The sequence below is a fragment of the Arthrobacter sp. C152 genome, from assembly GCF_054890965.1.
Window position 1 is genome coordinate 1 of sequence record NZ_JBTZSU010000015.1, and the last position, 56,780, is coordinate 56,780.

Annotated in this window: 50 protein-coding genes (1 of these 50 running past the window's edge); 25 read left to right on the forward strand and 25 right to left on the reverse strand. The window is 66.4% G+C overall.

The window, feature by feature from the left end:
• Window positions 1-154 precede the first annotated feature (154 nt).
• Window positions 155-1,765 (forward strand): phospholipase D family protein, encoded by a 1,611-nt coding sequence (locus tag ACYSM9_RS12045; RefSeq protein WP_461857196.1) that lies wholly within the window; start codon window positions 155-157, stop codon window positions 1,763-1,765.
• A 66-nt stretch (window positions 1,766-1,831) separates the two neighbouring features.
• On the opposite strand, the gene ACYSM9_RS12050 is transcribed toward ACYSM9_RS12045, so the two are convergent.
• The 3 genes from ACYSM9_RS12050 to ACYSM9_RS12060 form a co-directional block, all read right to left on the reverse strand.
• On the reverse strand, window positions 1,832-2,905 hold the full coding sequence (locus tag ACYSM9_RS12050; RefSeq protein ID WP_461857197.1) for a hypothetical protein: 1,074 nt from the start codon (window positions 2,903-2,905) through the stop codon (window positions 1,832-1,834).
• Window positions 2,906-2,942: 37 nt separating this feature from the next.
• Window positions 2,943-3,809, reverse strand: coding sequence for a phosphatidylinositol-specific phospholipase C/glycerophosphodiester phosphodiesterase family protein (locus tag ACYSM9_RS12055; protein WP_461857198.1), 867 nt, complete (start codon window positions 3,807-3,809; stop codon window positions 2,943-2,945).
• 193 nt (window positions 3,810-4,002) lie between these two features.
• Window positions 4,003-5,448, reverse strand: a complete 1,446-nt coding sequence (locus ACYSM9_RS12060; protein WP_461857199.1) for an HNH endonuclease signature motif containing protein — start codon at window positions 5,446-5,448, stop codon at window positions 4,003-4,005.
• Window positions 5,449-5,650: 202 nt separating this feature from the next.
• Between ACYSM9_RS12060 and ACYSM9_RS12065 the strand changes: the two genes are divergently transcribed.
• The 5 genes from ACYSM9_RS12065 to ACYSM9_RS12085 are packed head-to-tail and all read left to right on the forward strand — an operon-like array spanning window position 5,651 to window position 11,752.
• A complete protein-coding gene (locus ACYSM9_RS12065; protein ID WP_461857200.1) occupies window positions 5,651-6,547 on the forward strand; it encodes a MurR/RpiR family transcriptional regulator in 897 nt (298 codons plus the stop codon).
• 49 nt (window positions 6,548-6,596) lie between these two features.
• Complete coding sequence (locus ACYSM9_RS12070; RefSeq protein WP_461857201.1) at window positions 6,597-7,523, forward strand: NAD(P)-dependent oxidoreductase; 927 nt, start codon at window positions 6,597-6,599, stop codon at window positions 7,521-7,523.
• Between the two features lie 38 nt (window positions 7,524-7,561).
• The gene (locus ACYSM9_RS12075; RefSeq protein ID WP_461857202.1) at window positions 7,562-9,109 is read left to right on the forward strand and encodes an aldehyde dehydrogenase family protein; all 1,548 of its coding nucleotides are present in this window, start codon (window positions 7,562-7,564) and stop codon (window positions 9,107-9,109) included.
• A 7-nt stretch (window positions 9,110-9,116) separates the two neighbouring features.
• Entirely contained in the window at window positions 9,117-10,358 is a 1,242-nt protein-coding gene (locus tag ACYSM9_RS12080; protein ID WP_461857203.1) for an amidohydrolase, read from the forward strand.
• The gene (locus ACYSM9_RS12085) at window positions 10,355-11,752 is read left to right on the forward strand and encodes a DUF3100 domain-containing protein (protein WP_461857204.1); all 1,398 of its coding nucleotides are present in this window, start codon (window positions 10,355-10,357) and stop codon (window positions 11,750-11,752) included. Before ACYSM9_RS12080 ends, ACYSM9_RS12085 begins: the two co-directional genes overlap by 4 nt.
• Window positions 11,753-12,107: 355 nt before the next feature.
• On the opposite strand, the gene ACYSM9_RS12090 is transcribed toward ACYSM9_RS12085, so the two are convergent.
• The 3 genes from ACYSM9_RS12090 to ACYSM9_RS12100 form a co-directional block, all read right to left on the reverse strand.
• Window positions 12,108-13,826, reverse strand: coding sequence for an ATP-dependent nuclease (locus ACYSM9_RS12090; RefSeq protein ID WP_461857205.1), 1,719 nt, complete (start codon window positions 13,824-13,826; stop codon window positions 12,108-12,110).
• 376 nt (window positions 13,827-14,202) lie between these two features.
• Window positions 14,203-16,254 (reverse strand): ABC transporter ATP-binding protein, encoded by a 2,052-nt coding sequence (locus tag ACYSM9_RS12095; RefSeq protein ID WP_461857206.1) that lies wholly within the window; start codon window positions 16,252-16,254, stop codon window positions 14,203-14,205.
• A complete protein-coding gene (locus ACYSM9_RS12100; RefSeq protein ID WP_461857207.1) occupies window positions 16,251-17,999 on the reverse strand; it encodes an ABC transporter ATP-binding protein in 1,749 nt (582 codons plus the stop codon). Before ACYSM9_RS12100 ends, ACYSM9_RS12095 begins: the two co-directional genes overlap by 4 nt.
• Window positions 18,000-18,216: 217 nt before the next feature.
• On the opposite strand from ACYSM9_RS12100, the gene katG reads away from it, so the two are divergent.
• Window positions 18,217-20,529, forward strand: a complete 2,313-nt coding sequence (gene katG, locus ACYSM9_RS12105) for a catalase/peroxidase HPI (protein WP_461857208.1) — start codon at window positions 18,217-18,219, stop codon at window positions 20,527-20,529.
• A gap of 239 nt (window positions 20,530-20,768) precedes the next feature.
• On the opposite strand, the gene ACYSM9_RS12110 is transcribed toward katG, so the two are convergent.
• Together ACYSM9_RS12110 and ACYSM9_RS12115 are read right to left on the reverse strand one after the other, a co-directional pair.
• A complete protein-coding gene (locus tag ACYSM9_RS12110; protein WP_461857209.1) occupies window positions 20,769-21,422 on the reverse strand; it encodes a response regulator in 654 nt (217 codons plus the stop codon).
• Complete coding sequence (locus ACYSM9_RS12115) at window positions 21,415-22,731, reverse strand: sensor histidine kinase (protein ID WP_461857210.1); 1,317 nt, start codon at window positions 22,729-22,731, stop codon at window positions 21,415-21,417. Before ACYSM9_RS12115 ends, ACYSM9_RS12110 begins: the two co-directional genes overlap by 8 nt.
• Before the next feature lie 165 nt (window positions 22,732-22,896).
• Between ACYSM9_RS12115 and ACYSM9_RS12120 the strand changes: the two genes are divergently transcribed.
• Entirely contained in the window at window positions 22,897-24,000 is a 1,104-nt protein-coding gene (locus tag ACYSM9_RS12120; protein WP_461857211.1) for an ABC transporter permease, read from the forward strand.
• Between the two features lie 29 nt (window positions 24,001-24,029).
• On the forward strand, window positions 24,030-24,728 hold the full coding sequence (locus tag ACYSM9_RS12125; RefSeq protein ID WP_461857212.1) for an ABC transporter ATP-binding protein: 699 nt from the start codon (window positions 24,030-24,032) through the stop codon (window positions 24,726-24,728).
• On the opposite strand, the gene ACYSM9_RS12130 is transcribed toward ACYSM9_RS12125, so the two are convergent.
• On the reverse strand, window positions 24,729-25,481 hold the full coding sequence (locus tag ACYSM9_RS12130; RefSeq protein ID WP_461857213.1) for a ZIP family metal transporter: 753 nt from the start codon (window positions 25,479-25,481) through the stop codon (window positions 24,729-24,731). It abuts the gene before it with no gap.
• A 199-nt stretch (window positions 25,482-25,680) separates the two neighbouring features.
• On the opposite strand from ACYSM9_RS12130, the gene ACYSM9_RS12135 reads away from it, so the two are divergent.
• Window positions 25,681-26,157 (forward strand): sensor histidine kinase, encoded by a 477-nt coding sequence (locus tag ACYSM9_RS12135; RefSeq protein WP_461857214.1) that lies wholly within the window; start codon window positions 25,681-25,683, stop codon window positions 26,155-26,157.
• Window positions 26,158-26,242: 85 nt separating this feature from the next.
• Here ACYSM9_RS12135 and ACYSM9_RS12140 read toward each other — a convergent pair whose 3' ends face one another.
• Window positions 26,243-26,854 (reverse strand): NADPH-dependent FMN reductase, encoded by a 612-nt coding sequence (locus ACYSM9_RS12140; RefSeq protein ID WP_461857215.1) that lies wholly within the window; start codon window positions 26,852-26,854, stop codon window positions 26,243-26,245.
• Window positions 26,855-27,126: 272 nt separating this feature from the next.
• Here ACYSM9_RS12140 and ACYSM9_RS12145 point away from each other — a divergent pair, with 272 nt between their 5' ends.
• The gene (locus ACYSM9_RS12145) at window positions 27,127-27,294 is read left to right on the forward strand and encodes a hypothetical protein (protein WP_461857216.1); all 168 of its coding nucleotides are present in this window, start codon (window positions 27,127-27,129) and stop codon (window positions 27,292-27,294) included.
• On the opposite strand, the gene ACYSM9_RS12150 is transcribed toward ACYSM9_RS12145, so the two are convergent.
• Window positions 27,291-27,761 (reverse strand): DUF4383 domain-containing protein, encoded by a 471-nt coding sequence (locus ACYSM9_RS12150; RefSeq protein ID WP_461857217.1) that lies wholly within the window; start codon window positions 27,759-27,761, stop codon window positions 27,291-27,293. The genes ACYSM9_RS12145 and ACYSM9_RS12150 overlap by 4 nt on opposite strands.
• Window positions 27,762-28,018: 257 nt before the next feature.
• Between ACYSM9_RS12150 and ACYSM9_RS12155 the strand changes: the two genes are divergently transcribed.
• Window positions 28,019-30,658: an exo-rhamnogalacturonan lyase family protein gene (locus ACYSM9_RS12155; protein WP_461857218.1), complete on the forward strand. Its 2,640-nt coding sequence runs from the start codon at window positions 28,019-28,021 to the stop codon at window positions 30,656-30,658.
• Window positions 30,659-30,861: 203 nt separating this feature from the next.
• Window positions 30,862-31,827 (forward strand): SRPBCC family protein, encoded by a 966-nt coding sequence (locus tag ACYSM9_RS12160; protein WP_461857219.1) that lies wholly within the window; start codon window positions 30,862-30,864, stop codon window positions 31,825-31,827.
• Window positions 31,828-31,896: 69 nt separating this feature from the next.
• Here ACYSM9_RS12160 and ACYSM9_RS12165 read toward each other — a convergent pair whose 3' ends face one another.
• From ACYSM9_RS12165 to ACYSM9_RS12175, 3 genes are read right to left on the reverse strand one after another with little or no spacing between them, the layout of a single operon-like run.
• Window positions 31,897-33,126: a metal-dependent hydrolase family protein gene (locus ACYSM9_RS12165; protein WP_461857220.1), complete on the reverse strand. Its 1,230-nt coding sequence runs from the start codon at window positions 33,124-33,126 to the stop codon at window positions 31,897-31,899.
• A 3-nt stretch (window positions 33,127-33,129) separates the two neighbouring features.
• Window positions 33,130-33,612, reverse strand: coding sequence for a GAF domain-containing protein (locus ACYSM9_RS12170; RefSeq protein ID WP_461857273.1), 483 nt, complete (start codon window positions 33,610-33,612; stop codon window positions 33,130-33,132).
• Window positions 33,612-35,006 carry an MFS transporter gene (locus tag ACYSM9_RS12175; protein ID WP_461857221.1) on the reverse strand — a complete coding sequence of 465 codons (1,395 nt, stop codon included), beginning with the start codon at window positions 35,004-35,006 and terminating at the stop codon, window positions 33,612-33,614. Before ACYSM9_RS12175 ends, ACYSM9_RS12170 begins: the two co-directional genes overlap by 1 nt.
• Before the next feature lie 102 nt (window positions 35,007-35,108).
• Between ACYSM9_RS12175 and ACYSM9_RS12180 the strand changes: the two genes are divergently transcribed.
• Entirely contained in the window at window positions 35,109-35,987 is an 879-nt protein-coding gene (locus tag ACYSM9_RS12180; protein ID WP_461857222.1) for a MurR/RpiR family transcriptional regulator, read from the forward strand.
• 54 nt (window positions 35,988-36,041) lie between these two features.
• Here the strand turns inward: ACYSM9_RS12180 and ACYSM9_RS12185 are convergent, their stop codons facing one another.
• From ACYSM9_RS12185 to ACYSM9_RS12195, 3 genes are all read right to left on the reverse strand, one after another.
• On the reverse strand, window positions 36,042-38,033 hold the full coding sequence (locus ACYSM9_RS12185; protein ID WP_461857274.1) for a rhamnogalacturonan lyase: 1,992 nt from the start codon (window positions 38,031-38,033) through the stop codon (window positions 36,042-36,044).
• A 303-nt stretch (window positions 38,034-38,336) separates the two neighbouring features.
• Window positions 38,337-39,677 carry an MFS transporter gene (locus ACYSM9_RS12190; protein WP_461857223.1) on the reverse strand — a complete coding sequence of 447 codons (1,341 nt, stop codon included), beginning with the start codon at window positions 39,675-39,677 and terminating at the stop codon, window positions 38,337-38,339.
• A gap of 14 nt (window positions 39,678-39,691) precedes the next feature.
• Window positions 39,692-41,119 carry a M20 family metallopeptidase gene (locus tag ACYSM9_RS12195; protein ID WP_461857224.1) on the reverse strand — a complete coding sequence of 476 codons (1,428 nt, stop codon included), beginning with the start codon at window positions 41,117-41,119 and terminating at the stop codon, window positions 39,692-39,694.
• A gap of 144 nt (window positions 41,120-41,263) precedes the next feature.
• Between ACYSM9_RS12195 and ACYSM9_RS12200 the strand changes: the two genes are divergently transcribed.
• Entirely contained in the window at window positions 41,264-42,163 is a 900-nt protein-coding gene (locus ACYSM9_RS12200; protein WP_461857275.1) for a LysR family transcriptional regulator, read from the forward strand.
• Between the two features lie 9 nt (window positions 42,164-42,172).
• On the opposite strand, the gene ACYSM9_RS12205 is transcribed toward ACYSM9_RS12200, so the two are convergent.
• Complete coding sequence (locus tag ACYSM9_RS12205; RefSeq protein ID WP_461857225.1) at window positions 42,173-42,652, reverse strand: Lrp/AsnC family transcriptional regulator; 480 nt, start codon at window positions 42,650-42,652, stop codon at window positions 42,173-42,175.
• A gap of 83 nt (window positions 42,653-42,735) precedes the next feature.
• Here ACYSM9_RS12205 and hisC point away from each other — a divergent pair, with 83 nt between their 5' ends.
• From hisC to ACYSM9_RS12220, 3 genes are all read left to right on the forward strand, one after another.
• Window positions 42,736-43,839: a histidinol-phosphate transaminase gene (gene hisC / locus ACYSM9_RS12210; protein WP_461857226.1), complete on the forward strand. Its 1,104-nt coding sequence runs from the start codon at window positions 42,736-42,738 to the stop codon at window positions 43,837-43,839.
• Window positions 43,836-44,510 (forward strand): YitT family protein, encoded by a 675-nt coding sequence (locus ACYSM9_RS12215; protein WP_461857227.1) that lies wholly within the window; start codon window positions 43,836-43,838, stop codon window positions 44,508-44,510. The genes hisC and ACYSM9_RS12215 overlap by 4 nt, the downstream gene beginning before the upstream one ends.
• Before the next feature lie 68 nt (window positions 44,511-44,578).
• On the forward strand, window positions 44,579-45,220 hold the full coding sequence (locus ACYSM9_RS12220; RefSeq protein ID WP_461857228.1) for an NADPH-dependent F420 reductase: 642 nt from the start codon (window positions 44,579-44,581) through the stop codon (window positions 45,218-45,220).
• A gap of 67 nt (window positions 45,221-45,287) precedes the next feature.
• Here ACYSM9_RS12220 and ACYSM9_RS12225 read toward each other — a convergent pair whose 3' ends face one another.
• Complete coding sequence (locus ACYSM9_RS12225) at window positions 45,288-46,211, reverse strand: YncE family protein (protein WP_461857229.1); 924 nt, start codon at window positions 46,209-46,211, stop codon at window positions 45,288-45,290.
• Window positions 46,212-46,368: 157 nt separating this feature from the next.
• Here ACYSM9_RS12225 and ACYSM9_RS12230 point away from each other — a divergent pair, with 157 nt between their 5' ends.
• Window positions 46,369-46,716: a hypothetical protein gene (locus tag ACYSM9_RS12230; RefSeq protein WP_461857230.1), complete on the forward strand. Its 348-nt coding sequence runs from the start codon at window positions 46,369-46,371 to the stop codon at window positions 46,714-46,716.
• A 52-nt stretch (window positions 46,717-46,768) separates the two neighbouring features.
• On the opposite strand, the gene ACYSM9_RS12235 is transcribed toward ACYSM9_RS12230, so the two are convergent.
• From ACYSM9_RS12235 to ACYSM9_RS12245, 3 genes are all read right to left on the reverse strand, one after another.
• Window positions 46,769-47,701 (reverse strand): threonine/serine dehydratase, encoded by a 933-nt coding sequence (locus ACYSM9_RS12235; protein WP_461857231.1) that lies wholly within the window; start codon window positions 47,699-47,701, stop codon window positions 46,769-46,771.
• 2 nt (window positions 47,702-47,703) lie between these two features.
• Window positions 47,704-47,979: a hypothetical protein gene (locus ACYSM9_RS12240; protein WP_461857232.1), complete on the reverse strand. Its 276-nt coding sequence runs from the start codon at window positions 47,977-47,979 to the stop codon at window positions 47,704-47,706.
• A gap of 72 nt (window positions 47,980-48,051) precedes the next feature.
• The gene (locus ACYSM9_RS12245; RefSeq protein WP_461857233.1) at window positions 48,052-48,990 is read right to left on the reverse strand and encodes a LysR substrate-binding domain-containing protein; all 939 of its coding nucleotides are present in this window, start codon (window positions 48,988-48,990) and stop codon (window positions 48,052-48,054) included.
• A gap of 240 nt (window positions 48,991-49,230) precedes the next feature.
• Here ACYSM9_RS12245 and ACYSM9_RS12250 point away from each other — a divergent pair, with 240 nt between their 5' ends.
• The 4 genes from ACYSM9_RS12250 (at window position 49,231) to dctA (ending at window position 53,929) form a co-directional block, all read left to right on the forward strand.
• Window positions 49,231-50,349 (forward strand): PrpF domain-containing protein, encoded by a 1,119-nt coding sequence (locus tag ACYSM9_RS12250; RefSeq protein ID WP_461857234.1) that lies wholly within the window; start codon window positions 49,231-49,233, stop codon window positions 50,347-50,349.
• 25 nt (window positions 50,350-50,374) lie between these two features.
• Window positions 50,375-51,820: an SLC13 family permease gene (locus tag ACYSM9_RS12255; protein WP_461857276.1), complete on the forward strand. Its 1,446-nt coding sequence runs from the start codon at window positions 50,375-50,377 to the stop codon at window positions 51,818-51,820.
• Between the two features lie 136 nt (window positions 51,821-51,956).
• A complete protein-coding gene (locus tag ACYSM9_RS12260; protein WP_461857235.1) occupies window positions 51,957-52,241 on the forward strand; it encodes a hypothetical protein in 285 nt (94 codons plus the stop codon).
• A gap of 197 nt (window positions 52,242-52,438) precedes the next feature.
• Window positions 52,439-53,929 (forward strand): C4-dicarboxylate transporter DctA, encoded by a 1,491-nt coding sequence (dctA, locus tag ACYSM9_RS12265; RefSeq protein ID WP_461857236.1) that lies wholly within the window; start codon window positions 52,439-52,441, stop codon window positions 53,927-53,929.
• Between the two features lie 69 nt (window positions 53,930-53,998).
• On the opposite strand, the gene ACYSM9_RS12270 is transcribed toward dctA, so the two are convergent.
• Complete coding sequence (locus ACYSM9_RS12270) at window positions 53,999-54,862, reverse strand: hypothetical protein (protein ID WP_461857237.1); 864 nt, start codon at window positions 54,860-54,862, stop codon at window positions 53,999-54,001.
• 144 nt (window positions 54,863-55,006) lie between these two features.
• On the opposite strand from ACYSM9_RS12270, the gene ACYSM9_RS12275 reads away from it, so the two are divergent.
• On the forward strand, window positions 55,007-55,759 hold the full coding sequence (locus ACYSM9_RS12275; RefSeq protein ID WP_461857238.1) for a GntR family transcriptional regulator: 753 nt from the start codon (window positions 55,007-55,009) through the stop codon (window positions 55,757-55,759).
• 22 nt (window positions 55,760-55,781) lie between these two features.
• Here the strand turns inward: ACYSM9_RS12275 and ACYSM9_RS12280 are convergent, their stop codons facing one another.
• Both ACYSM9_RS12280 and ACYSM9_RS12285 read right to left on the reverse strand, forming a co-directional pair.
• Entirely contained in the window at window positions 55,782-56,240 is a 459-nt protein-coding gene (locus ACYSM9_RS12280) for a PTS sugar transporter subunit IIA (protein ID WP_461857239.1), read from the reverse strand.
• Entirely contained in the window at window positions 56,240-56,470 is a 231-nt protein-coding gene (locus tag ACYSM9_RS12285) for a glucose PTS transporter subunit EIIB (RefSeq protein ID WP_461857240.1), read from the reverse strand. The genes ACYSM9_RS12280 and ACYSM9_RS12285 overlap by 1 nt, the downstream gene beginning before the upstream one ends.
• 232 nt (window positions 56,471-56,702) lie before the next feature.
• On the opposite strand from ACYSM9_RS12285, the gene ACYSM9_RS12290 reads away from it, so the two are divergent.
• Window positions 56,703-56,780 carry the 5' end (the start) of a PTS transporter subunit EIIC gene (locus ACYSM9_RS12290; protein ID WP_461857241.1) on the forward strand. Its footprint extends 1,173 nt past the window's final position, so the window shows 78 of its 1,251 coding nt (coding positions 1-78); the start codon lies at window positions 56,703-56,705; its stop codon lies beyond the right edge, outside the window.

The window sequence follows — 56,780 nt, forward strand, 5'->3', positions numbered from 1 at the left end:
GGCAACGACCACGCGAAACGGAGGTTTTCATTTGAGGCAACGTATTACTCTTCCCTGAGGTATTGCAATGAGGCAACAGGGACCTTGTGCGCCCCGTAGGCTACTGGGTAGGCCGGACGACGACGGCGGCCTCAGGCGTCGAAGGGAACACCGAGTGGACAGCAGTGCCGGTTACTGGTTCTTGAGCGGCGCCGAACGGGGGAACGTGGACACCGGCGTTCATTCCGGCGGCGCCGGAACGTCCTGGTCGGAGGGCAACCTGGTGCGGCCCCTGGTCCACGGGGCCACGTACTTCGCCCGGCTTCATGAGGAGCTCTCGGACCTCCAGGCGGGAGACAGGGTGTGGTTCACCGACTGGCGGGGCGACGGCGATGAGCGGCTGACGCCCGACGGGCCGGCGATTGGTGAACTGCTGGCGCGGCTGGCCCGGGCAGGGGTGGAAGTGCGCGGCCTGGTGTGGCGATCCCACGGGGAGCGCCTCTCCGCCCCCATGAGCAACCGGTCCAACGAGCACCTCAGCAAGCAGATCAACGACGCCGGCGGCGAAGTGCTGCTGGACCAGCGCGTGCGCCTGTTCGGCTGCCACCACCAGAAACTGTTCGTCATCCGGCGCCGTGAGGACCCCTCCCGGGATGTGGCGTTCGTTGGCGGGATCGACCTGTGCCACAGCCGCCGCGACGACGCCGGCCATATGGGGGATCCGCAGGCGGTCGAGATGGACCCGCGGTACGGGAAGCAGCCACCGTGGCACGATGCCGCCCTCGAACTCCGGGGCCCGGTGGTGGCGGACGTGCTGGAGTTGTTCGCGGAGCGGTGGAATGACCCCCATCCCCTGGACCGGCGCACACCGTACCGGATGCTGCTGCAGCGCCTGGCGGATATGCCCCGGCACCCCAAACCTCTGCCGGAGACGGCGCCGCCACCACCGCCGGCCGGGCCCCACGCGGTGCAGCTGCTGCGCACCTACGGCGTGAAGCATCCGCCGTTTCCCTTCGCACCCGGCGGTGAGCGGAGCATCGCCCGGGCCTACACCAAGGCTTTCGCCCAGGCCCGCTCGCTGATCTACATCGAGGACCAATACCTGTGGTCGGCAGAGGTCGCCTCAGGCATCGCCTCGGCCCTGGAGCAGAACCCGGAGTTGACCGTGATCGCGGTGGTGCCCCGTTACCCGGATTCCGACGGCCGGCTTGGAGGGCCGCCCAAGCGGGCGGGGCAGCTGCGGGCCATCGAGAGGATGCGCCGCGTTGCCCCGGACCGGTTCGGCGTGTTCAACCTGGAGAACAAGGCGGGGACGCCCATCTACGTCCATGCCAAAATCTGCATCATCGACGACACGTGGTTCACCTGCGGGTCGGACAACTTCAACCGGCGTTCCTGGACCACGGACAGCGAGCTGACTTGCGCGGTCATTGATACCACCGCCGGCCAGGAGGGTGCACCTTCCGCAGGCGCCGGCCCAGGGGCTCACCGTCCCTTGGCCCGCGAGCTACGGCTCCAGCTCTGGGCCGAACACCTGGGCCTGGACCAGGACGACCCTCAACTCCTCGACGCCGGAAGTGGACTCGCCCTCTGGAATTCCACGGCCGGCGCCCTGGACCGGTGGCACGAAGCGGGCGACGGTTCGCCCCGGCCCACGGGCCAGGTGCGGCACCATCGGCCGGAGCCCGTCACGCGCCTTCAACGTCTCTGGGCAAATCCCCTCAACCGGCTCCTGATCGACCCGGACGGCCGCCCCCGCAAGCTGCGCGGCACCACGCAGTTCTAGCCTCTCGACAAAACGGAAGCGGACGACGGCGGCTGGGCGCCCGCCGTCGTCCGCTTCCGTTTGTGCCTAGGAGCTGAAGGGGACCTTTTCCCAGCTCAGGACGTCGGCACCTTTGGCATTGTTGCCGGCGACTGTGAAGCGGACATAGTCCACGGCGTTGTTGGCGCCGTCCACGGTGATGCGCTGCAGGTTGTCAGCGGCGGGGGCGCCATAGATGCCCAGCCACGGAGAGCCTGCCGCGAGGGGCTGGTTCTCGGCGAAGACGTGGCTGTCGCCGTTGACGAGGTAGACCGGCGCGTCGAAGCTGTTGGTCTCCTGGACGATGGCCTGCACGATGTGGCGGAAGCCGGAGACGGTGTCCGGGTTGGCGGTTGCTGCCTCGAGCAGCGAGGGGTCGAACATGTCGGCCTGCTGCATGAGCACCACGGCCCGGTTGTTGCTGCGCCTGGCTTCGGCGAACGTCTGGCGGATCTGGGCGATCACGGCGTCGGTCCGGTGCTCCACCTCGGCCAGCTGTTCGGGAGTCGCCTCGGTCTTGCCCAGGCCGGTCCACGGCAGGAGCGAGTTGTTGCTGCCCTGGACGTTCAGCACGGAGAAGGCCACACGGTTCTTGTCGAAGCGGACGTCCTCGGGAAGGCCCAGGCTTTCCTGGCTCTTGACGGGCATGGTGGCGCCGAGGGTCTTGCCCGGCTCATTGAAGAAGACGTCCCTGATCTTGTCCAGGCGTTCCAGCGGGTTGTAGGCGCCATTGTTGGTGCGGTGGCAGTCAACCCACTCGTTGTCGCCCGGTGTGTAGACCAGCGGGTGGGTGAAGGTATCGAACTGGGTGCGGATGTAGGAGAAGTACTCGTCGGAGCAGACCGAGGAGCCGTTCTTGATATCGCCCACGTGTGCTACAAACGCCAGGTCCTTGTCCGCGTTGAGGTCACGGATGCGGGACGGGAACTTGGCGATCTCGGCCGCGCCGTAGGGGATGTCTCCGATGGCGGCGAAGGTGAAGGCCTGGCTGCTGTCGTTGGTGTTGTCCACCGCCTGGGGATTGTTGGCCTGGGCATCGTCGGCGACGGCGGGCTGGGATGCGAGGAGGCCGAGCGCCAGGGTGAGGGCCGCGGTCGTAATCTTCAGTGTTTTTGAAGGCATGGGGATGGTCCTGTTTCTCGGATGTCCGGGCGGGCGGTCAGGCGCCGCGGGCGGTGAGGAACTGCTGGAGGCCGGCGAGGTCGTCGGTGTTGATGTGGTCCACGCCGGCGTCGGCGAGTTCGGTCCAGACGGCGTCGCGGGCTTCGCCGGGCTGGTCCGGGGTGGCCCAGAAGCGGACGCGGTAGCCGTTGGCGTGCGCGGTGGCGACGAAGGCGCGCAGCTTGGCGCGCTCGGCTTCGGGCATGGGGCCGACGCCCTGCCAGGTGAAGAGCTTGGTCCAGTTGTCGCTGACCAGCGGCATCAGGGCGGCGGGCAGGCCGGAGGCGAGGTCGGCGGCGCGGCCGTCGTAGAAGCTGAAGCGCTGGGTCTGTGCCTGCATGGTGGCCAGCGGACGGTTGCCGCTGATGACGGCGGTGACCGGCCCGGTTTTGACGTTGCCTTCGGTGTAGCGGCTCATGATGCCGCGGTGCCCGGCCAGCTCCTGCTCGACGGCGGCGTAGGTGGACTCGCCCTCGCTCTTGATGTCGATGAGGAGCTGCAGGCTGCCGTCCCAGTGCGGGTAGACGCTGTGGCCGGGCTGGCTGCGAACCAGGTCCTCGAGGGGGTCGAGGTACAGGCTTTCGAGCGTGACGCCCTGCTTGGCGTCGGCGAGGTCGTGGGCCACGCGCAGCTCGCCGTCCACCAGCCATACATCCGCTTCGACGCTGGTGAACCCGTGCTCCAGTGCGTCGAACAGGGGGCGGTCGTGTTCGTAGTCGTTGTGCGCGTGGGTGCCGGCGAGGGGCTGGCCGACGACGACGGGCGCGGGCTTGGGTGCCTCAGCCTGGGCTGAGGCCGGCACTGCAGCCGTCCCGGCCAGGGAGGCAAGAAGGGTGGCAACTGCGAGGGTGCTTTTCACGAACACGGAGTACTCCTGGTACCTCGGGGGATTATCCGCCCGGTGGGGGTGTGCCGGGCGCAAAGGGTGCGTGAAAAGACTGGTCGGCGTGCCGAAACGGTGTGCGGCCTGGTGGTTGCTGGGTGGTAAACGAGAGGGAACAACCTCCACTGCCGCTTCAGCGTGAGGCAGCAGGCAGCAGGCAGCAGGCAGCAGCACTTTATGACGCAAAGAGGTAGTCAACGATCACTGCTTCGAGCGGGCTTGTTTCTTTTGGCAGGCACCCGGGGGGCCAAATAGTCGGTTCCCCGTCCGCTTGTTCGGCGTTGTAGTGGCGGCCGGTGGGCGAGGTCCAGCCGGGCGGCTGGTTTTCGGTGGCCGGCCCGGGAGTCCAGCCAGTTCGATGTTTGAGCCGATGGTGTTTGGGACACAACTGCCCCAGGTTGCTGATGCCAGTGGATCCGCCGTGTTCCCAAGCGGTGAGATGGTCCGCTTCATTGTCCTGGCTGGGGTTGCTGCAGCCGGGGAAGGTGCACTTTCCATCGCGCATCCGCAACCACCGCTTCAATGATTCCGGGAGCCGATAGCTGGTGCGGCCGATTTCCAGCGGCGCCCCGTCCCGCGGGTCCACCAGCACCCGGTAGAACGAGCCGGCACCTTCCGCAAGAAGTTTGCGCGCCATCGATGCTGGGATCGGCCCGTAACCATCAAGCTCTGCGGGCTCCTCCGTGACGCCCATGGCGGAAAATACCGGCACCGCGACCAGCACATCCGCTTTGAGGGACGGCCCGGGCCCGGAGGAGTGGCCGGCCTCACCAAGCAGCAACTTGGCCGCTACGTCCGCCTTGATCTGGGTGAGGGTCCGCGGCTCGTCCGGCCCCTGCAGCCCACGGGCCAGGGCGGACGTCCTGTTCCAGATGGCACAGGCCTTGTCCGCGGCCATATGCAGCGAGATCCAGGCCATCCCGTTGCGGTCCGGGGAGTACTCCATCCGCCGGTCTTCTACCGACTTCGCGTGCCTGATCTCCAGGGACTCCGGATGGTGGCGTTCCCTCCAGGCACGCACCTTCCGCCGGAAACGTGCCGGCACCAGCTCCCCCGCGGCGGCACCCCTGGCCGCGTTCGGAGTCTCGGGGTCCAGGAAGTGCGCCTCCAGCGCAGCGGCGGCTGCAGTGTCCAGCCCGGTGGTTTCATCCACGATGATCCGGGCGTGCTGCCATGAAATCTTGCCGGCCTGCAACGCATCCAGCGCGGCTGGCAAGGAAGTGGTCAAAGCGTGGGCTTCGCCAAGCAGTGCGGAGGCGGCACGTTCCCCGACGGTGAGCGCGCAGGCAACCTCCGCCACCTGGCTCATTTCCCGCGCGGAGGACTCGTACGCAGTTTGCGCTGGCGCCTCCAGCGCGTCTGCCGCCTCCGCGTAGGTCGCCAGCAGCCGGACTTTTGCCGCTGCGGTGGTGGCTTCGATCCGAGCCACAACATCGAGGCCGTTCAGGCACGAGTCCGCGAGTTCCCGAAGCGGATCATGGACGTCCCCGCGAGCACCAACCAACGCTTCTGAAGAACGGTCCGCAACTCCACTCAGTTCGTCCACCAGCGCGTCGAGGGACGCGACGGCAGCGGCCAATCCCGCCCTGCCTCCCGCTCCGACTACCGCTGTTGTCTCCATAGCCAAACTCTGTCATGGGGGTCTGACATTCGAAGTTCCACCGCCACAATGGGCCCGACCGGTCCGCGTCGGCCCAAAACTGCCCGCGTGGGCCAAGGTTTTACATTCCGGAAACCCGAAACCCTGTTCGCAAACGAAATTGCAGAGTACATTAGATGCAATTGCAGTTGCAGAGTGATCTGCGTTACAGGACAGGTAGCCCGTGAACACCAACGCCGTCGACGAGAACGCCGCGGAAGAAACCAGCGAAGCCGGCATCAGCTCCCACGCGTGGCTTGGCGATGCGCTGCCGGACGTTCCCCTGACCAAGGCGCAGAGCCGCGTGGTTGAGGTCATCCGCCGCAACCCGCAGCTGTCCTCCTACGCGGACATCGCCGAGATCGCCCAGCGCGCCGACGTGAACAGTTCTTCGGTGGTGCGGACGGCCCAGCACCTGGGCTACCGCGGGTGGCCGGACCTGCAACGCGAACTGCGGTCCCGCTACCTCGTGATGATCTCCACCGAAGACACCCTCACCGAGCACGGCGAAACCCGCAGCCCGCTCTTCGAAGCCATCAACCACGACATCGAAAACCTCCGCCTGACGCTGGACTCCAACACCCCCGGGGAAGCCGAGGCGGCAATCAAGGCGATGGCGGCAGCAAAGTCCATTACCGTCGTCGGGATTGGTTCCTTCGCCGGGCCTGCCGGCGTCATGGCCCACCTGGGTTCCACCATGGGCTACCCCATCACGCTGGAAAACCGTGCGGGCGTCCACCTCGCGTCAAGCACCAACAGCCTGGGCCCCGGGGACGTCCTGGTGGTCATCAACATGTGGCGTTCGGTGAAGCACATCATCATCGCCGCCGAAGCCGCCAAACAGGCCGGCGCCACCGTCATCGCCATCAGCGACCTGCGCAGCGGCCGCCTGGCCTCCGCCGCCGACCACCTCCTGGTGGTGGCCTCCGAAGGCATCTCCTTCTTTCAGTCGGTCACCGCCGCGAACTCCCTGGTCTACGGACTGCTGGCCGGCATGGAGGCGGCCCATCCGGAGCGCAGCCGGGCCACCATCCGCCGGACCCAGCAGCTCTGGAAAGACCTCGACATCTACCTCGACTAACTGCCCGCAACACCCAGAACACCCAACAGGATTTCAGGAGTATCCCTACATGAACGAGCCACACAACCGCCGCGTCGCCGTGATCGGCCTGGGCGCCATGGGCGGAGCGATGGCCGCCACGCTGCACAAGGCAGGATGGGAGGTCACCGGCTTCGACCCGTCGGACGCCGCCCGTGCGGCTGCCGAAACAGCCGGCATCGCCACCACGGACACCCTGGCAGACGTCGCCGGAACCCCCTACGCAGTCCTGTCCCTGCCCGCCGCCAGCATGGTGGAAACCACCGTGCCGCAGCTGCTGGCAGTCCCGGGAACCGTGGCCATCATCGACACCACCACCTCCGAGCCCGCCACCAGCAAGCGCATGGCCGAACTCGCGGAAAACCACGGCGCAGCCTTCATCGACGCACCCGTATCCGGCGGCCGCGACGGCGCCGCCACCGGTTCGCTCAGTGCTTTCGTCGGCGCCACGGAAACCGCCCTGGAAGCGGCCACACCAGTCCTGCTCGCCCTGACCGGCGGCAACTTCAGCCACATCGGCGGACCGGGCAGCGGCAATGTGGTCAAGCTCCTCAACAACGTCCTGGCCGCAGCCAACCTGGCCTCCGTGGGCGAGGCCCTGGGCGTGGCAAAGGCCTACGGGATCGACCCCGCCACCGCCGCAGCCGGCATCAGCGGCGCATCCGGCGGCAGTAAGGTCTCCGCCGCCATGTACCCGAACTGGGTGCTCACCGGCAGCCACGATTCCGGCTTCTCCATGGGCCTGATGGCCCGGGACGCGTCCCTCGCCGTCGAAGTGGCCGAACAGATCGGCGAGAAGCCGGCGCTCCTCGCCACCGTCGCCAACCAATGGCAGGACGCCCTGGCGGTGCTCGGCCCGAAAGCCGACTTCACCGAGATCGCCCGCACTGTGGCCCCCGCCATCACCCCCGCCGGCGCGCCGAACACCGGCGCCCCCGAATCCACAACCGCCGCCTGAAGCACCCCAGCGATACAGCCCCCAAAGGAATCAGCATCTTGACGATCACCACAGCACCAACGTCCTCCTCTGCCGCCACGGCCAAAGCAGTCCTGGACGCCGCCTTCCCGTCCGGTCTGGGCGCCTTCGTTGACGGCCGCGTCGTTACCGGCAGCGGGGACAGCATCACCCTCACCGCCGCAGCCACCGGCGAGCCTTTCGCCACCTACGCGGACCCCGGCGCCGAGGGTGCCAACGCCATCCTCGAAAGCGCGACGGCGGGCGCCAGGGTTTGGGGCGCGATGAACGGTTTCGAGCGGGCCGCCGTCCTCCGCAACGTCAGCCGCGCCGTGGAACAGCACGCCGAAGAACTGGCCATCCTGGAATCCGCCACCACCGGCAAGCCCATCCGGGATGCCCGTGCGGAGGCAGCCAAGGTTGCCGAAATGTTCAGCTACTACGCCGGCTGGGCAGACAAGCTCACCGGGCAGACCATTCCCGTCCCGGGCAACTGGCACACCTACACCGAGCGGGTGCCGTGGGGCGTCGTCGTCGCCATCACCCCGTGGAACGCGCCGATGTTCACGGCCGGCTGGAACTCCGCCGCCCCTCTCGCCGCGGGCAACGCGGTGATCATCAAGCCCAGCGAGTTCACCCCGGCGTCGTCCGTCCGGCTCGCCCAGATCGCGCACGAGGCGGGCCTGCCCGCGGGTGTGTTCAATGTGGCAGCCGGCCTGGGCCAGACCGTGGGCGCGGCACTCACCACCGATCCGCGCGTCGGGAAGGTCAGCTTCATCGGTTCCGTGCCCACCGGACGCCGCGTGGCCGTGGCCGCAGCGCAGGCGGGCATCCCGGCGCTGCTGGAGCTCGGCGGCAAGAGCGCCAACATCGTCTTCGCCGACGCCGACTTGGAGCGCGCCGCCGAGGGCGCCATCTCCGCCATCTTCTCCGGCGCCGGGCAGTCCTGCGTTGCAGGGTCGCGGCTGTTGGTGGAGCGCAGCGTGCACGCGCAGTTCGTGGAGATAGTGGCCGCCAAGGCCGCCCTCCTGCGCGTGGGCGATCCGCTCAGCGCGGATACCGAGGTGGGCCCCATCATCACCCCCCAGCAGTTCGCCACGGTCACCGGCCTGATCGAGGCGGGAATGAACGACGGCGGCCGCCGCCTCACGGGGGCCACGTTGCCGGAGTCGGTGAGCGGCCCGGCCCTGAAAGGCGGCCACTGGGTGATGCCCACGCTCCTGGACGGCGTCACCCCGCAGAACCGGCTGGAGACCACGGAGGTCTTCGGGCCTGTGGTCGGGGCCGATGCGTTTGACACAGAGGCCGAAGCCATCGCCCGGGCGAACAATACGAACTTCGGCCTCGCCGGGGCGGTCTGGACCTCGGACGTGTCCCGTGCCCACCACGTGGCCCGCGAGGTCAAGGCCGGGACGTTCTGGATCAACGCGTACAAGACCATCCACGTGGCGGTTCCGTTCGGCGGCTTCGGCGATTCGGGCCATGGCCGCTCCTCCGGCCCGGGCGTCCTGGACGAGTACACCCAAACCAAGGCCGTCTGGGTGCCCACACGCGCCGCCGGCTCCCCCTTCCCCTCGCTGTCCTACTAGGAGACCCATGGATACGACAGACACAACCACGGCCGCAGGTGCTTTGCGCACTGCCTTGGCGGACGGCGTCGAACGCTGGAAGCCCAAGGTGGAGGCGCTGGCCAAGGACATCCACGGCTTCAAGGAAATCTCCTTCGAGGAGGTCCGGTCCGCGGAGGCCATCGCGGCGCTGCTGGAGGAGGGCGGCTTCGAGGTGGAGCGCGGCACGAGCGGCCTGCCCACCGCCTTCACCGCGACTGCGGGCAGCGGCGACCTCACGGTGGCGCTGTGCGTGGAGTACGACGCGCTGCCGGGGATCGGGCACGCCTGCGGGCACAACCTGATTGCCGGCGCGTCCGTGGCCGCGGCCCTGGCGCTGCGGCCGTTGGTGGACGAACTCGGGATCACGCTCAAGGCCATCGGCACCCCTGCGGAGGAGCACGGCGGCGGCAAGGCGCTGATGCTGGAGCGGGGAGCGTTCGACGGCGTGGGGCTGGCTTTGATGGTCCACCCGGTGCAGGACGGGCTCACCTACAACCCGGCCGGCACGAGCGCCCAGGCCGTGGGCCGGTACAAGGCCACGTTCACCGGCAAGGCGGCGCACGCTGCCGCGGCACCGCACCAGGGCGTGAACGCCGCCGACGCCGCGGTGCTCAGCCAGGTGGCGATCGGCCTGCTGCGCCAGCAGATCCCGTCCGACCACCGGATTGCCTGCTTCGTGGCCGAGGCCGGGCACGTCACCAACATCATCCCGGAGAAAGCCGTGGTGGAGTTCGAATGCCGCGCCTTCACCCTGCCCGAGTTCCACGCGTTGCTGGAGCGGGTGCGGCGCTGCTTTGAAGGTGCGGCTCTGGCCACCGGCACCACCCTTGAGTTCGAGGACACCGAGCCGCTGTACGAGCCGCTGGTCCAGGACGACGACCTGGCCGGGCACTGGACGGATGCGATGGATGCGTTCGGGAAGGACACGTCCCGGTCCTCCGGCCTGAGCGGCGGGTCCACGGACATGGGCAACATCTCCCAGGTCATCCCGTCCCTGCATCCGTGGCTGAGCATTCCGGGCGCGGACGTTCCCATCCACTCGCATGCGTTCGCCGCCCTGGCGGACACTCCCCAGGCGTACGGGGTGATGTTCGACGCCGCCACCGCGCTGGCCTGGACCGTCGCCGGCGCTGCCTCAACCCCCACCCAACGTCAACGCTTCACCCAAGCGGCGTACCGCCGTCGTACTTCCACCCAGGAAGCTGTCACCCAGGAAGGCGCATCATGAGCACTGTTAAAACAGCCCGGACCGAAACGGCCGGCACCAGGCTGACCATCCCCATCGCCGCGCTGGCGTTTGTGATTGCCCTTGCCGTGCAGTTTATTGGGCAGGCGAAGATCGATCTTGGCATCGGCGCCATCATCATTTTCCCCATGGTGTGGGGCCTGATCCTGGGCCTGCTGGTGTCCATCCAGAAGTTCAAGCCGCTGGGGATCGACCTGCAGCGTGTGGCTGCTGCCCTGGTGGGCGTGGCCGTGCTGCTGCTGGTGGCGCGGCTGGCGTTCAACATCGGCCCCAGCCTGCCCACGCTGCTGAAGGCCGGCCCGGCGCTGCTGCTGCAGGAGGTGGGGCACCTGCTGGGTACCATCGTTCTGGCGTTGCCGCTGGCCGTGCTGCTGCGGATGGGCAAGGCGACCGTGGGCGCCACGTTCTCGCTGGACCGTGAGCCGTCGTTCGCGATGGTGTCCGAGAAGTACGGGCCGGATTCGGACCAGTACCGCGGCGTGCTGGCGATGTACGTGTTCGGGACGCTGTTCGGTGCCGTGTTCATCACGCTGCTGACGTCGCTGGTGTCCAACTGGAAGATCTTCGATCCGCTGGCGCTGGCCATGGGCGCCGGCGTGGGGTCCGGGTCCATGATGGCTGCCTCCGCTGCGAGCATCACCGCCGCCTACCCGGCCGACCAGGAGGCGATCCTGGGCATGGCCGCCGTGTCCAACCTGATCACCACCGTGCTGGGCGTGTACGTGGGCATCTACATTGCGCTGCCGCTGGCGGACAAGTTCTACCGGGTGCTGACGCGGAAGCAGCAGAGCCGGGAGGTTGTGGCTGCTGGTGCTGGTGGCTCTGCGGCCCCGGCTGGTAGCGCTGGGTCCGCCGCCTCTGCTTCCGCTGCCGAGCGTGAGGCCGCCCAGGCGGAGGAGAACCGGCGGTTCCGTGAGCGGGTGGCTGCGTCATCTGCGGAGATCAAGCTGCCGCTGTGGCTTTCGCTGTCCGTGCTGACAGTGCTGGGTATCGGCACGGCGGCGGTGGCGGCGAAGGGGCTTAGCCTGTCGATCGTGGTGGGGTATGTCATCCTGCTGGCGCTGGTCCTGGTGGGCATTGCGCTGGCGAAGGTCACCCGTAAGATTTCGGCCATTGTGTTCATCACGACGATCGGCGCTTACATCTCCAGCCCGTGGTTCTTCGCAGCAGAGCCGCTGAACGCGGCAGTGAAGACCGTGGACTTCCTGTCCATCGCGACCGTGATGCTGACGCTGGCCGGTCTGTCCCTGGGCAAGGACATCCCGCTGCTGAAGAACATTGGCTGGAAGATCATCCCGGTGGGGCTGGTGGCCATCACGGCGTCGTTCCTGCTGGCTACGGTTATTGCGGAGTTCGCGCTGGGGTTGTGGCACTGAGGTAGTTTGCAGGCCGCCTTTGTTGGGCGGCTTAAGCGGAGCGGACGACGGCGGGTGGGACCCGGCGTCGTCCGCTCTCGTTTTGCAGATGGGGGTTTCAATTCCCCCAACCGAGCATGCGAAGCTCAGGCGCAACGAGCGGGGGGAACTGCTGGAGCCGCCGAAGTCGCTGGTGTTGCCCTGGTGAGCAACCAGAGATGGAACTCCGTGGGCCTATTAGTTGTGGTGGCACACTTTTTCGTAGCTGCCACCGATCAGGCAGTGACTGCGCAACGGGATGAAAGGACTGCATCGTTCATTTGCCTCAGGCTTGCGGCTTGATGAACCTCTGGCTGATGAACGTGCTGGCACGTCGCTATAGGCAGGAGTTAAGAATCACTCTCAGGTCGTCAGCCAGGTAGGGCTGTGATTGTGGCGGAACCGATTTTCCAAAGGTGTTTGCATTAGCGAACTTACGCTCCGCGGCGACATTGCGAAGCTCGGAAACGAACTTCTTCCCCAGTACGGCATATTGTTGGCCATCGCGGGTAGCCTCGCTTAGTACCTGTTCGTCTCCGAAATGCGGAAGGGTTCCATCCCTGTTGAGCTTTTGCAGCGCTTCGTTTCGCTTTTTGCGTACCTTCTGAATTGCATCGTCACCAGAACTTGCTCGTTTGATCGCTTCCTCTATCAGATGCTCGGCATCATTAGCGGACAAGCCGAAATGATGAGCGACGACGCTGGGATCTGCCCAGTATGACTCGACGTCCGAGTATTTCGTGAACCAAACTGCATGGCCGCCACTCTGATATGGCTCTGCGAACGCTGAAGTCTCCTCCGGCATCAAGAAGTCTCGATCGCGGTGTACAACGAGCTTTACATTCGAGCCCACGAGGCCTTGAAAACCTTCAAGTGTCTCCGGCGCCGGCAATTTCCCCGTGCCGTGAAAGGGCCAGACTGCGGTAACTCGTTCCAAGTCCGGCCACTGCCCCAGCAATGACCGCAGCATTTCCGTCCGGGTATCCTCCGTTAGAAGGATGATCTTCCTGTCAAGCAGACCCCAGCCCATTAGCTGCCGAGCCGTAGCGTCGCCGCTCCGTTCAACCTTTCCATCTTTCATCCAGACCACCCGAGAGTCTTGCGGCAGGGCCCGAACAATTGAGGGGCTGTGTGTGGTGAGGATGACTTGCGAATCTAGTTCCGCCGCGACTTCGTAGAGGACCTCCACAAGTCGTTCCTGCGCGATTGGGTACAGATGAGCATCCGGTTCATCAACTAGCAACAGAACAGGCCTGAAGTAGATCAGGTAGCAGAAGATCTGGAGGACCTGCAAGTAGCCTATTCCAGCTAGTTCTAGGGGCCGGAAAGTTTTATCACCCATGGAACCCATCTCACCGACACGAAAGTTCGCAACCACGCGGGTATGACTGGCTTCATCAAACTCGACCTTCAACGCGAAGTCACCCATCACCCGTGCAACGAGTTCTGAGACCAAATCGAGGCCGTTCTTCCCATTTATCGTCTGGCTACATAAGAGATCGAGCATGTTACGTAAGACCATGTTGGCATCACCTGCTGCAGCCGACCTATGAACGATGAGTCGCGACCGCTTCTCTTCGACTAGCGGAATTCCAGCCAACCCCGGAATGTAGGCGCTGATCTCGCGCTTACGGTCCCGCACCAAGGTGACAAATTCATTATTTGCCGGCACGTGGACAGAGATGCCTTCATTCCTCGCGGCCTTGAGCCACATCTTAGCTTCGACGTCACTATCATCTTCATCGATCGCCACGATCCGAAGGTCAAGTTGGGGGTTGCTATTGAAATTGCCATAGTCCGCACCATGGCCAGCACTTAGATACTCCGGCGATGGCATGAAGATGGCATCTCTTTCGGATAAAGTCGACGCTTTTCCCGCCGCCCCCGGCTTTACCATCTTATTTCTGCCTGATTGCAGCATCCAATGTAGGGCTTGCAACACGCTACTTTTTCCCGAGCCATTGGAACCTACCAAGACATTGAATGTTGGGTGAAGTTCCAGTGTGGTGTGTTTAATCGCCTTGAAGTTGGCGAGCTCGAGCGAGCGAATCTTCATCAGGCCCCTATCTGACGCGTGATTATCTACAAGGCGGTGCAAGTACGCGACTGATCATAGCGGTTGCAGGCGTTAGTTCTCGCCCATCGCGTTTGGGACGTCGTGCCGGGCCAACCTGAGGAGTAGATAGTGACACTTGGGCGCCTAGTGGGATCGGAAATTGCTTAGCATCTAAGAAGTGTCACTTCATGCTCTCCTGTAGGTCATCCCTCGCTAATCGCGAAATCGATGTCAGGAGCCGAAGGTATCAAATCTCCACTGAAGTGCAGCAAGTTCAAGTTGAACTCAAAAGCTCAGGCGGTAAACGCCGGAAAGAACGCCTATTTCGGCCAGGTGAATCTCTCTAGAATCCTGCGAACCTATAAGAGCGGCCTACCTAAACCTCCGCTACCGGAGCCGCGAACTGGGCCTCGTACAGCCGTGCGTAAGCCCCGCCGGCGGCCAGCAGTGACGCGTGGTTCCCCTGCTCCACGATCTGCCCGTTCTCCATCACCAGGATGAGGTCCGCGTCGCGGATCGTGGACAGGCGGTGCGCGATCACGAAGGAAGTCCGGTCGCTCCGCAAAGCACTCATGGCCTTCTGCACCAGCACCTCAGTCCGGGTGTCCACCGAAGACGTAGCCTCATCCAGGATCAACACCGACGGCTGCGCCAGGAACGCCCGGGCAATCGTCAGGAGCTGCTTCTCGCCCGCGGACACGTTGGAGCCCTCATCGTCCAGCACGGTGTCATACCCCTCGGGCAGGGACTTCACGAACCGGTCCACGTACGTCGCCCGCGCCGCCTCCAGCACCTCATCGGAAGAAGCCGTGGGCCGCCCGTACGCGATGTTGTCCCTGATGGTCCCGCCGAACAGCCACGTATCCTGCAGCACCATCCCCATCCGCGAGCGCAGGTCGTGCCGCGTCATGGTGGTGATGTCCACGCCGTCCAAGGTGATGCGCCCGCCGTCGAGCTCGTAGAACCTCATCATCAGGTTCACCAAGGTGGTCTTGCCCGCACCGGTCGGCCCAACAATGGCCACCGTCTGCCCCGGCTCCGCTACCAAAGACAAGTCAGAAATCAGCGGTTTGTCCGGCGAATAAGAGAAGGAAACGGATTCAAACACCAGCCGTCCCCGCGCCCGCCCGTCCGGACTCTGCAAAACAGCAGGATCCGCCGACTGCTCCTCCGTATCCAGCAACTCGAACACCCGCTCCGCAGAGGCCACGCCGGACTGCAGCAGGTTCGCCATCGACCCCAGCTGCGCCAGCGGCTGCGTGAACTGCCGCGAGTACTGGATGAACGCCTGCACATCGCCCAGCTGCATCGCCCCGGACGCCACCTGCAGGCCGCCCACCACGGCGATCCCCACGTACACCAGGTTCCCGATGAACGTCATGGCCGGCATGATCAGCCCGGAAATGAACTGCGCCCCGAAGCTCGCCTCATACAGCTCGGCATTCTTCTGCCGGAACCGCTCCCCCACCTCGCGCTGCCTGCCGAACACCTTCACCAGTGCATGCCCCGTGTAGGTCTCCTCGATCTGCCCGTTCAGCTCGCCCGTGTTCTTCCACTGCTGCACGAACAGCTTCTGCGAGCGCTTGGCAATCAGCGCCGTGATCCCGAGTGTCAGCGGAATGGTCACCAGCGCGATCAGCGCCAGCGTGGGCGACAGGATAAACATCATCACCAGCACACCCAGCACGGACAGCACCGAGGTCACGGCCTGCGAAATGGACTGCTGCAGGCTCTGCGAAATGTTGTCCACGTCGTTGGTCACCCGGCTGAGCAGCTCGCCGCGCTGGATCGTGTCGAAATACTTCAGCGGCAGCCGGTTGATCTTCGCCTCAATCTGCTCGCGCAGCCCGAACACGGTCCGCTGCACCACGCCGTTGAGCACATACGCTTGCCCCCACATGAACGCCGACCCCAGCACATACAGCACCAGTGCCCACGTCAGCACGCCGCCCAGCGCCCCGAAGTCGATCCCCGCGCCCGGCGTCAGCGTCATCGCGCTGAGCATGTCCGCCTTCTGGTTCTCCCCCGACGCCCGCAGCATCGCTATCAGCTGCGCCTGCGTCATCCCCGGCGGCAGCTGCTTGGACACCACGCCGGAGAAGATCAGGTTGGTGCCCTCGCCCAGCAGCCGCGGCCCGATCACCTGCAGCACCACGCCCGCCACGGCCATCGCCAGCACCAGCACCAGCCACAGCCGCTCCGGCCGCAGCGTTGCCAGCAGCCGCTTGGCGGAGCCGCTGAAGTTCATGGCCTTCTCCGCCGGGACATTCATCCCGGCAAACGGTCCGCCCCTTCCCGGGCCACCGGCCGGGCGCGGGATGCGTACGACGTCGGCCTGGCCGGCTTTGCCCCCGGCCGCAGACCCAGCGGGCGCGGCTGGGCCCGTCCCGGCTCCGGCGGGACGGCCGCCTCCGCGGTACATGCTCATACCGTCTCCTCCGCTGCCAGCTGGGACGACACAATCTCGCGGTACGTCTCCGAGGTCTCCAGCAACTCGCGGTGCGTGCCCTGCGCGACGATCCTGCCGTCGTCGAGCACCAAAATCTGGTCCGCTTCAACGATGCTGGACACCCGCTGGGCGATGACCACCATGGTGGCGCCCGCGGTGTTGCGCTTCAGCGCGGCCCGCAGCCTGGCGTCAGTGCCCGTGTCCAGGGAGGAGAAGGAATCGTCAAAGATGTAGAGCTCGGGCCGCTTCACCAGCGCCCTGGCGATGGCCAGCCGCTGCCGCTGCCCACCGGAAACGTTGGTGCCGCCCTGCGAAATGGGCGCGTCCAGCCCCTCCTCCATCCGCTCCACGAAGTCGCGGGCCTGGGCGATCTCCAGCGCATCCCACAGTTCGTCCTCGGTGGCGTCCGGGTTGCCGTACAGCAGGTTGCTGCGCACCGTACCGGAGAACAGGTAGGGCCGCTGCGGCACCAGGCCGATGTGCCCCCACAGCAGGTCCGGGTCCAGGTCGCGGATATCCACGCCGTCGATCAGCACCGCGCCCGAGGTCACATCGAAGAGCCGCGGCATCAGGTTCACCAGGGTGGTCTTGCCAGAGCCGGTGCTGCCGATGATCGCCGTCGTCTGCCCCGCGCGGGCGGTGAAACTGATCCTGGACAGGACCGGATGCTCGGCACCCGGGTAGGCGAATCCGACGTCGCGCATCTCCAGTTCGCCTCGCCGCTGCTTGCCGGCGAACGCTGCGCCGGTGACCGGATGCTCCGGCGGCAGGACACTGGACCTGGTGCCGAGCACCTCCCCGATCCGGTCCGCGGACACCGACGCGCGCGGGATCATCACCGCCATGAACGTGGCCATCATGACGGACATCAGGATCTGCATCAAGTAGCTCAGGAACGCGATCAGGGTGCCCACCTGCATGGACCCGTCTTCGATCCGGAACGACCCGAACCAGATCACCGCCACGCTGGAGATGTTCAGGATCAGCATGACCGTGGGGAACATCAGCGCCATCAGCCGGCCTGCGCGGAGGGCAACGTCGGTGACGTCCCGGTTTGCACCGGCGAACCGCTCCGTCTCCATGTCCTCGCGCACGAACGCGCGCACCACGCGGATGCCGGTGAGCTGCTCGCGCAGCACCCGGTTCACGGTGTCGATCCGCGTCTGCATCTTGCGGAACAGCGGCACCATCCGCGTGACAATGAGGCCGACGTCGATGAGCAGCACCGGGACGCAAACGGCGATGAGCCAGGACAGCTGGGCGTCCTGGCGGATGGCCATGATCACCCCGCCGATGCTGAGCATGGGCGCGGCCACCATGAGCGTGGCGGACATCAGCACCAGCTGCTGGACCTGCTGGACATCATTGGTGGAGCGGGTGATCAGGCTGGGTGCCCCGAACCTGGTGACCTCCTGCTCGGAGAACTCCCCCACTCGTTCAAAGATGGCGCCGCGCAGGTCCCGGCCCAGGCCCATGGCAGCTTTCGCCCCGAAGTACACGGCGATCACGGCGCACACAATCTGCGCCAGCGTGATCAGCAGCATGAAGCTGCCGGTGGAGAGGATGTAGCCGGTATCACCCCGGGCCACGCCCTGGTCGATGATGTCCGCGTTCAGCGTGGGCAGGTACAGCGACGCGATGGACTGCGCCAGCTGGAAAACCACGACGGCGATCAGCAGCGCGCGGTGCGGCCGCAGGTATTCGACAAGCAACTTCCAGAGCAAAGCGGGGCTCCAACCTGACGCAGTGTCCACAAGTGTGGTGCGAGGGCCAGTTTACGTCCGGAGGCTGGGAGTTGCGCCGGGGATATGGACCCGAAATTAGGGGGTTCACTCATGGCGTAGGGGGCTCTCCACGGCACGCCCCCGCGTGGTCAAATAGGAGGGTTGACCGGCTGCCCGAGTCCAACCGCGGCCTCGGCCCAACGGAAGGAAAAAGCACATGACCGATAGCCAAGAGCATCCTGGGATTCCGACTCCTGCAAGCGCGCAGGGTGCGGACCAGAAGGCTGGGGGCGGGTGCCCGTGGCCCCACGGCAGTGCCGCCGCGCAGGGCAGCGCCACCTCTCACGGCAGCGAGAGTGAGAACCCGGCGATCGATTCGCCGCAGCCCAAGGGACACCGGCCGCGGACCAACCAGGATTGGTGGCCCAACCAGCTGGACCTCTCCGTCCTCCACGTGCACGGCCAGGCAAGCAACCCGCTGGGCGCTTCCTTCAGCTACCGGGAGGAATTCCAGAAGCTCGACGTCGAAGCCCTCAAGCGCGACATCACCGAGACCCTCACGACTTCCCAGGACTGGTGGCCTGCCGACTTCGGCCACTACGGCGGGCTGATGATCCGACTGAGCTGGCATGCCGCCGGCACCTACCGCGTCCACGACGGCCGCGGCGGCGCAGGTGACGGCAGCCAGCGGTTCGCGCCGCTGAACAGCTGGCCGGACAACGCCAACCTGGACAAGGCCCGGCGCCTGCTGTGGCCGGTGAAGCAGAAGTACGGGCAGAAGGTTTCCTGGGCCGACCTGCTGGTCCTCGCGGGCAACGTGGCCCTCGAGTCCATGGGTTTCAAGACCTTCGGCTTCGCGTTCGGCCGCGAGGACGTCTGGGAGCCGGAGCAGATCTTCTGGGGCCCCGAGGACACCTGGCTTGGCGATGAACGCTACGTCGGCGAGGGCAAGATGGCGGACAACGTCGGCGCCACCGAAATGGGCCTGATCTACGTCAACCCCGAAGGCCCCATGGGCAACCCGGACCCGGTCGCCGCAGCCGCGTTCATCCGTGAGACGTTCAAGCGGATGGCGATGAATGACGAGGAGACGTTCGCGCTGATCGCCGGCGGCCACACGTTCGGCAAGACCCACGGCGCGGCCCCGGCCGATGCGCACGTGGGCCCCGAGCCGGAAGCGGCGGACTTGGAGGCGCAGGGCCTGGGCTGGCTCAGCAACTACGGCAGCGGCAGCGGCGGCGACACCATCACCTCGGGCCTGGAGGTCACCTGGACGGACAAGCCCACGCAGTGGAGCAACCGGTTCCTGGAGATCCTGTTCGAGTACGAGTGGGAACTGGTCAAGAGCCCCGGCGGCGCGAACCAGTGGGTGGCCAAGTACGCCCCGGAAATCATCCCGGACGCCCACGACCCCAACAAGAAGCACCGCCCCACGATGCTGACCACCGACCTGTCGCTGCGCTTCGACCCGACGTACGAGAAGATCGGCCGCCGCTTCCTGGCGAACCCGGACGAATTCGCCCTGGCGTTCGCCAAGGCCTGGTACAAGCTCCTGCACCGCGACATGGGCCCGGTCGGCCCGCATATGCTCGGCCCCTGGGTGCCGGAGGCGCAGCTGTGGCAGGACCCGGTTCCCGCCGTCGACCACGACCCGATCAACGAGGAGGACATTGCCTCGCTGAAGGCCCAGCTCCTGGACTCCGGCCTGACAATCCCGCAGCTCGCCGGCACGGCGTGGGCCTCGGCCGCCACCTACCGCAAGACGGACCGGCGCGGCGGCGCCAACGGTGCGCGGATCCGGCTGGAACCGCAGCGCAGCTGGGACGCCAGCGAGCCGGAGCAGCTTGCCAGCGTCCTGCCCGTGCTTGAGCGGGTGCAGGAGGAATTCAACTCGGCCCAAACCAACGGCAAGAAGGTTTCGCTCGCGGACCTGATCGTCCTCGGCGGCGCCGCCGCCGTGGAAAAGGCAGCGGCCGACGGCGGGTTCCCCGTCACAGTGCCGTTCCGTCCCGGCCGGACGGACGCCGCCCAGGAGCAGACCGACGTCGAATCCTTCGGCTACCTGCAGCCGCGGGCGGACGGCTTCCGGAACTACATCCGCTCCGGCGAGAAGCTGCAGCCGGAAACCCTCCTGCTGGACAAGGCATACCTGCTGGACCTCTCCGCCCCGGAAATGACCGCCCTCATCGGCGGCATGCGCGCCCTCACCACCAACGTGGGCGGCTCCAGCCACGGCGTGCTGACGGACAAGCCGCAGGCCCTGACGAACGACTTCTTCGTCAACCTGCTCTCGCCCGGCACCAAGTGGAAGGCTTCCGAGAACGAGGAGAACGTCTACGAGATCACCGACGTGGCCACCCGTGAACTCAAGTGGACCGCCACCCCCGTGGACCTGGTCTTCGGCTCCAACTCCCAGCTCCGGGCCCTCGCCGAGGTGTATGCCAGCGAGGACGCCAAGGAGAAGTTCGTCACTGACTTCGTGGCCGCCTGGACCAAGGTCATGGAACTGGACCGCTTCGACCTGGACTAAGCGAAGTCACCCCTGAATGGGGCGAAGCCCCCGCGCGAGTCATGCTCCAGCGCGGGGGCTTCTGTTGCTTCCTTGTTCGGGGGAACAAGTGGAAACAGGAAAAACTTACCGGTCGGTAAACCCGGGGAATTTCAGATTCGGCCTACCTTGGACAATCTTGATTAAACCTTGAGGCAACGGAAGGACCGGGGCTGCTGTTAAGCCCCCGGTGCAAAAGGCGCCCGTACAGCCGGAACTTTTCAGGCGCCCGGCGCCCGAATGATCCGCCGCTGGGTTGCCGCCGCTATGGCGGCCGTGCGGTTGTCCACGCCGAGCTTGCCGTAGATGTGCACCAGGTGGGTCTTCACGGTCGCTTCGGAAATGAAGACCTGCTTGGCGATGGCCCGGTTGGACAGGCCGGTGGCCAGCAGCTCGAGCAACTGCACTTCGCGCGGCGTCAGCGACGTGCCCGGGTTGCTGATCCGGTCCATCAGCAGCGCCGCCGCCCGGGGCGCCAGGACCGTCCCGCCCGCCGCCGCCTGCAGGACGGCCTGCCGCAGCTGTTCGGGCGGGGCGTCCTTCAACATGTAGCCGCTGGCCCCGGCTTCCACCGCCGCGAGGATGTCCGCATCGGTGTCGTAGGTGGTGAGGATCAGCACGGGCGGAGGAGCATCAAGCTTCCGGATGGCGGCCGTGGCAGTGACGCCGTCCATCCCCTCCCCCATCTGCAGGTCCATGAGCACAACGTCCACAGGCTCGCCAAGCGCCGCCAGCCGCGCCAGTTCCTTCAGGGCGGCTTTGCCGTCGGCGGCCTCCGCGGCAATGGAAATCCCCTCGATTCCGGTGAGCATGGCGCGCAGGCCGGCGCGGACCACGGGATGGTCGTCAACCAGCAGGACCCGGACCTCACTCATGAGACCCGTCCAGCGGCAGCCGGATGCCCACCACGGTGCCCTCACCGGGCCCGGATTCCACCGTCAGCGCCCCGTCCAGCGCCGTGACTCGCTCCCTCAGCGAGCGCAGCCCGAACCCGCTGCCGTCCACTGCGTGAGCGGCACCCTCCGCAGCGGAGGGATCAAAGCCCGTGCCGTCGTCGTAAATGTCCATGGTCACCCCGGTTCCCAGGAAGGCAAGGGTGACGACGGCGTTCGCGGCCCGGGCGTGTTCGCGGACGTTCGCGAGGCTCGCCTGCGCCGCGCGCAGCAGGGCGACGCGGACGGGCTGGGGCAGCTCCTGCGGCTCGCCGTCCACCTCGAGGCGGCAGCGCAGCGGCTGCCCGGAGGCGGCGGCACCGGTTTCCGTCGCTGCGCACAGCCGGCGCAGGGCCTCCACCAGGGAGGTCCCGTCCAGCCGCGGGGAGGACAGGCCACGGACAAAGCTGCGCGCCTCGGCCAGGTTGTCCGCCGCGGTCTGCTGCACCAAAGCCAGCCGGGAGGACGCCGTGGCGGTGTCCCCGTCGGCGAGGGACTGCCCGGCCGCCCTCCCCAGCAGCACAATGCTGGACAACCCCTGCGCAAGGGTGTCGTGGATTTCGCGGGCCAGCCGCTCCCGTTCGGCCAGCATGCCGGCTTCATGCTGGGAGCGGGCCAGTTCCTCCCGCGTGCGGCGCAGCTCGTCCGCCGCACGCCGCTGGTTTTCTGCCTCCCGGTAGAGCGCGGCATAGGCGAGCCCGGTGATCACCGAAAAGATGGCTCCGAGCAGGGGCCCCACGACGGCGGCCGCGTGCGGGACCGGCGCTCCGCTGACAGCCCACTGCGACGCGATCACCGCAATGGTCATCAGCGCGATCGTCAGCAGCGCGGCGCGGCGTGGCAGCAGGTGCAGGTGCAGGAAGAAGATGGGGAAGGCCAGCCATGCGAAGTCCGCGCTCCCGGCAAGCAGGAAGACCCATAGTGCCGTGACCAGTGCCAGCCATAGGAGCCCGTAGCCGCGGGGGTTGAAGGTTATGCGGCCTTCCGCGTGGCGCTTTTCCAGGACAGTGCCGGCCAGATAGACAGCGGCGAGGACGACGGCGGCACCGGCCCACACCCAGCGCAAGGAACCTCCGGCCATCAGCATGCGGACCAGCGCCACGGCCAGGAGTATGGCGAATCCGGTGTGCAGGGTGACCCGCAGGACGCGAAGGATCGCCGCCGAGGACGCATTTTCCAGTGCGTTCAGTGGCCCCCTCGGCGGAACGCCGGCAGCCGTCGTCAAAGGTGGCGGCAAGGGGGTGGCAGGCATTGCATCAGCTTATGCCGCGATCGGTTCCCGGGGATCAATCAAATGGTTGACTTCGCGCTCAACCTTTCCATCCCGCCGGATCAACCGTATCCGTGATGGAGCCGCGGGCGGCCGCCGGGAGAGTGGAACACGCAAAGAATCCACCCCTGCTGAGAGAAGAACAACGTGTTCCTGGCAATCCGCGATATCCGCTTCGCCAAAGGCCGGTTCGCCATGATGGGCGGCGTCGTAGCCCTGATCACCCTCCTGCTCGTCATGCTGTCCGGCCTGACGGCTGGCCTGGCCGAGCAGTCCACGTCTGCTATCGGGAAGCTGGGCGGGTCAGCTGCCAGGCCGGTAGACAGCATCGCTTTCGGCGCTCCCGGAACCGGCACCCCCAAGGCGTCCTACACGGAAAGCTCCGTCACGGCCGCGCAGGTGGAGAGTTGGCGGAACCAGCCCGGCATCCAATCCGCCGAGCCGCTGGGCATCAGCCAGACCCGGGCGCTGGCCCCGGATGGGTCCGGAACAGCGAACGTAGCCGTCTTCGGTGTCTCCCCCGGCAGTCCCCTGGCGCCGGTTGACGTGTCCGCGGGGACCGCCGTGCTGGGTGGCTCAGTGGCGGAGGCATTGTCGGTGGGCCAGGGGGACAAAGTGTCCCTGGGCGGTGTGGAACTGTCGGTCGCGGCCGTGGTGCCTGACCAGTGGTACGCCCACACCAGCGTCGTATGGACAGCCCTGCCCGCCTGGGCCAAGGCGGCACACGTGTCCGACGGCGGTCAGCTGGCTACCGTCGTCGCCGTCACCTACGCGGACCCGGCCAGGGTGGACAGCGCAGCCGCGAACGGTGCGGCAAACACCGTGAGCGAGTCCCGGACCGGTTCCTTTCAGGCCCTCGGCTCCTTCAAGAGCGAAAACGGGTCCCTGGCCCTGATGCAGGCCTTCCTCTACGGGATCTCCTCACTGGTGATCGTGGCGTTCCTGACCGTCTGGACCATTCAGCGCACGCGCGACATCGCCGTCCTGAAAGCCATGGGCGCCCCCGGCTCCTACATCCTCCGGGACGCCATCACCCAGGCCGCCGTCGTTCTGGTGGCGGGTGCCTCCGCTGGAGGGGCCATTGGTGTGGCGGCAGGGTTCTTTGCCGCCCTGGCCGCCCCGTTCCAGCTGAGCCTGGCCACCACGGTGCTTCCCGTCGTCGGGATTGTCGCCCTGGGACTCGCCGGCGCCGCCCTGGCCGTCCGCCGCGCCACCAAGGTCGACGCGCTCCTGGCGCTCGGCGGCAACTAGTACCCACCCCATTGAAAGGAAACTTCCCGATGTCCAGCCCCGCTCCCTTGTCACTGGTCAACGTCACCCTCGAATATCCGGACGGCGGCGGGACCACCACTGCCCTGGACCGGATCGACCTCACGGCCCATGCAGGCAAGGTCGTCTCCCTCGTGGGGCCTTCCGGCTCCGGCAAATCGAGCCTGCTGGCCGTTGCCGCCACGCTGGTCCGCCCCTCCAGCGGCCAGGTCACCATCGACGGCACCGACACCACGGGGCTCAAGGACAACGAACTCACGGCCCTGCGGCGCGAAAAGGTGGGCATCATCTTCCAGCAGCCCAACCTGCTCCCGTCGCTTACCGCCGTCGAGCAACTCATCATCAGCGACCACCTGCGCGGGAAGCCCGCCAAGGCTGCCCGGGTGAAGGCCGCCGAACTGCTGGACGTTGTCGGCCTCTCGGCGAGTGCACGCAAACTGCCGCACCAGCTCTCCGGCGGCCAACGCCAGCGCATTAACATCGCCCGGGCGCTCATGGGCAGCCCCAAGGTTCTGCTGGTGGACGAGCCGACGGCAGCGCTGGACCACGAGCGGAGCGAAGCAGTGGTCAGGCTGCTCCGGCAGGTGACCGGCGAATTTTCAGTGGCAACCGTCATGGTCACCCACGACACCGAGTTCCTACCGCTCACTGATGCGGTGGCCACCATGCGGGACGGCAGGCTCACGGAGCCGGTCATTGCCGGCGCATAGTCACCCCAGGTGGTGCACCGTGAACGCCGTCAGGAACCCCACGGCGGCCGTCAGGCCGGTGAGGTTGTGGTGCTCCTCGAAGGCCTCCGGAATCATGGTGTCCGCAAGCATGGCCAGGATACCGCCGGCGGCCACCGAGGTAATGAACGCCACCAGTTCGTCGGGCGCATCCTCCAGGGCCACATAGCCCAGCAGCGCAGCCAAGCCGCTGAGCAGCGCAATACCGCCCCACAGGCCGAACACGTACCTGGCACTGCGGCCGGCCTTCTTCATGCCCGCCGTCCCGGAAAGCCCCTCCGGCACATTCGAGATGAAGACGGCGGCCAGCATGGCGGGGCTTACCGCTCCCCCGGCCAGCAGCCCGACGCCAAGGACCACGGATTCCGGGACCCCGTCCAGCAGCGCGCCGACGGCTATGGCCGTGCCGCTGCCCGGGTTGTCCTGTTCGCTGGGCTGCTGGTCCCCTGACCGTTTGCGGTGCTTGGCCCCGGCCCGGGACAGCATCATGTTCGCTCCCACGTACACCACTGCCCCGGCCAGGAATCCGGCCACAGTAGGCCACAGGCCGCCGCCCTTGACGGCCTCGTCCACGAGCTCGAACGCAAGGGCCGAGATCAGCACCCCCGCCCCGAACGCCATGATGGTGGACACGACTTTGGACGGTATGGTCCACCGCCAGGACACGGCTGATCCGAGGACCAGGGCCGCACCGGCGCCGGTGCCCCACACGAGTGACATTAACCAAGTAGGCATAGGTCTTCCGTCCCCAGCTCCGCAGGTATAAAACAACGGCCGGCGGCACACAGCTTGCCGGGCCCCTCAGGACGCCAGACTATTCCAGTCACGTCCCGCCAGCAGAATTGATGGGATCTTGCGGCAAACCTTGCGGCACCTAGAACTTGCAGGCGCAGGCTGTTGCCAAAGGACAAACCAGCTTGGGGAGCAGGAAGTCATGGGACACCAGACAGCGTTGGACAGTGAAGTCACAACCATCGGCGGCGTGCTGACGGACCGTCAGCCGCTGGATTTCCACACGTTGGGGCTGGCCGGCTGCATCGACCGGCTCACCGGGCCCCTGCGCCACCGGGGGATGTCGGTCCACTGGGATACTCCGCATTGGGGCATCGAGATTCCGGCGGACTGCGCGTCCCTCCTCTACCAGTCTGCCCGCGAGGCCCTGAGCAACGCCTACAAATACTCCGCCGCTTCCTCGCTCACCGTCCAGCTGGCCGCCGTGGACCACGGCATCCGCCTGGTGGTGTCCGACGACGGCACGGGCTTCAACAGCCAGCGCGCCACCTGCGGGCGGCACCACGGCTACGGGCTGCGCCTGATGTCCGTCGCCGTCCAGGAAGCCGGAGGGTCCGTGGACATCAGCTCCGCTCCGGGCAACGGCACCACCGTCACGGTGACGCTGCCGCTCGACTGACACAGGCCCTCAGGGCCCACATACTCGGATGCCCGCCGTTGCTGGGACGGCGGGCATCCGTACGCCTTGGCGGGACAGCCTGTTCTTAGCGGGACAGCTTGGCCTCGTCCGGCTGCAGGTCGCCGATGTGTCCGGGCGCGTTCGCGGCGAGGACCCGCGCCACGAAGGCCGCATATTCCTCCATGAAATGGCCCAGGAACTTGGCGGTGGACTCATCCTTGACCCCGCCGTCGTCGCCAAAGGCCGCGGGATCGAACTTCACGTAAGCCTCCGGGGCGTTCAGTTGCGGCGCGTCCAGGAAGCTCAGCACGGCGCGCATGGAGGACTGCATGACGGCGGTGCCGATGCTGCCCGGTGAGGCCCCGATGATGCCGGTGGGCTTGCGCGCGAACGAGTTGGTTCCCCACGGCCGGGAACCCCAGTCAATGGCATTCTTCAGGGCGCCGGGGATGGAGCGGTTGTATTCGGGGGAAACGAACAGAATGCCGTCCGCCGCCTCGATGGCCTCCTTCAGCGCCCGGCCGGCCGGAGGGAAGTCGGCGTCGTAGTCGTAGCTGTACAGCGGAAGGTCCCTGATGGGGATCTCCGTGAACTCCAGCTCCTCGGGTGCGAGTTTGATCAGGGCGTTGGCCAGGACCCGGTTGATGGAGCCCTTCGCCAGGCTCCCCACGAAGTATCCGATCTTGTACGTTGCCATGCGTGCGTTCCTTCCAACAGCCGGACCGTGCCGGCCGCCTGCGCGGCGGCTGGACAAGCGGTGGCTGCTAATTTCGGTGACTGGAAACGGCACCCGCCCCGGACGGAGGCTGGCGCCCACTGCCCGTCCAGTCCAGCACGGTTGGCCGTCCCCGGCCAGAGCAGGAACTCCTTGACACGCAGGAAGCCGGGGGGCTGAATGATGGGTAATGCAACCCTCCGGCTTCCGCAGTATTTCCAGCTTCGCCGTACCTCCAGCTTCAAGGAGCAGCCATGACCGCAGACCACTCACGGGACGACGACGACCGGGTCCATGCCGAATCACCTGCCGAAGGCGATCCGGACGCGGACCCGGCCGACATCCGGGTGCACAGCCAGGACCCCGCCGAAGGACCGGACGACGACGGGCCCGCGGCGAAGAGCCAACCCCCGAAGAGCTAACCCCTACGTTCCGTTCCGGTCATGTCGCGGCCGAGCACGAAGCCGAGGACAATCATTGCCACGCCCAGTACGGCGTGCAGCCAGTTGTCCGCGGTGTTGAGCGGAATGAAATTGGCCCCGGACCCCTGGTCGATCAGCAGTCCGTAGAGCCAGATCACCAGGTACAGGACGCCGCCGCCGAGCAGGAAGTACCTCGACTGCATTGCCGTCCTGCCCATGAGCAGGCCCGCGGCACCGAAGAGCAGGTGGACGATGTTGTGCAGGATGGACACCTGGAAAATGCCCAGCAGCAGGGCGCCGGAGTCGTGGCCGGCGAAGGCCATCTGCGAGTAGTTCGTGGTGACGCCGGGAATGAACCCCAGGATGCCCACGAGGGCGAAGATCCCGCCGGAAACCAGGGCAGTGAGTTCGATCGCAGTACGGTGGTGGCTCGCGCCAACGCCTGGATGCGCTGATGACGCAGACATTATTTGCTCCCTCAATGTGATGCGGTGCTGATTATGCGTACTCGGGACGCTGCATTCAGCCCCGTTCCTGCCGCATCACCTCGTACAGTTCCAGCTTCGACTCGTCAGGCGGGCGCTTTCAGAGGCTTAGGTCCTGAGCTTTGCCAGGCAACCAGTCCTTGGACGACCCTTGCGGCACCTCGCGTGGCGGACTATTTTGAAACGTATCAGAAAGCGCTTTCACATCATTGGTACGCGAGACAACGGAGTTTGAGCACATGGCAGACACTCTCATCAGGTGGATCGACGGCGAGGCACCTGCAGAGATCAGCGGCGGAACCACGTGGGGCATGCCGTTCGCACGCGGAACAGCCACCGGGCCGGGCAGCCTGGCGGTCAAGGATGCCGCGGGCAATCCCGTGGCCAGCCAGGCATGGCCGCTGGCCACGTGGCCGGACGGGTCCCTGAAGTGGGCGGGCCTCGCGCTGGGTGCCACGGACGCCCCCTCCGGCAGCTACCATGTGACGCTCGACGGCGGCGCGTCGCCCTCCGGAGCCGGCCAGCCGCCGTCGGCCGCCCCCCGAGTCACCGTCACCGCGGGTGCCGGCGCCCTCACAGTGGACACCGGCAGGCTGCAGATGGTGATCAACGGCAGCGGCAGCACCCTGTTCAGCAGCCTCATCCGCGACGGCGCCACCGTTGCCCGCGACGCCCGGCTGGTCAGCCTGCTGCAGGACGGCATCCCCGAAGCCGCCGGGACGGCGCGCCGGGAGGCGTTCACCGGCGAGGTGACCGCCGTCGAACTCGAACAGGACGGGCCCGTCCGCGCCGTGGTGCGGCTGGAAGGCCGGCACCGCCCGGACGCCCCCGGGACCGGCCGGGAGTGGCTGCCGTTCGTGGTGCGCTTCTACTTCTACGCGAACGCCCGCAGCGTGCGGATGGTCCACTCCTTCATCTGGGACGGCGACGCTGACCGCGACTTCCTGGCAGGCATGGGGGTCCGCTTCACTGTCCCGCTTGAGGCTGAGCTGCACAACCGGCACGTCCGCATCGCAGGGGCCGACGGCGGCTTCCTCACCGAGGCGGTCCGCGGCCTGACCGGGCTGCGGCGCGATCCGGGCGCGGACGTCCGCGAAGCGCAGGTCGCCGGCCGGCCCACTCCCCCGCCGGAAACTTGGAACCCGGAGGTGTCCGAACGCCTGCACCTGATCCCGGCCTGGGGCGATTACACGCTGGCGCAGCTCAGCGCGGACGGCTTCGAGCTGCGCAAACGGACGGCTCCAGGACACGGTTGGGTGGGTATTTCGGGCGGCACCCGCTCCGCCGGTTTCTGTTCCCTCACCGATACGCGCGGCGGCCTGGGCGTGGGCGTCAAGGACTTCTGGCAGTCGCACCCCGGCCAGCTGGACATCCGCGGCGCCGCCGTCGGCGAAGCCACCCTCACCGCCTGGCTCTATTCACCGGAAGCGCAGCCCATGGACCTGCGTTTCTACCACGACGGCCTGGGCCAGGACACTTTCGGGGAGCAACTCGAAGGCCTGGAAATCACGTACGAGGACTACGAACCGGGCTTCGGCGACCCCACCGGCATTGCCCGCACACATGAGTTAACTCTCTTCGCCTATGACGGCACGCCGCCCACGGAAAGCCTCGCCGCAGATGCGGCAGCCGCTTCCGCCCCGGCCCTGTTGCAGGCGCCGCCGGACTACCTGCACTCGGCGGGCGTGTTCGGGGACTGGGATCCGGTGGACCGCAGCACCCCCGCGCGGGCCCGCCTGGAGGACCGGCTGGATTTCCTGTTCGACTTCTACGCCGGGCAGGTGGAGCAGCGCCGCTGGTACGGGTTCTGGAACTACGGCGACGTGATGCACACTTACGATTCCGACCGGCACGTGTGGCGCTACGACGTGGGCGGCTACGCGTGGGACAACTCCGAGCTGTCCCCCGACCTGTGGCTCTGGTACTCCTACCTGCGCTCCGGCCGCGCGGACATCTTCCGGTTCGCCGAGGCCATGACCCGGCACACCGGCGAGGTGGACGTCTACCACCTGGGGCCATGGAAAGGCCTGGGGTCGCGGCACAACGTCCAGCACTGGGGCTGCAGCGCCAAGCAGCTGCGCATCAGCACCCCCGCCTACCGCCGCTTCTACTACTACCTGACGGCGGATGAGCGCACCGGCGACCTGCTCACCGAACTCGTGGACAGCGACCAGAACTTCCTGGGTCTTGACCCGGTCCGAAAGGTCCGCCCTGACGCCGCAACCTACCGCCCGGACCGTGGTGCCCTGGGCGTGGGGCTGGGCACCGACTGGGGTTCACTGGCGGCCACCTGGCTCACGGACTGGGAACGCACGGGCAACCCCCGGTCCCGGGACAGGCTGCTGGGCACCATGGCGGACATCGGCGCGCTGAAGTACGGCTTCCTCACCGGCGAGGCTCTCTACGACCTGGACAAGGGCAGGTTCGATACCAGCCGCGAACTGATCCAGGTTTCACACCTCAGCGCCGTGTTCGGGCTGGTGGAAATCTGCAGCGAACTGGTGGACCTGGTGGATGATCCGGACTTCGAACAGGCGTGGCTGCAGTACTGCCGGCTCTTCCTGGCAAGCCCGGAGGAACAGGTGGAGGCGGTGGGCGAGCCGCTGACCGGCATCCACCTCACCCAGGCGCACAGCCGGCTCACGGCCTATGCCGCGGCCCGCACGGGAGATCCGGACCTGGCCGCCCGGGCCTGGGAAAGCTTCGCCGAGGGCGGCGAACACCTGAACCACGATTCGGCTTTCACGCCCCGGAAAATCCAGCCGCCCCACGTGCTGCTGCCCGTGGACGAGGCGCCCACCGTCTCCACGAACGACACCGCCCAGTTCGGGCTGGCAGTCATCCAGAACCTGGCCCTGGTGGGCAAGTACCTGCGCTGACGCACCCACGCTGCCCGCACTTACGACGGCGGCACCCGGCTCCTGTTCCGCAGCAGGACCGCGTGCCGCCGTCGTCCGTTTCCTCCCGCTCCCCCAACTGGGTAAGGGACCGGGGTAGCAAGGTTTGCGGGCAGCAGGTAACTTAATAAGCATGCTGATGATTTTCGGTCATTGGCTTCCGGTAACACAGCGAAGGAGACGTTATGAGCACGAAGGTGGAAAAACGCATTCTGGTGAACGTTCCGGTGAGCACGGCCTACAACCAGTGGACCCAGTTCGAGGAATTCCCGCACTTCATGGGCGGCGTGAAGAGCGTGACGCAGCTCAGTGACGACCGGCTGGAGTGGGTGGCCGAGATCGGCGGCGTCCGCCGGCAGTGGGAAGCAAAGATCCTTGAGCAGGTCCCGGACCGCAAGGTTGCCTGGGCTGCCACGGACGGCGCCACGAATGCCGGCGCCGTGGAATTCGAGGACGTTGGCGGCGGCCAGACGTCACTGCAGCTGACGCTCGAATACGAGCCCGAAGGTTTGATTGAGAAGGTTGGCGACAAGCTGAACGTCGTGGACAGGCAAGCCGAGGCCGACCTGCAGCGGTTCAAGGAGTTCATCGAGGACGAGGGCTACGCCAGCGGTGCATGGCGCGGGGCCGTCAACCCGGGCGCCACGGTTGGCACACCCGGTGTGGAGCACGCGGGAGCCTCCCTGGGCGATTCCGGAAAGGCAGGCGTCTCCGGCAAGGTGGCGGCCGGGCTCGGCGTGGCGGCGGCGGCAGGTGCCGCGGCAGCGATGGCGGCCGGCGGCAACAAGGACACTGCGGCCGCGGACGAGACCGTTACACCGGCAGCCCCCGGGGAGCCGGCCACCGTCACCCCGCTGACCGCGGACACCACCACGGGCCCGGTTGCCGACACGGGCACCACCGCGACAGGAACGGCGACGTCCGCCGGCTCGTCAGGCTCCATCGGGGACCTCGACGACGGCAGGATCGGCCACCCGTTCGACCAGACCAACGGGCTGGTGGACGCCACCGGTGAGTCCGACGAGACGCTGGAAGGCGAGAACCTGAGCGCCGGCGAACGGCGCGAGGACGACCGCCGTCCCGACGGCGGCCTGCCGCCGGTGGGGGCAACCTCGGCGGACACTGAGCCAGCCGGAGTCCGGCCGGTGTGATGCCGGCCTAGCCGGCAGATGCCAAAGCACCGCCCGCCTCTCCCCCGAGGCGGGCGGCGCTTTCGCGCGTCATTCGCCGACGACCACACCGTCCTGGATCACCAGTTGGAGATGGTCGGCGATGTCCGCGAGAACGGCGATGTCCTCCACCGGGTCTGCCGAGAGGAGGAGCATGTCGGCGGCAGCACCTGGGGCCACAACTCCGATCTCGCCGACCCCCCCCAGCAGCTCGGCAGCGGTGGTGGTTGCGGCGCGGATAGCGTCGATGGCCGGCTGAACCTTGCCGAGAAGCCGGAACTGCTCGTTCTGGTGGCGGTGCATTCCGCCAAGCAGGTCGGACCCGAAGACCATCTTCACGCCTGCCTCGTGGGCCCGCGCAATGGCCTCGAGTCCGCTCGTCAGGACGGAATCGACCTTCGCCCACATCTCGTCGGTCAACCCGAACTCCCGCCCTTCCTCCTTCAGAGCCCAGTACGTGACCAGGGTCGGCACGAGGAAGGCGTCCTTTTCGAGGAAGAGCTTCAGGCTCTCATCATCCAGGAGGTTGCCGTGTTCGATCGACCGCACTCCTGCTTCCAGGGCCCGGTTGATGGCGCGGGCAGTGTAGGCATGCGCGGCAACATAACGGTTGGCTGCCTCGGCCTCTTCCACGGCCGCCCGCATTTCCTCCATCGAGTACTGGGTTGAATCGATGCGGTCGGTGGGTGACGATACGCCGCCCGATGCCATGATCTTGATGTGGTGCGCGCCCTTGCGGAGCTCGTCCCGGGCCGCGGCCCGGACGGCGTCGACCCCGTCCGCGACCCGTCCAATGCCGCAGCATCCGCGCCCGTTGGGATCATGGTCCTCGCCAGGCAGGCGCATGTCGCCGTGGCCTCCGGTTTGGCTCAGAGCACGGCCGCAAAAGTGCAGCTTGGGCCCGTCGAGAAGCCCTTCGGCCTGCGCTTTGGCCAGGCCGAAGTCGGCACCCGAAAGGTCCCGGACGGTGGTGAAACCCCGGCGCAGCATGTCCTTCATGATCCGCGCCGTCTGGGCGTAGGCGTAGGAGGGCGGCGTCCAGGTCAGGGATCGGAAGTCGGCGCTGGACGCGACGACGTGGACGTGGGCGTCGATGAGCCCAGGGATGAGGTACTTGCCGCTTGCGTCGATGGTCCGCGCATCGCCGGGAGCTTCCGCGCCCGGTGCGATGGTGCGGATTTTTCCGTCTGCGGTAACGACGTCGGCCGGCGAGAAGGTGCCCGCGTGGACATCCAGGACGTTCGCGTTCCGGATAACAAGGGGTTGAGTGGAGGCAGTCATGCGTCAGACGGCGCCCTTTCCTGTTGTAAATGATTGGTCGGACTGGATGAAAGCCGCTGCGGTCTGTGCCGAGGCAGTGGCGACGGTTGCGGCGGCGGCCTCGAGGCTGCCGGCGCCGTACCGCCCTTCGGCGTCAAGCAGGGCAAGGACGCCAACAACCTGGCCGCCGGATGTCACGGGGATGTTGATCACCGCCCCGCACCCCAGGGACTGGATGAGTTCAACGTCGGTGAAGACGTCACGCAACGCTGTTGCATCGGCTGCCAGGAACGGCTCCTGCCTGGCTATGACGGTTTCCAGCCATCCGGCGGAGATTTCCACGGATTTTTCCGCGCCGGTGGGATACTCCACCGGGTGGCTGGTAAAGACCCGCCTCAGGACCGAGGTGCCGGGCAGCCAGCGGAGCGCCGTGAAGAGGATGACTCCCGGCTCGTGGCGCAACCTGTCAAAGAGCGACTGGAAGACGTTATTGGTTTCCTGATCCATCACTTGGGGCCTCCTGCAACAGCCGGCTGCTCGGGTTCGGTCCGGGCATTGATGTCTTCGAGCGATTTGCCCGCAGTGGACGTGCCGAAGATGACCACGCCCAGGACGCCGACGGCGAGGACGACCGTCGTCATGGTGAAGACGCCGCCAAACCCGAGTGCTGCGGAGAAGATGCCGATGATGGACGGGGCGAGGATGCTGCCCACCCGCCCCACGGCACTTGCCAGTCCGACGCCGGTGGCCCGCATCCAGGTGGGGAACAATTCCGGCGTGTACGCATAAACCCCCGCGTAGGTGCCGTTGAGGAAGAAGGAAAGCGTGGCAGCGGCAACCAGGATCATGCCGGAATCATTCGACTGGCTCAGCCAGAAGGCGCTCAGGGCGGATCCAGCCAGGTACAGGGCGATGGTGTTCTTGCGGTCGATCCTGTCGCACAGCCATGCAGCCGAGAAGTAGCCGGGAATTTGGGCGAGGTAAATGATGATGGAGTATTCAAAGCTCTTTGTGACCGTGATGCCGCGGCCCACCAGCAGTGTGGGGATCCAGGAGAAGAATCCGTAGTACGAGAAGGTGATCACGAACCAGATCAGCCAGATCACGGCGGTCCTTCGGCGCAGCACCGGCGACCACATGACTTTCAGGGCGTTCCAGATGCTGATCTTCTGTCCGTGCTTGGTGATGTCCTCCGCGCCAGTTTCCACCGGCTGCAGGCTGTTTCCGGTTGCCCGGATAACGCTTTGCTCAAACCGTTCCACCACCTGTTCCGCCTCGGCCTGCCTTCCCTGGCTCATGAGGTAGCGGGGCGATTCCGGAAGGCTGCGGCGCCACCAGAGGAGCAGGAGGATGGGAATTGCGGTGATGACCTGGGCCCACCGCCAGCCGTCCTCACCCATGGGAACAACGAAACGGCCAATGAATGCGGCGCCGACAAATCCAAAGGAGAAGAAACCCGCCAGGGTGCCGATGAACCAGCCACGCCTCTTCGGCGGGATGAATTCCGACAGGAAGGGGGCAATGATGACGCTCTCGGCCCCGGCACCCAGGCCTGCAAGGACCCGCGCAACCAGGAACACCTCAAAGTTCGGAGCCATGGCCGCCACGACAGACATGGCGCAGTAGAAGGCCAATGCCCACAGCATGACTTTTTTTCGCCCGAACCGGTCGCCCATCCATCCCGAGAGGATGGCACCGAAGAAGAAGCCCAGCGGTGCCGCGGAGCCGACAAGGCCCAGGCTGGCAGTGCTGAGGCCCCAAAGTTCCTGGATGCGCGGCAGCAGGAAGGCAACCACCGCGCCGTCCATGCCATCGAAGGAATAGCCGAGCCCTCCAATGAGGAGGAGCTTGTAGTGTGGACGACTGAGTGGGAGCCGGTCCAAGCGTGCTGTTAGAGACATTGGGGATCCTGCCGAAGTGGGCCGAGTTGTACATTTTTTAAAATTTGCACAGATCCGTGCATGTAGATTGAAGTTACGTGCATCACCAGCGGAGGTCAATAGGTGAAACAAGAAGTTAACGGCGCCACCTTGACCGAATGGCTCGATGGCCAGGCCCGGGGCCGCAAACTCGCGGCCCGGCAACTCCAGGTCCTGGGCGTCCTTCGGTCCCAGCCCAGGCTGGCGTCCTACGGGTCGGTCAGCGACATAGCTGCCGCGGCGTCGTCGAACGCCTCCACGGTGACCCGGACCGCCCAGACCCTCGGATTCAAGGGTTGGGCGGAATTCCAGTTCGAGCTTCGTTCGCGGTTCCTTGCGTCGTTGAGCGCCGTGGAGATCGCAGCCGAACACAACGGCCATGTGAGCAGCCCGGCGCAGGCTTCCCTGACCACTGACCGGTCAAACCTTGTCCACCTGGAGAGGACCGTGGATCCGGGCGTACTGCATGCCGTGGCCCAGGCCATCGCGGCGGCACGGCAGACGCTGATCATTGCTGCGGGCAGTTACGCGATCCCCGGCAAGGCGCTGGAACACAATGCCATCATCGCCGGCTATGACGTCAGGCTCCTGGACGCGGACGTCGCCGCCTTGACCAACGCCATTGCCCGGCTGACGCCCGACGACCTGGTCATTGCCATCAGCCTCTGGCGCGTCTACGACAGCACCGTGCGGGCGGTGGATTTTGCACACAATCTGGGCACCCCGATCGCCACGATCACGGACACCGCCAGCTCCCCGGTCGCCAAGCACGCACAGCACCGGATAGTTGTGCCCGCGGAAAGTGCCGGATTCTTCCCTTCCCTCACGGGTGCGGTCGCTGCCGTCCAGGCAATCGCTGTTGAGCTCGCCTCGCTGGACAAGGAACGGTCCACCCGCAGCATCGCAGCGTCGGAACGCACCTGGGACCAGATGAGGATCATGCACCCGCGCCCCAGCACATAGGAAAGCGCCGCGCGGTCCCCGTAGGGAAGCCGCGCGGCGCTCACTTTCTACCTGCTACTTCGTGCTTCCCGCGTAGAACACGGCCGGCATGGCCGGGGTTTCCATGCCCTGGCCGATGAAGAAGCTGGGGTGCGGCGGCTGGTTGTAGCCGACAGTCTCCCGGGCCACGCCGGTGCGGTACATCGGGTCATGCATCAGGGTGCGGAGCCTGACCTCGGTGGGTGACGTGGTGGTGTAGATCCGCAGCTCAGTGCTGTCAGCAGACGGGAACACCAGTTCCTCGCGCCAGTCGCCGAGCAGGTCCGCCTGGAGCGACGGGCTGCCCTTGGTGTGGTTGTTGGTGCGCGCTCCGGTGGCGGTCAGCAGCCTGTCGCTGGCCTGCGTGTCCCAGTTCCACTTCGAGATGGTGGGCACGCCCATCCCCGCGACGGCGTCAAAGTCGTGGTCCACGATTTCCCGGAGCAGGTCACCGTCCCACCAGGCCATGAAGTTGGCCGCGGGGATCTTGTCCCCGATCCGCTCGCCCCTTGCGGACATCAGGTACCCGACGGAGGAGTTCCAGGCGGCGTCGCCGCCCACGGCCCAGCTCTCTGAGCCCGGGAAGCGGGGGTCGATGTCACCGGTGGCGCCGCGGCCGGTGTCCTTGACGGCGGGGATGCTCCACAGCACCTCGCCGGTGGCTGAGTCGCGGAAGGTGGCGCCGCGGTTGCCGCTCGCAGACATGCTCTCGTGCACGGCGAAGGTCTCAAGTCCGGGGCGGGAAGGGTCGAGGTCGCCGGTGTGGATCGCGTCGCCGTGGCCCAGCGTGGTGTTGTACAGCGGGGTTCCGTCGTCGTCGATGGTCATGGAGCCAAAGACGAACTCATCCCTGCCATCCTGGTCCACGTCCGCCACGGACAGGTTGTGGTTTCCCTGGCCCTTGTACTCGGCGCCGGCCACATCGGAGTCGAACTTCCAGCGCTTGACCAGCTTGCCGTTGGCCAGGTCGTAGGTGACCAGCACGGTGCGGGTGTAGTACCCGCGGCTGAACATCATGGAAGGGTGTTCGCCGTCCACGTACGCAACGGCTGCAAGGAAGCGGTCCACGCGGTTGCCGTAGCTGTCGCCCCACGCGGACACGGTGCCGCGCGGCGGATCGTACGGGACGGTGTCCATGATGGTGCCACGGGCGCCGTTGAACACCGTAAGGAACTCCGGACCGGACAGCACGTAGCCTGCGCTGTTGCGGTAATCAGCCGCCGGATCACCGATGACCGTGCCGGCCGCGTCGGTGGTTCCGTCCGCGGTCTTGAAGGCCACCTCGGCCTTGCCGTCGCCGTCGAAGTCGTAGGCCAGCATCTGCGTGTAGTGGGCTCCGGCGCGGATGTTGCGGCCCAGGTCGATGCGCCACAGCTTGGTGCCGTCCATCCGGTAGGCGTCCACGTAGACGTTGCCCGTGTAGCCGGACTTGGAGTTGTCCTGGGCGTTGGTCGGGTTCCAGAGCTGGATGATTTCATAGGCGCCGTCGCCGTCCAGGTCCGCGACGCTGGAGTCATTGGCCGTGTAGCTGTAGGCCTGCCCGGTGGGGGTGACGCCGTCGGCCGGCTTATCCAGCCTGACGGGCAGGTAGTTCTGGGCCAGCGGCCTGAACGCGGCGCTGAGTTTGTCCTGCCCATTGCCGTTGCCCACGGTCTTGATCACGTACGTGGAGTCCGCCGTGCCGGCCGGGTCCACGTACGTGGTGGTGTCCCGGATGGGCTCATCGGTGATCTGGACGCCGTCGCGGATGACATGGAAGCCCACGCTGTCCATGTCGAGACCCAGCATCCGCCAGCCGAGGGTGGCACCCTGGTCCGTCAGCACGGCAACCGGGGCGCGGTCCAGGTTCTCCACCTGCCGCCTGGGGTGCGACAGCGCCGCCGCATTGCCGGCGGGATCGGACTGGCCGGGGTCGGCTGCAGCCAGGGGAACGCCGGTAAACACCAGCGCTGCCGCCGAGAGCGTGGCTGCGGCAGCGGCGGGCGCCGCCTTCCAGCCACGTCTGGTGCGGCGTTGAGGGGGGCACATTGAGGGGTTTGGCAAAGAACATCTCCTTTGATGCGGCGGCAGCTGACTCTGCCGCACAACAGGTTGGAACGTTTCATTTACGCGGCAGCAGGACCCTCCACGAGTGATGTTTGGGGGTTTCGCCGTACGCGGAAAGCGCTTTCTGCCCTTTAGGTTTACCAGTGGCTGACAAATCTGGTCAAGGGTTTGACCAAAAGTTATTGTGAGAAATTGTGCGAGGACGTTCGCTTGTGGGTATGGTTGCCCCGCACACACGGCACGCCCGCCCACGGTCAATACGACGTGGGCGGGCGTTCGCCTGTCTCAGCGGATACCGCGCAGCTTCACTCCTGCTGCAAGGGCAGCGAGGCTGATCAACGCGATCACGGCGAGGTAGTACCCCGGCGCTACAGCCTGGCCGGTTTGCTGCACCAGGTAGGCGGCGATCATGGGGGTAAACCCGCCGAAGGCCACCACCGCGGTGTTGTAGCTGAAAGAGAGACCGGTGGCCCGGGTCCGGGCATCGAAGGAATCGGACATCACGGAGGGCAGGGCGCCGAAGTAGGCGGCCTTGAGCAGTCCCAACACGGTCATTACCAGCGCCAGCACCAGGAAGGACTTTGCGCTGATCACCCAGAGGAACAGCGGTACGACGGCGAGCAGCAGCACGATCACGGTGAGCACCATGATGGCCAGGCGGCCGAATTTGTCCGAGAGGTGGCCCACCACGGGTGTGCCAAAGGTCAGGATGACGCCGGTGATGATCGGCGAGGTGAATGAGATGCCCGGCTCGAGCCCCAGCTCCTTGATGGCAAAGGTAGGCATGTACTGCAGGATGAAGTTCAAGGCGGTGGAAACCGCCAGTGCACCGCCGGCAATGAGCATCCCGGTCTTCTGGGAGGCGAACACCTCCCGAATGGGCGAGTGCTTCCGGTCGCCGGAGTCCTGGGGCGCGGGCACTTCGCGCATTTCCTTGCGGATCAGGAAACCCGCAGGGCCCACCAGCAGGCCGAACAGGAAGGGGATCCGCCAGCCCCACTCAGTCATCTGGGCATCGGTGAGGACTGTGGTCAGGACGGCCACGAAGATCGCGGCGAGCAGGCTGCCAAGGCCCTGGCTGGCGAACTGGAAGCTGCCCAGGAATCCCTTGCGTTTGCCGTTCTGGGCAATCAGGTAGGCGGTGGCGGCACCGAACTCGCCGCCGGCAGAGAAGCCCTGGATCAGCCTGGCCAGGACGATTCCGATCGGGGCCAGGATGCCGATGGTGCCGTAGTTCGGCATGAACGCCAGCAGGGCGGTGCCCAACACCATGAGCCGGATGGTCACGGTGAGGCCCCTCTTCAACCCGTGCCGGTCGGCGAAGGACCCCAGCACCAGGCCTCCCAGCGGCCGGATGAGGTAGGAGACACCGAACACGGCGAAGGCCTGGATGAGTTCGACGCCGGGATCGTTGCTGGGGAAGAAGTTCCGGCCGATGTAGATGGCCAGGAGCGCGTAGATGGCAATGTCGAACCATTCGAGCGCGTTGCCGATGGTGGCCGCCACAATCCCACGGGTGGCGGACTGCGGCGCCTCGGCCCGGGCGGCTGTGGATGGGACAGTGCTGGTTGGAACAGTGCTGGTTGGAACAGTGCCTGGCTGGTTCTTCTGCTGCGGAATGGTCATGGAAGCTCCAGGGGTCAGGAAACGGAGCTGGCGGGGACGGCGGCGCGAAGGCCCGCGCCGGCGGGGCTGCCGGCCGCGGCGAGGTCGAAGAACAACCCGGCGGCGATCTGCAGGCCTTCGCGGGCCACGGACTTCAGGAGGTGCTCGTCGGGGGCGTGCTGCTGGCAGCCGGGATGGGAATGCGGGACCCAGAGCGTGGGCAGGCCCAGGATGTCAGCGAAAACGAAGCTCGGGAGCGATCCGCCAATGTTGGGGAGCAGCACGGGCTTGCGGCCGGTGGTTTCCTCAAGTGAGGCCAAGGCCCAGGAAACCCACGGGCTCTCCAGGTCAAGGCGGCTGGCCGCGAAGGAACTGCCCACGGTGACGTCCACCATGCCGAACCCGGCCGCCTCCAGGTGCTGCCGGACGGCTGATTCGAGGTTCGCCGTGTCCGTTCCCGGCACGAAGCGAAGCTGCAGCGTGGCGCGGGCGGAGCCGGGAATGGCGTTGACCGGGTTTTCCGGGTTGCCGGCGCCGAGCGCCAGCACTTCCAGCGTGTTCCACGCATACAGCCGCTCGGCGGGGCTGAGTGAACCATCGCCCCAGGTGGGATCGGAGGCAGGGTCGCCGGGGTTGGCCACCACGTCGATGGCCTCCAGCGCCGCAGCCACCGGGCCCGGAATCCCCGCGGGCAGCAGCCCGGGCAGTTTGATGATGCCGTGCCCGTCCACCAACGACGCGACGGCGGCGGCCACCGTGGTGGCAGGGTTCCGCAGCAGGCCGCCCCAGTTCCCTGAGTGGTAGGAACCGCTGCGCAGATCGGCCGTCAGGTGGAAGGTGACGCCGCCGCGCGCGCCAAGGAAGACAGTGGGGCTTTCAGCGGCCAGGCGGGGTCCGTCGGAGCCGATGAAGACGTCGGCCCGCAGGGCTTGGCGGTGTGCGGCCGCAAACTCGGCGAGGTCGGGCGAACCGATTTCCTCGGCACCTTCCAGGAGGAACACGAGGTTGAAACCCAGGCTGCCGCGCTGTTCCAGAAGCAGCCGCAGGGCCACGATATTGATCCAGTGCTGGCCTTTGTTGTCGGCCGAACCCCGGCCGTACCACCGGTCTGATTCGATGCCGAGGATCCAGGGGCTGCGGCCGTTGGGCCACCCGGGGGCCTGACCGTCAACCACGTCGGCATGGCCGTAGCAAAGGACCGTGGGAAGATCGTCGCCTTCATGCCGGGTGGCCAGCAGGAAGGAATTCAGGCCGCCACGCCACGCGTCGAAGCGCTCCACCGAGCACCCCAAGGCCACCAGCGCCGGCTCCAGCACCTCATCGAGGTATGACTTCAGCGCAACCCGGCCCTCCGCCGTCGAACTCTCCGACCGGTAGGACACGAGCCCGGCGAGGTCCGCCTCGAAGCTGCCCGAATCCACGTAATCCCCTGCCGCTGACAGGAGATCGCTGCGCTGCTGCATGTGTTGGCCATCCTTTGCTGTTGGAACGTGAGTTCCAAACTAGGCGGCAGCAGCCCTCACGACCAGTATCGTTTTGTCGATGAGCTTTGACTTCAGCGCAAACCTTATGGCGGACTGCGTGGAACTGAAGGTGCGACTGTGAACATGCTGACCCCGGCGCTGTTGTACTTCGACGCCGTCGCGCAGGAGGGCACGCTCACCGATGCCGCCGACCGGCTGCACATCTCCGCGTCCGCCATCAGCCGCCAGATCAACAAGCTGGAAACCTCGCTTGGCACGCCGCTGTTCAACCGGCACGCCCGCGGTGTGGAACTCACCGAGGCAGGCCGCCTCCTGCTGGCCTACGTGCGACGGGCGGAGGCGGAGGGGGCGGCAGTCCGCGAAGAACTGCTGGTTTCCATGCAGCGCAAGACGCGCACGCTGCGGGTGGCCTGCGCGGAAGGCTTCGCCCGCGTCTGGGTCCCGTCGGCCATCGCGGGCTTCAGCCGCCAGCACGACGACGTCGAATTCCATCTGGACGTCGTCGCCTCCTCCGAGGGCACCCGGAGGGTTGCCGAGGGCGAGGCGGACGTCGCTGCCGTGTTTTCCCTCGGCCCGCAGTCAAAGGTCACCGTGGAGCACTCCATGCCCACCCCCGTCGCCTTCGCCCTGGTGTCGCCGGACCATCCACTGGCCGGCCAGCCCAGCGCCACGCTCCAGGACCTCTGCCGCTACAAACTTGCCGTCACGGCCCCCGGGTCCAGCCAGCGGGAGCTGTTCGACCTCGCCATGCAGATCGAAGGCCTCACGCCGGCCATTACCCTGCAAAGCGACCACATCAACCCGGTGATCCAGTTCGCCCGCGCCGGGGTGGGGGTATCGCTGGTCGGCGGCCTTTCGCTGGACCGGCGCGACCGGGAGGACCTGGTGGCCGTCCACCTCGAGCACCCGGTCCTGCGCCAGCGGCAGGGGCAGATCCAGACGATGACGGGCCGCACCCAGCCGGCCATCCTCACAGCTTTCGTGGACGCCCTGATCGACGCCCTGGATGACCTGGTCGGCTAGGAGCCGGCCCTACTTCTTCGCCGCCGCCTCCAGCAGCGGGACGGTCCGGGTGGGCATCACTTCCACCAGGGACATCGCGGTGCTGGTGCGCACGACGCCGGCAATCGCCAGCATCGCATTGGTCACCCGGTGCAGGTCGGCGGGGTCCCTCGCGGCCACCTTCGCGAGCAGGTCCGCGTCGCCGGTGGTGGCATGCATCTCGATGATTTCCGGAATGGTCTGCAGCGCCGCCACCGCTGTGTCGCTGACGGACTGGCTGATGGAGATGGAAATAAAGGCGGTCAGCGGAAGCCCGAGCGCCTCCGTGCGGACCCGCTGGCTGAAGGATGCCAGGCTGCCGTCGTTCACCAGCCGGCGCAGCCTCGCGTGGACGGTGTTGCGCGCCACGCCCAGCGACCTGGAGAGCGACAGGACGGTGGCCTGCGGGTCCCGGTCCAGTGTGAGGAGGATCTCTGCGTCAAGGGCATCAACGAGGTGCATAGTGAGCATTTTGCCACCTGGAGCGCCTACAGTGGTCGAATCTGTCCTGCTGTAAATGGCTGTGTTGCGCAGACGTCCTGCGCTGCCCCACGATGCTGTGCATGACCAGCACTCTTCCCGAAACCGCCCGACCCGAGGTGCGTGCCGCCGTCGCCGAACTCCCCGCCTACGTGGCTGGTAAGAGCGCCCAGACCGAACTGACCGCGGCCCTGGCATCGAACGAAAGCCACTTTCCGCCCCTGCCATCGGTGGTGGACGCGATCTCCGCCGAGGCCGGCCGGATCCACCGCTACCCCAGCATGGGCGCGGTGGAGGCCCGCGAAGCCATCGCCCGGCATCACGGCGTCAGCCCCGAAGAAGTTGCGGCCGGCCCCGGCAGCTCCGGCGTGCTGCAGCAGATCATCTCGGCGGTGTGCGGCCACGGCGACGAAGTGGTCTTCGCCTGGCGGTCCTTCGAGGCCTACCCCATCCTGGTGGCAGTGGCCGGCGCAGCCTCCGTCCGCGTACCGCTGCTGGCCAACGAACACCATGACCTGGACGCCATGGCCGCAGCCATCACCGACCGGACCCGCCTGGTGATCCTCTGCTCCCCCAACAACCCCACCGGGGTGTCCATCAATGCCGACGCACTGGAGTCGTTCCTGCAGTCGGTACCGCCGCGCGTACTGGTGGTGCTGGACGAGGCCTACATCGAATTCCAGCGGGGGCCGGGCGTGGACGCGCTGGACTTCTACCGGCGCTACCCCAACCTTTGCATCCTGCGGACATTCTCCAAGGCATACGGGCTGGCCGGCCTGCGGATCGGCTACGCAATCGCCCGTCCGGACATCGCGGAGGGCCTGCGCCGCACCGCCGTTCCGTTCGGCGTCAACCGGATGGCGCAGTCCGCCGCGGTGGCGTCGCTGGCAGCGGAGGAGGAAGTCCGCGAACGGACCGGGGCGGTGGCCACCGAGCGGACCCGCGTCATCGAAGCCCTCCGCGGCTACGGCTGGACAGTGCCGGACAGCCAGGCGAATTTCTACTGGCTCCGCGCCTCCGACGAACTTCGTGAACAGCTCCTCGCGGCCCTGGGGGACGCCGACATCCTGGCCCGCGGCTACGCCGTGGACGGCGTCCGGATCACCCTGGCGGACCCCGGGACCAACAACAGGGTGCTCGCGGTCCTGGCCGACCGCGCGGGGTTCGCGGCAAAGTGAGCACCGCCATCTCGCCTGCCCACCAGGCCACCAGCGCGGAACAGGGCTCGACGGCGGCACCCGCCGCGCCGCCGTCGGCCGTCCGCCATACCGTGGTTGAGGACGTCCTGGGCATCCTGACCGGCACGTTCGCCGCCTCGCTCGGGCTGTTCCTGCTGAAGTCCAGCGCCGCCGTGACAGGTGGAACCGCCGGCCTGGCCCTGCTGCTCAGCTACACCGTCCCGCTGCCGTTCGGCATCATCTTCTTTACCGTGAACCTGCCGTTCTTCGGCTTGGCCATCTGGAAGAAGGGGTGGAACTTCGCCCTTCGCACCGGCGCCGCCATCGCACTGGTCTCGGTGATGGCCAGCCTGCATCCGGCCGCGCTCGGGCCTCTGCACATCGACCCCATCTACGGCGTGCTGGGCGGAAACCTGCTGGCCGGCGTGGGGCTGCTGATCCTGTTCCGGCACAAGTCCAGCCTGGGCGGCTTCAACATCCTGGCCCTCCTGCTGCAGGAAAAACTGAAGTGGCGCGCCGGCTACGTGCAAATGGTCCTGGACGTAGCGATCGTGCTGTCCGCGCTGGCTCTCGTCCCGCCGATGATGGTGCTGGTCTCCGCGGCCGGTGCCACCCTGCTGAACCTCATCCTCGCCCTGAACCACCGGCCCGGCCGGTACCTGGGGATGTAGGCGCGGGGACAATTTTATTCCCCAAAACTGCCTGAAATTTCTGCACGGAAGCTGCTGTTGCCGCCCATATGACAACAATCGGAATCATCGGTGCAGGACACATTGGAAGCCAGGTTGCCCGGAAGGCGGTGGAACTGGGCTACGACGTGGTGATCAGCAACTCCCGCGGGCCGGAAACCCTGAAGGACCTGGTGGCGGAGCTCGGCCCGAAGGCACGGGCGGCCACCGCGGCCGAAGCGGCAGCCGCAGGCGACTTCGCCGTGGCCACCGTGCCGCTGAAGAACTACAAGGACATTCCGGTGGAGCCGCTGGCCGGCAAGATCGTCATCGACACGAACAACTACTACTGGGAGCGGGATGGCCGGATCCCCGCCCTGGACAACGGCGAAGCCACCACGTCCGGGCTGCTGCAGGAGCACCTACCGGAATCCAAGGTTGCCAAAGGCTTCAACCACATCATGGCGCGGGACATCACCACGGACGGAAGCCCTGCCGGAACGGAAGGCCGCCGCGCCCTGGCCACCGCCAGCGACTACCCCGAAGCGGCGGAACTGGTCACCCGGCTGTACGACCAGTTCGGCTTCGATACCGTCAACGTCGGGCCGCTCTCGGAGAGCTGGCGCGTGGAGCGGGACCGCCCCGCCTACGTGAAGCGCCAGACCGCTGCGCAGCTGAAGGACAACCTGGCCAAGGCGACGCGGACCATCTAGCCGGCCGCAGCACACAAAGAACTGGCTGGCAGTCCACACTGCCAGCCAGTTCCGCCTTTGAAGCCTCCTAAAGGTCCGGGTCGTGCGAGGGTACCAGCACCACCTCGAACGGGCTCGGCGGCTGGTTGAACTGGGCGTTGACTGCGGCCAGCGTGTCCCCGAACCGTGCCACAGTGGTGGGCACATTGAAATCCGGGCTCTTGATGGTGTCCCGCAGGACACCGGAGGACAGGTCGCTGGTGAGGTCAATGCGGGCAATCTGGTTCAGGAAGTTCTGGACCGCCCACACGTCGTCCCCATGCACCAGGATGCCGTCCACGTTGGGAACGCTGACACCCTTGATCGCGGCGCTCTTGCCGTTCTTCGGATTGACTGTGTACAGCGCACCGTTGGCGCTGTGGGCCACGATGAGCGTCTTGCCGTCCTCGGTGGCGGCGATGCCGTTGAGGTTGAAGCCCTGCGTGAGCTCGGCAGCCGGGCCCTTCAGCTTGAGGGTCCGCACCTTGCCCAGTTTGCCGTCGTCACGCACGGGCAGGAAGTACAGTTCTGCAGCCATCGAGTTGGTGAACCAGGCACCGTCCGCGGTCAGGGCGACGTCATTGATGAATCCATCCCCGAGTTTGATGTCCGCCACGGGCTTGCCCGTGTCTGTGTCATAGATAAAAGCCTTGCCGGTTCCCGCGCCCGCCACGAACAGCAGGTCATTGCCGGTATCCACCTTCATGCCGGCCGCTGCCCGCCCCGCAGGTGCGTCGATAAAGCGTGTGGCGGTGGCCTTGCGGATGTCGCCGCGGAAAATATCGCCCGTGGTGAGTTCCCCCGCGTAGAAGGTCTTCCCTTCGCCGGCCGCGATGCCCTCGGCGGAGGTGGCGCCGTCGAGCACTATGACGCCGGAAGGCGGATCCGCGGAGGCCGGGAGGGCTGTGGGGAGTAGGAGTGAAAGTCCGGCGACAAGTCCTGCTGCGGCCCGCCGTCGTGCTGTTCCGCGCATGCTGGTTCCTTAGTCTGGTGGTGATGCGCGCGGGGCCTATCTGCGGCAGCTCCGCACGATTGGTGCTGCCATTTTAAGCTCTGTTGACAGGCCCGCGAAGGCATGGGGGTACCTAATCTGCTTACAATCGAACCCTCTGACCACTACCGAGGGACCCATGAAGAAATTCGCCACAGCCCTGTTTGCCGCCGGCCTCGTTGCTTCCGCCACGGCCTGCTCCGCTTCCCACCAACTGACCACCGCTGAGACCTGCGAGCGGATCCAGGCCGTTGTGTCGAACCCCGCGAACAACGCCGGCAAGACGGGCATGAACAACCTCGCCAACCAGATCCGGCCCATCCATGCCGTGGCCTCGGACGACCTCAAGCCCGCGCTGGCGTCCATCCTTGCCTACACGGACGAACAGGCCAAGGAGAACCCGGACAAGGACAAGCTGGCCGACCTCCAGTCCGGCTACCAGGAAGCCGGCAGCACGTACACCAAGTTCTGCCAGGCCGCAGGCTAGTACAGCTGGTCCACTTTGTCAGGGGACCGGCCGCCGGTCCCCTGTCTTTGGATTACAGCGTTGCCGGGTCCGTGTTGGCGCCGCAGAGAATGACGGCAACGCGTTCCCCGGCCCTCGGCACATAGGCCCCTGACGCCAGGGCCGCATAGGCTGCCGCGGCGCCGTGCTCCACGACCATCCGGTAGTCGTTCCACAGGGCAGTCCGCGCCGCGACTATCTGCGCGTCGGAGACCAGGACGCTTCCGACGCCGCAGCGGACCGCGACGGAGAAGCCGATGTCGCCTACCCGGCGGGCCCCCAGGGAGTCCGCGGCGACCCCGGACACGGCGACGTCCACCGGCTTCCCGGCGGCCAGGGCAGCATGCAGCGTGGGAGCCGTTTCAGGCTCCACCGCCACCACGTTGGCCGAGCCTTCCACGGCGGCGGCAACACCGGCCATCAGGCCGCCACCGCCCACCGCCACCAGGACCGTATCAACGTCCGGCACCTGCTCCAGCAGCTCGGTGCCCACGGTTCCGGCGCCGGCAGCGATCTCGGGCTGGTCATAAGCGTGGCAGTACACCGCGCCCGTCCGCTCAGCATGTTCGACGGCGGCCTGGTAGGCCGCGGCGTACTCCGCCCCGCCCTGCACCACGGTGGCGCCGATGGCCTTCAGCTTTGCGACTTTGACGGCGGGCGCAGCCTCTGGGACGAAGACGGTGGCGGGCACCCCGAGCTGCCTGGCTGCATAGGCGTTGGCCAGCCCCGCGTTTCCGCCGGAGGCCACCACCACTCCGACATCCGCCCGCAGCTCCCCGCGCTCCTTGCTGGCCAGGATGCGGTTCAGCGCGCCGCGGGCCTTGAAGGTTCCGGTGTGCTGCATGAACTCGCATTTGAACCACACCTGGCCAGGGGCCGTGCCGCCGTCGGCTTCGAGCACCGGCGTACGGCGGATGAGCCCGGCGGTCCGTTGCGCGGCCTGGTCAATATCGACGTGGGTGATCATGCTCAGACGTCGCCGTCCCAGGTGCCGGGTTCCTCTGCCGCGTCTTCCGGCTTGCCGTCCTGCCCCGCTGCACCGCCTCCCACATACGACGCCGGCACTGTTCCGGCAGCGTATGCCTGCTGCTCCTCACGGATGTTCGCCGCACCCGGCTGCTCGGGGTGCTGGCCGGACTGTGGCGCCTTGGTGGCCTCATCCCTTGCATCATCCTTGGCTTCATCCGGGTCGCCGGGGCCGCGAAGGTCTGCGGTGTTCTGGGGATCGTCACTGGAAACGGTCATGGTCCTGCCTTTCACCTGGGAACTGCATCAAAGGGACCGGCGTCAACCGGGGTCCGCTTTCCACCCTATGGTCTACAGGTAGTCCCCGGCGCGTTCGCGGGCGATTTCCAGCAGGGTTGAATGGAAGGCAACCTCCGCCGGCGCGTACACCTTGTCCTGCCGCTGGGCCAGGAGCACCCGGCGCAACGGGGCCGCCTCCCCCAGGCTGAGGACCCGCACGTCAGGATGCTGGAGGGCCACAGCGGTTTTCGGGACCATGGCCACCCCCATGCCCACGCTGACCATGGCCTGGGCCTCCTGGTAGTCGTTGGCCTGGAAGGCGATGGCAGGTTCGAAACCGGCGTCGTGCGCGGACCGCTGCAGCACCTCCACTACCGGGTGGGCCTCCGCCCGCACAATCCACGACTCGTTGCGCAGGTCCGCCATGCTCACCTGGTCCCTGTCCGCGAGCCGGTGCCCCCGCGCCACCAGCACCACCGTGCTCTCACGGAAAACCTCCGTGACCCGGATGGCGTCGTCGTGGAACGGGTTCCAGGGATAGTCCCATAGCAGGCACAATCCGGTCACCCCTGATTCCAGGTCGGCGACGAGTTCATCGAACCTGGCACTGCGCAGCGACAGGCCGATGGCGGGGTAGCGCTTCTTGAAGGCGCGGATGACGATCGGCAGGAAGGATCCGGCCAGGGTGGGGAACGTGCCTACCGTCAGCGATCCCCGCTTGAGTCCGGCCAACTGGTTCAGGTCTGCCTGGGCCGCCTGCATCTGCCGGACGATCTTCCGGGCGTGCCCGGCGAGCATCTGGCCGGCCTCGGTGGGGACGACTCCCCTGGAACGGCGGTTCAGCAGGGGCTGCCCCACCTCCTGCTCCAGCTTCCGTAACTGCTGCGACACCGCGGAGGGACTGTACAGGCGCAGCTCGGCCGCGGCGGTGATGGAACCCTGCTCGACCACCTCCATCAGCAGGGAGAGCCGCCGGATGTCGAATAAATAGTCATCGTCTTCGTGAAGCAACGCTTAATCCTCCTGCTGCATCGGTACATCACCTGCAGGTTCGGCCCCAGGATCCGCGGTTCCAGGCTGGAAACCCCGCGACAGCCACCGATCTTTGGTTAAACAAGCCTCAGACTGCTTGTGATTTAAGCAATCCTACAGCCCTCTTCAACTATTGAACATTGTCTTAATTTGTGAGCTGGCTCATTCTCGATCTAGGCGCCACAACGGAAACCAGGCACAAGGAGATGTGGGACAACAATGAGGTTTGAAGCGGAATGGATGCGCGGCGGCACCAGCAAGTGCTGGGTGTTCGAGGCCGAGCACCTCCAGGAAGGCGGTGCCGGCCTGGACGTGTTGCTGCCCCGCCTGTTCGGGAGCCCCGACTCCCGCCAGATCGACGGCGTGGGCGGAGCCACCTCCACCACCAGCAAGGCAGTCATCCTGCACCGCCCGGCCGAGGACGGCGTGGACATCGAGTTCACCTTCGCCCAGGTGGGCATCGAGGAAGCCGCCGTGGACTGGGGCAGCAACTGCGGCAACTGCTCCGCCGTGGTTGGACTGTATGCCATCGAGAAGGGGTGGGTGGTTCCTACCGGGGACGTCACCCGGATTGTCACCCGCAACACGAACACCGGCCAGATCATCGTGCAGCGGGTGGCTACGCCCGACGGCGCCCTGCCGGACTCCCCCACCGCGGGAATGCCGGGCGTGCCCTTCCCGGGCCACCTCGTAGGCCTCGGCTTCCAGGATCCCGCGGGAAAGACCACCGGGGCGCTGCTGCCCACCGGCGCAACAACCGACGTCATCACGGCCGGCGGGACGCGCTGGACCGTCTCCATGGTGGACGCCGGAGCCCCGGTTGTCATGGTCCAGGCCTCGGAATTGGGCCTTGACCTGGGCCGCTACGACAGCTGGCAGGCAGGCGTCGAGCAACAGCTCGGCACCCTGGAACAAATCCGCCGGCAGGCAGCCGTCCGGATGGGACTGGCTCCCACCACTGCCGCAGCGGCACGCGCCATCCCCAAGGTCGCCATCGTTGGCCCGCGGACGGACGCGGACCCGGCATGCGATATCAACGTCATGATGCTCTCGATGGGGAAGCCCCATCCTGCTTTGGCCATCACCGGCAGCATCGCACTGACCCTGGCAGCCCGCACCCCCGGCACGGTGCTCAACGCCATGACCATTGACGCCGCTGGAAGCACCCTGCGACTCCGCACCCCGGCCGGCGTCATCGAAACCTGGAGCGAGGAGCACGCCGGAAGCCTGCTCGTCGGCGTCGACCGTACCGCCCGCACCATCGCCACCACCATCATCCATCTGCCTGAGGTGTCCGGCAGCGACGTCGCTGCTTCCCTCGCGGGCGCTACCCTTTGAGGAGACCATCATGACCAAGACCCTTCTGACCAAGGATGCGGAGCGCACCGCTGCGCCCGTGAACGACACACTGGACGACCGCCCCGGGCGGACCTCCTCCCGGCGCCGTATCCTGCTGTGGACGGTGGCCGGTGTGGCCATCCTGGCTGTGGTTGCCCTGCTCTTCGGGGGCGGCATCTTCAACCAGGCTGCCGCCACGAGTTCGGAGCCGACCATGACAGCAACCCAGATCATCCCGCTGGTGATCCTTGTGGTGATGTTCGTCGTCGCCACCAAATGGCCGCTGAACATTGGCGTGATGGGGCTGGTGGCCTCGTTCGGCGTCGGCTATTTCATGCTGGGGATGTCGGACAAGCAGATCCTCGAGGAATTCCCCGCCAGCATCGTCCTGACCATCATCGGCGTCACCTACTTCTTCAGCATGGCCCAGCGGAACGGCACCATCGACATCATCGTCAAGGGCTGCGTGCGGATGGTCCGCGGCAAGACGCTGCTGCTCCCCTGGGTGTTCTTCCTGATCGCCGCGGCCCTGACCGCGCTGGGAACGTTCTCGCCGGCCGCCATCGCGCTGCTGGCACCGGCGGCCATCGGGTTCGCCTACGAGTCCCGCATCCACCCTGTGGTCATGGGTGCGTTCATCATCAACGGCGCCCACGCCGGCGGCTTCTCCCCGCTGTCCGTGGCGGGCGTCCTGGTGCACAACATCGCGCAGAAGAACGACTTCCCGATCTCGCAGAGCGGGCTGTTCCTCGCAAGCTTCGCCCTGAACCTCATCCTCTCCGTGCTGACGATCGTGCTGTTCGCCCTGATCGGCAAGCTGCGCGACGGCGCCAGCGGCGTGCACGTTGACATCGACACGTCCTCCGCCGGCCGCCCGCACGGCCAGCAGATCCTGACCCTGGCACTCATTGCCGCGATGCTGGTGTGCACCCTGGGCTTCCACATGCCGATCGGCTTCGTCGCCCTTTCCGCCGGCCTGCTCCTGGCCTTCGTCAACATCAAGGAACACAAGACCTTCATCGGCGGCATCTCCTGGTCCACCGTCCTGCTCGTTGCCGGCATGATCACCTACGTGTCCCTGCTGGAGCATGTGGGCGTCATCGATACCCTCGCCGAGCAGGCCCTGGCCCTGGGTGCGCCGCTGCTGATCGCACTGGTCCTGTGCTACGTGATCGGCGTCGGTTCCGCCTTCGCTTCGTCCACGGCACTGCTGACCGCGTTCATTCCCCTCGCCGGCCCGCTGCTGGCCACGAGCTCCCTCAGCGCCTCCGGAACCGTTGCCGCGCTGGCCATCGCAGCCACCGTCGTCGACGTTTCCCCCTTCTCCACCGACGGTGCGCTGGTGGTAGCCAACGCCCGCGACGACGACCGGCAGCGCGTGTACAAGCAGCTCATGTTCTACTCGGGTGGCGTGGTCCTGGTGGCCCCTGCACTGGCATGGGCACTGCTGGTTCCCACCGGCATCATGTAAGCAACTGGAACCAGGAACAAGCGGCCCGTCAGCAACTCGCTGGCGGGCCGCTTTGCTGTGAGTTGCGGCTCATCCCGGGACGTTGGCGCCGCCCGGGGCGTTAAGCCATCACCGACCCCCGGCGAAAGGAGGCCGCGTGATCATTGTCCTCACGGGAATCGACGGAACAGGAAAGTCCACCGCAGCCCGCGCCCTGGTGTCCGCGGTGAAAGGGGACGGCGGCAGGGCACTGCTGCTGGGCAACCACGCGGGCAGGCGGAGCCTGTCCAACCTCTCTGCCCGGCTGGGACTGGCCCTGCCCCGCCGGCCGGCTGACGCCGTCGAAACATGCCTTCGGGTGTGGAACGTCCTGGCCTCGCATCGGCGCGCCCGGCGTTTGACGCCGCCTACCGGGAACTTCCGGAGTACGCGGACTTCATAACGGTGGACGCCTCACTCCCGCCTGCCGGGATTGCCGAACAGCTCGCGAAGCAATTGGGAGGCCTCCGGTCAGTCACAAATCGCCCATAGCATTCCGTAATGTGGAAATACAATTTCCTCTTGCGGAATCAGTGTGACCGGGGTTACGTTGGGTTTAGCCCCGCAAACGGGTTGTTCCCAATTGATAGGCAAAGGTCAATGAAGATCCCAAACCCTGAGGCACTGAAGGCGAGTTCGGTGCCCGCGAAGAGGAAGCCGCTGTATAAGTCGCTCTTCTTCCAGATTCTGATCGCCGTCGTGGCAGGTGTCCTCATCGGGCATTTCTGGCCGGACCTCGGATCACAACTGAGGCCGCTCGGAGATGGCTTCATCAAGCTCATCAAGATGATCATCGCGCCGCTGATCTTCCTGGTGATCGTTACCGGAATTTCGGCCGTAGGCGACGTCAAGGCGGTTGGACGGGTTGGGGTCAAGGCCCTGCTCTACTTCACGGCGGCAACGCTGTTCGCCCTGGTCTTCGGGCTGATCGTGGGTAATATCGTCCAGCCCGGCGCCGGCCTGAACATCGATCCTGCCACCCTTTCCCAGACGGACCTGGATGCCAAGACCGGCTCGGGCGCACCAAAGGATGCCGCATCCTTCATCCTGGACGTCATCCCGTCCAGCGTCGTAGGGGCATTCGCCAGCAACAGCCTGCTGCAGGTCCTCTTCTTCTCCGTTTTCTTCGGTTCAGCCATCGTGGTGATCGGCCGCGAGCGCTGCATGCCGGTCATCAGCCTCATGGAGACAGTCCTGGAACTGATCTTCAAGATCATGGCGTGGATCATGAAGGTTGCCCCCATCGGCGCGTTCGGCGCGATGGCGTTCATCATCGGCCAGTACGGGCTGGACACGCTCGGCACCTACGCGCAGCTCATCGCCGCGTGCTACGGCGCGGCAGTGGTCTTCATCGGCCTGCTGTTCCTGGTTGCCTGGGGTTTTGCCCGCGTACCGCTGTGGCAGTTCCTGAAGTACACCCGCGAGGAATTCCTCCTGGCCCTCGGCACGGCCTCCACCGAAGCCGTCATGCCCCGGATCATGACCAAGCTGACCAACGCCGGCTGCTCGCGGGCCACCACCGGTCTGGTGGTCCCCACCGGCTATTCCTTCAACCTTGACGGTGCAGCGATCTACCTGTCCATTTCGCTGCTGTTCCTGGCGCAGGCCTTTGGGCACCACCTGGACCTGGGCCAGCAGCTCGCCGCCCTCGGCGTGCTGCTGCTGACCTCCAAGGGCATGGCAGGGGTTCCCGGGTCGTCCTTCCTTGCCCTCTCGGCAACCGCCGCAGCGCTCGGCATCTTCCCTGTTGCCGGCGTCGCGCTCCTCCTCGGCGCCGACCGGCTGATGGACTCCATGCGGGTAGTGGTCAACCTGCTCGGCAACTGCGTCGCCACCTTCGTCGTTTCCAAGTGGGAGGGCCAGTTCGACCGCAGCGTCATGCTGCGCGCCTTCAAGGGCGAGATCACCAACCACGATTCGGCCATCCTGCTGGGCAAGGAAGAGGACTTCGAGGGCCAGGAACTGCAGCGGCTCAGCGCGGGAGAGGACCCCTCACCCAAGTTCCGCGGTGCACCGGCCCCCGAGATGGTCACCGAATTCCCCGTGGCAGGCGCCACCAGCCGCGTGGGGCTGGGCAGCAAGCCCAAATAGTCTCCGCAACCGCGGGAAGGGGAGGGGCAGGACCACACCAGGTCCTGCCCCTCCCCTTCGCAGTCGGAGCTACCGGGACGCTGTCGGAGACGACGTCATGCCGCTGCCGGAGGTCATCGTGGCAGTAGCGGTGGACGTTGCCGTGGAGGTGGCACCCGGTGAGGATGTGCCCATCGAGCCACCGGACGGGCTGGTGGCGGTGGCGCTGGACGTTGCACCGCCCCCGGCCTTCGCCAGCACATCGTTGATCAGGTCTTCAAGCTCCTTCTGGTCCTGGTCGCCCAGGTCCGTGCCGCTCTTGGTGGCAACCACCAGCAAGCGTCCCTGGGCGGCGGAAACCTGCATCAGCTTCTGCTGGTTGTCCCCGCTCCGGGTGCTGACGGTGGCAAACGTCGTGTCCGCGTCAGTATCCGCCTTCAACTTTTCACTCGAGACGTCATACTTCTGCCCCAGCGCGGACACCGAGAACGTGGCGCACTGGCCCATCTTGCCGCTGACGTCCTCCAGGGTCTTCACAGCGTCCGGGCCGCTGCCGCCGGACTGCGCGGACAGCGTCCGCGGCTTGTTGCCCTGGGACAGCGCGACGGCGACATCGCCGGACTCCACCTTGTCCAGCAGGCCTGCGGTGGCGATGTCCTTGCATTCCTTGGGATCGATGGTTGCGGTGCCCATCAGCAGGTTGGCGATGTTTCCGCCCTGGTCCACCTGCTCCTTCGAGTAAAGCTTCAGCTCATTGCCGTCCGAGTCCTTCATGCCCGAGATGAGGTTGCGGAGCTCGTCCTCGGAGTACACCTTGGCCCCGGCCGCTTTGGTGGCGGACGCGGAGGCCGTCGCCGTACCGGAGGGGGTGGCAGAGCCGCCACCACCTCCCGAGCAGCCGGCCAGGACCAGCATCGCCGCGGTCATCACGCCAAGCGCGGAAACTTTTCGCATCGGGTTACCCTCCAAAAATTAGAAAGCATGCTTAGTGTTTCTACTGTAAAGGCTCGGGCGCTGAGACGGAAAGGGCAAGGCCGGTATGGAATAATCCGAGGAGGTGGTCCTGACCGGACCGCTCCAGATCCAGGGAGGGGCACCATGTCCGCCAGACCAGCCGGCACGGCGCAGGCGGCAAGCGCGCCGATCAACAATTCCCACGTTCCCAAGCACGAACAACTGCGCCTCATCATCCTTAAACTCGCCAAGGAGGAACTGGAGCCGGGAGCCAGGCTTCCCAGCGAGCGGGACCTCATGGATGCCTACGGCGTCAGCCGCATCACCGTGCGCGCCGCGATCGGCCGCCTGGTTAACGAGGGCCACCTGGTGCGCGTCCCCGCCAAGGGAACTTTTGTAGCGGACTCGCCAGTCCAGTCCACGCTGCACCTGGCGTCCTTCACCCAGGAGATGGAGGCCATGGGCCACGTCCCCAGCACGGTGGTACTGGTGGCCGAGCGCATGGCGGCGCCCGAAGACACGGCGGATGCACTGGGCCTCGCACCGGGCGCGGAGGCATACCACCTGAAGCGGCTGCGCCTGGCCGACGGCCGGCCGGTGAGCGTGGACGACGCCTGGTACAACCCGCAGCACGCCCCCGGCCTGCTGGACATAGATCTCACCGGCTCCGTCTACAAGGCGCTGGCCGCGCAGTTCGGACACCAGATCGACCGGGCACGCCAAAGCGTCCGGTCCGAGGGCGCCCCGGCGGATGTCGGGGCGCTCCTCGGGACGGGAACGGGGGCACCGGTGCTGGCGTTCGACCGCGTGTCCTACTCAGGCGCCCTGGCCATTGAGCATTCGCGCTCCTGGTACCGCTCGGACCGCTACTCGCTCACCATGGAAGTCAGGCTCTAGGCTCCAGCCCGGCGGCCCGGCCTCAGCCCAGCGAAAAGAGCAGGCCGCCGCTGGCCACGGTCCCGGCCGCCGCCAGTATCGCGGTGTCGGGCTTGGTATCAAGTACGACGACGGGACTCACCATCGAGTAGCCCGCCGCCAGTGCGGCGGCGGGCTCCACGTGCATCACGGGCTCGCCCGCTTCAACGGTGTCCCCCTGGGCGATCAGCAGCTTGAAGCCTTCGCCCTTGAGCTTCACGGTGTCGATGCCGACGTGCGTCAGCACGCCCTGGCCCGATGCGGTGACCACCACGAAGGCGTGGGGCAGGAGCTTGACCACTTCTCCGGCGACCGGGGACACGACGTCGAACGCTTCCCCCGCAGGCGGTTCCACCGCAGCGCCGGAACCCACCATCTGGCCCGCGAACACGGGATCCGGAACCTCCGCCAGCGGAATGACGGACCCGCTGATCGGGGCGTGGACCTCCAGCGCAGCCGCCATCAGAGCAGGTCCTCGATGTCTTCGGCGAGGGTGTCCGCCTCGGGTCCAACGATGACCTGGACGGCCGTGCCGGCGGCCAGCACGCCATGGGCCCCGGCAGCCTTGAGGGATGCCTCATTGACCAGCGAGGAGTCCCTGACTTCGGTGCGGAGGCGCGTGATGCAGGCCTCCACTTCCACGATATTGCCGGCTCCACCCAGGCCTTCAATGATTTTTTCTGCTTTGGACATGGCTGCCCTTTCTGACGGTGCCCGTTTGGAGCACATCTTCGAACACCGGGCCGGCGGCCCAGGTACGACCAATTCCTGGATTGTTGCACCGCAAGGCCTGCGCCTCAATGGTGTTCCCGTTGCCCTTGACAGGCGATCGTGGGATGAATCACACTGAACTGGTCATAACCAGACAGTACCGGTTTGAACCGTCACTCCACAACCCCCATTTCCGATCCGCAGAGGTGTTCACATGTCAACGTCCGAGACCACGGCCCTGGCTCCAGAGAAGAAGCCAAACCGGGCCTTCGCCACCCTTCAGCGGCTTGGC

Coding starts and splice junctions, on each gene's coding strand:
- ACYSM9_RS12050 (WP_461857197.1), bottom strand. CDS start 2,905: ATGCCTTCAAAAACACTGAAGATTACGACCGCGGCCCTCACCCTGGCG.
- ACYSM9_RS12060 (WP_461857199.1), bottom strand. CDS start 5,448: ATGGAGACAACAGCGGTAGTCGGAGCGGGAGGCAGGGCGGGATTGGCC.
- ACYSM9_RS12070 (WP_461857201.1), top strand. CDS start 6,597: ATGAACGAGCCACACAACCGCCGCGTCGCCGTGATCGGCCTGGGCGCC.
- ACYSM9_RS12080 (WP_461857203.1), top strand. CDS start 9,117: ATGGATACGACAGACACAACCACGGCCGCAGGTGCTTTGCGCACTGCC.
- ACYSM9_RS12085 (WP_461857204.1), top strand. CDS start 10,355: ATGAGCACTGTTAAAACAGCCCGGACCGAAACGGCCGGCACCAGGCTG.
- ACYSM9_RS12090 (WP_461857205.1), bottom strand. CDS start 13,826: ATGAAGATTCGCTCGCTCGAGCTCGCCAACTTCAAGGCGATTAAACAC.
- ACYSM9_RS12095 (WP_461857206.1), bottom strand. CDS start 16,254: ATGAGCATGTACCGCGGAGGCGGCCGTCCCGCCGGAGCCGGGACGGGC.
- katG (WP_461857208.1), top strand. CDS start 18,217: ATGACCGATAGCCAAGAGCATCCTGGGATTCCGACTCCTGCAAGCGCG.
- ACYSM9_RS12110 (WP_461857209.1), bottom strand. CDS start 21,422: ATGAGTGAGGTCCGGGTCCTGCTGGTTGACGACCATCCCGTGGTCCGC.
- ACYSM9_RS12115 (WP_461857210.1), bottom strand. CDS start 22,731: ATGCCTGCCACCCCCTTGCCGCCACCTTTGACGACGGCTGCCGGCGTT.
- ACYSM9_RS12125 (WP_461857212.1), top strand. CDS start 24,030: ATGTCCAGCCCCGCTCCCTTGTCACTGGTCAACGTCACCCTCGAATAT.
- ACYSM9_RS12130 (WP_461857213.1), bottom strand. CDS start 25,481: ATGCCTACTTGGTTAATGTCACTCGTGTGGGGCACCGGCGCCGGTGCG.
- ACYSM9_RS12135 (WP_461857214.1), top strand. CDS start 25,681: ATGGGACACCAGACAGCGTTGGACAGTGAAGTCACAACCATCGGCGGC.
- ACYSM9_RS12140 (WP_461857215.1), bottom strand. CDS start 26,854: ATGGCAACGTACAAGATCGGATACTTCGTGGGGAGCCTGGCGAAGGGC.
- ACYSM9_RS12145 (WP_461857216.1), top strand. CDS start 27,127: ATGACCGCAGACCACTCACGGGACGACGACGACCGGGTCCATGCCGAA.
- ACYSM9_RS12150 (WP_461857217.1), bottom strand. CDS start 27,761: ATGTCTGCGTCATCAGCGCATCCAGGCGTTGGCGCGAGCCACCACCGT.
- ACYSM9_RS12155 (WP_461857218.1), top strand. CDS start 28,019: ATGGCAGACACTCTCATCAGGTGGATCGACGGCGAGGCACCTGCAGAG.
- ACYSM9_RS12160 (WP_461857219.1), top strand. CDS start 30,862: ATGAGCACGAAGGTGGAAAAACGCATTCTGGTGAACGTTCCGGTGAGC.
- ACYSM9_RS12165 (WP_461857220.1), bottom strand. CDS start 33,126: ATGACTGCCTCCACTCAACCCCTTGTTATCCGGAACGCGAACGTCCTG.
- ACYSM9_RS12170 (WP_461857273.1), bottom strand. CDS start 33,612: ATGGATCAGGAAACCAATAACGTCTTCCAGTCGCTCTTTGACAGGTTG.
- ACYSM9_RS12175 (WP_461857221.1), bottom strand. CDS start 35,006: ATGTCTCTAACAGCACGCTTGGACCGGCTCCCACTCAGTCGTCCACAC.
- ACYSM9_RS12185 (WP_461857274.1), bottom strand. CDS start 38,033: ATGTGCCCCCCTCAACGCCGCACCAGACGTGGCTGGAAGGCGGCGCCC.
- ACYSM9_RS12190 (WP_461857223.1), bottom strand. CDS start 39,677: ATGACCATTCCGCAGCAGAAGAACCAGCCAGGCACTGTTCCAACCAGC.
- ACYSM9_RS12195 (WP_461857224.1), bottom strand. CDS start 41,119: ATGCAGCAGCGCAGCGATCTCCTGTCAGCGGCAGGGGATTACGTGGAT.
- ACYSM9_RS12200 (WP_461857275.1), top strand. CDS start 41,264: ATGCTGACCCCGGCGCTGTTGTACTTCGACGCCGTCGCGCAGGAGGGC.
- ACYSM9_RS12205 (WP_461857225.1), bottom strand. CDS start 42,652: ATGCTCACTATGCACCTCGTTGATGCCCTTGACGCAGAGATCCTCCTC.
- hisC (WP_461857226.1), top strand. CDS start 42,736: ATGCTGTGCATGACCAGCACTCTTCCCGAAACCGCCCGACCCGAGGTG.
- ACYSM9_RS12220 (WP_461857228.1), top strand. CDS start 44,579: ATGACAACAATCGGAATCATCGGTGCAGGACACATTGGAAGCCAGGTT.
- ACYSM9_RS12225 (WP_461857229.1), bottom strand. CDS start 46,211: ATGCGCGGAACAGCACGACGGCGGGCCGCAGCAGGACTTGTCGCCGGA.
- ACYSM9_RS12230 (WP_461857230.1), top strand. CDS start 46,369: ATGAAGAAATTCGCCACAGCCCTGTTTGCCGCCGGCCTCGTTGCTTCC.
- ACYSM9_RS12235 (WP_461857231.1), bottom strand. CDS start 47,701: ATGATCACCCACGTCGATATTGACCAGGCCGCGCAACGGACCGCCGGG.
- ACYSM9_RS12240 (WP_461857232.1), bottom strand. CDS start 47,979: ATGACCGTTTCCAGTGACGATCCCCAGAACACCGCAGACCTTCGCGGC.
- ACYSM9_RS12250 (WP_461857234.1), top strand. CDS start 49,231: ATGAGGTTTGAAGCGGAATGGATGCGCGGCGGCACCAGCAAGTGCTGG.
- dctA (WP_461857236.1), top strand. CDS start 52,439: ATGAAGATCCCAAACCCTGAGGCACTGAAGGCGAGTTCGGTGCCCGCG.
- ACYSM9_RS12270 (WP_461857237.1), bottom strand. CDS start 54,862: ATGCGAAAAGTTTCCGCGCTTGGCGTGATGACCGCGGCGATGCTGGTC.
- ACYSM9_RS12275 (WP_461857238.1), top strand. CDS start 55,007: ATGTCCGCCAGACCAGCCGGCACGGCGCAGGCGGCAAGCGCGCCGATC.
- ACYSM9_RS12280 (WP_461857239.1), bottom strand. CDS start 56,240: ATGGCGGCTGCGCTGGAGGTCCACGCCCCGATCAGCGGGTCCGTCATT.
- ACYSM9_RS12285 (WP_461857240.1), bottom strand. CDS start 56,470: ATGTCCAAAGCAGAAAAAATCATTGAAGGCCTGGGTGGAGCCGGCAAT.